We start from the raw sequence: 46862 nt of genomic DNA on the forward strand, positions 1-46862 counted from the left end.
TCCAGTGTGACCGAAAACGACCTCGAACGCGAGCACCCCCGACCCACAACCACCAACTTTTTCGGCAGCCACCTAGAGTGAAGCCATGGACTTTGAACCGCTGGAATTCGACTCGACAGCTTTCGACACACCGGCTTTTGAACCGTCCGTCGACTTTGCGATCCTGGCGGACGCCGCCCAGGCGATCGCCGGCAAGCTCTTCTTGCTGGGCGGTGGTTGGGATACCTTGCGTGTGAGCACCTTCCCGGCCAGGCACCACACGATGGCGATCGGCCTTCGTGTCCGCATCCCGTGGACGTGGACAGGACGACCGATGACCCTCTCGATCGACCTCCAGGATGAGGATGGGGGCAGCCTCTTCACGTCCGGTCCGCTTCGTCACGGATTCGAGGTCGGACGACCGCCCGGTGCTCCCGAAGGCAGCGACATCGGGTTGGTGCGCGCCTTCACGTTCAATCATGTGCCGTTCCCGAGTGCAGGCGGATATGCGTTCGCTATCTCGCTCAACGATGTCGAGGTCGATCGGCTTCGTTTCAACGTGTTCCAGCACACGCGACCGGCCGAGTAGCCGGCATGATCCGGCTGCCGATGTTCCCGCTGGGGGGAGTGCATTTCCCGTTCTCCGTCATTCCCCTGCGGGTGTTCGAACCTCGTTATCTCCAACTTCTCGACGATCTGACGACCTCCGACGGTCGATTCGGAGTCGTCCTCATCGAACGGGGCTTCGAAGTCGGTGGTGGGGATGTCCGTTTCAACGTCGGGACCCTCGCAGAGGTCAGGGCCGTCTCGGATCTCGAGGAAGGGCACAAGGCGGTGCTGTCGGCGGGCCTGCAACGGATTCGCATCGATCACTGGTTGCCGGACGATCCGTATCCGGTGGCGGAGGTGGAACTCATCGAGGAACAACCGGCGGGTGAACACGGACTCGATCTCCTCGTGGAGGCGACGCGAGCCATGCACAGGTTGCTGGCGGTTGCGTCCGAACTCGGGGCAGACACGGGCAACTTCGCTCCCAACATGGGCGATGACCCGGTGGTTGGCAGCTACTACCTGGCGCAGATGATCCCGATCGGGTCGCTCGATGCTCAGCGACTGCTCGAAGCAGACGTACCCGAGGTCCGTCTGCAGCGGATCATTGAACATCTCGACGATGAGATCGAACTCATCCGACTCCGGCTTGCTGAGGGATGATCAGGGCGGTCGTTTTCGACCTCGGCGGCGTGGTTCTCGACTCTCCATTCGACGTGATCCGCGCCACCGAACGCCGGCACGGACTCGAGTCCGGGTTCTTCAATCGGGTTGCCTCCCGACCGAACGGAGCCTGGGCACTGCACGAAACGGGAACCCTTGATCGACGTGGGTTCGTTGCCGGGTTCGAGGAGGAATGCCGGTCGGGCGGTGCCGCCATCGACGCCAACCGCCTTCTCGATGAGATCGAGGCGTACGCCAGACCCCGGCCGCAGATGCTGGCGGCGATGGCCCGACTGAAGGAGGCCGGCTATCTGGTGGCAGCCCTGACAAACAACTGGGATTCACCTGCGGCCGGTTGGGAGGGACCGGCTCTGCACGACGCTTTCGACGTCTTCGTGGAGTCCTGGGTCGAGGGGGTTCGGAAGCCGGACCCGGCCATCTATCTCCGCCTGCTCGAGAGGCTGGCGGTCGAAGCAGGGGAGTGCGTGTTCCTCGACGACATCGGCCAGAACCTCAAAACGGCCCGCAATCTCGGCCTGGCCACCATCAAAGTGACCGACCCCGACCAGGCCCTATCAGAGTTGGGCGCCATGCTCGGATTTGATTTCTAGCCCTCCCGGCGTTTCTCCCCCGCTTCGGCGGCCTATTGCCTATGGCCCTATTGCCTATGGCCTATTGCCATTTGCCTATCGCACTTGGCCAATTGCCAATTGCCAATTGCCAATCGCTTCCTACCGATCCCCGAACGCGTAGAAGAACCCGTCCCGGCTGCCGACGTAGATCCGGCCGTCCCAGACGGTCGGGGTGCTCTCGATGCAACCACCGCCGTGCGTCATCTCCCACACCTGGAAGGGACTCCGCGGGTCGGCCAACGAGTAGGCCCGCAGCCCTCCGCCCGCATCGCAGTTGACGGCGGTCAAAAGGTGGCCGTCCACGACCAGCGGCGAGGACCAGGCGTGGAAGCCGATTTCGTCGCTCCACACGACCTCGCCGGTGTCGGCGTCGATGGCAAGAAGATCCCCGGGATGCGTGGCGACGTACAAGACTCCGTCACCCAGCGCCGGGGTTGCCCAGGCGCCGCCGTCTGACACCGAGTTGAGCGGGGGCACGGCCACACTCCAGACGAGCGGATCGTCCGGGCGTGACGGGTCGAGTTTCATGATCTGACCCACTTCGGTTGCCCGGGGGAGATACCGTTCGAGTTCGGCGGCGATATAGAGCATCCCGTCTGCGTCGATGACCGGGGAGGCGTCGATGTCGTCGCCCGCCCAGAAGTCGAACACGATGGGCGCTTCACCCGACTCGACGTTGGTGATATCGAGGCCGACCACCCGACCGCCCGAGTTCGTGAAGTACAGGCGCCCGTCGAGGATCGCCACGGAACTCTCGATCGACGCATTCCGGTCGCCGGTGGAGCGGATCAAATCACTGTTCCAGCCCTCGACCTTGACGAGGATGTCCGGGGCCACCTGCACCAGACCTTCCGCGTCGTAGGAACGGTTGAGCTTCGTCGCGAACAGGATGCCGTTTTCCCCGCCCTCGAACATGATGTCCTCGACGATTGATGGGTTGCCGTCCCAGTCGTTGTTCCAGATGCCCGGGTGATCGGCCGAGTCGATCGCCCACAACTCGACAGGCTGCGGCCGATCGAGCGCCACGGCTCGCAGTTTGTTGTCGCGGGACCCGAAGTAGAGGAGCGGGTAGCCGTCCGGGTCGATCGTCACGGATCCCTTGATCAGGTCGCCGACGCCGAAGTCCGGCCGGGTGCGCTCTCCGGTGGCGGCGTCCACGAAGTGAACCGCCTTGTCATACGCCCCGAAAACGACCTCGGTGACCCCGTCCGGGCGGACCCACACGGCCGGCTGGCCGGTCCACCCGGTGCCACACCATTGCGTGACTTCTCCACCGACCGACGACGAACCGCACATCGCCTGGTCCGGGAAGCGCCATATGCGCTCCGGGTCGTCGGGGAGTTCCCCCGGCCCGTACCAGGTCCGGGACGGGTTTCCCCTGAACTGGAGCACACCAACGGTGGATCCCCACGCCGCTCCCACCGTTCGCCGGTCGACGAAGCGACCAAGCGGCAGCGTTGTGGTGGTAGTCGTGGCGGGGGGTTGGGTCGTCGTCACGGCAGGAGGCAATGTGGTGGCCGCCGGCGCCAGAGCGGGTTGGGCTGTAACCGGGTCGGCGCCGGAGAAGGCGATCAAATAGAGGCCGGTGAGTACCGCACCTCCGGCCAGGGAGAGGAAGAAGACAGCGAGCAGGCGACGCATCCCCGGCAGTTTATGGCGAAAGTCATCCTGTGTGTGCATGTGGAAGACGGTGCGGGCGGTGGCGGCAGCCCTAGCCTGATGGACCGTGGCGGATACGTTTGAACGCTTGACCACTTCGTCGCCGGTTCGCTTCTGGCGGAGGTTCGCGTCCGCCGGTCCCGGCGTGCTGGCTGCGGCTGTGGCCTTCAACCTCTTCTTCGCGCTGGTTCCGGCAACGATCCCGCTGGTTGTGGCCGCCTCGTTCTTCGGTCGTAATCAGGAGGCGCAGGCCCAGACGGTCGATTTCCTCGAGCAGGTCCTGCCGTCGAGCAGCGCCGCCTCAATTGCCGATGCCCTCTCCAAGGCCTGGGATTCGGTCGAAGGCACAAAAGGTCTCGTGGTGGCGATCAGCCTCTTGATCTCGATCTGGGCCGGATCGCGCGGCGTGAACACGATCATGCGGGTTTTGACCCGGATCGAAGGCATGGAGGACAGCCGGTCGTGGTTCAAACGTCGTCTGGTTGCGATCGCGCTCACCCTGGGCGCCGGCGGCATGCTTCTCTTGACCGGTGTGCTCATCGTTGCCGGTGCCGCCATCGCTGAATGGATGGCGCACCTCACCGATCTCGAATGGCCGGTCACGCTCTGGGAACTGCTGTCGGTGCCGGTCGGCATTCTGGCGCTCTTCTCGTTCCTCACAGCTCTCTATCGGTGGGGACCGCCGCAACGCCTCCCGGGGTTCTGGATTGCGGCACTGGTGGGCACCCTCAGCACGATCAGCGTGACGCTCGGGTTCCGCTTGTATGTCGAGACCTCGGGAGGGCTCAGCGCCACTTTCATCGCCTTCACCACTGTGGCCGTGCTCCTCCTCTGGCTGTTCTTGATGGCCTACGTCATCATCCTGTCGGCGGCCATCGGCGCCTCTGCCTCGCGCGGACTCGCCTCCCGGCGCGTCAACGGCGCCAACGGTGGCGGGGAAATCTCGCTCGGACTCGAAACGATGGAGCAGGAGATCGCCCGTTAGCGACGCGGCCGCCGGGGGCTAAAGCTATTGGACCCCTCGCCGATACCAGTCACGTTGGGTGGCATGTAACACTTTGGGTGGTAGTGCGACCTACCAAGTGAGTGAAATAAGGAGTGGATGGATGCGGCGGAGAACGACCACCCTCGTGGTAGTGGGCCTGGTGCTTGCCCTATTTGTGTTGCCGGCGGCGGCACAGGAACTGTTTGTTGAGGCGAGCCCCTCGCTGGAAGATGCCTCTGATGCGGCAACGTATGAGCTCACCTACAACTATGACCCGGATTCTCACGTGGTGTTCTACGGCATCGGTGAGATTCCCGGCGACGGAGACGAGACACCCCCACTGGACTGCACTCTCCCGGAGGGCGTGACGGTCGAGGTCGACGAAGAGACCGGTGACGTCACCTATGGTGTCGAAGGCGAAGAAGAGCCTTATGTGCTTTCGGAAGGCTGTCGCGCCGTTTTGATCGAAGGCCCGAACGGCCAGGTCAATCACGGCCAGTTCGTGTCGAATATGGTGGACGACCTCAAGGCCGAATACGACAAGGACACCTACGGTCCCTTCGGTCAATGGGTCAGCCAGTTCGCTCACGACAAGGACATCGGCAAGGGTGACTTGAAGGTCTGGGCGAACGACGACGATGAACTCGCCGAGTTCGAGGTTGCCGAACTCGGTGACGACGAGTCCGACGGTGTCAAGCCCGTGAAGTCGAACCGGGGTTCTGAGAAGTCGAACAACGGCAAAGGCAAGAACAAGTAGTCAGGTTCGGAACGGGTCGGGTGGTTTTCCACTCGACCCGTTTGCTTAACAATTACCGGCGAGTAGGGTTACGGCTCGCCTCGGCACGCCCGAGGCTTTTCCTATCCGGGACACCCCAATGAAACCCAACCGTATACACGCGTTCGCACTCATAGTCGGCCTCACGGTCGCCACGTTCGCTCTGCCCGCTCAGGCGGCCGAGGACGAGTTCACCCTTGTCTTCCCTCAGCCGAGCGAGGCGACCGAGTTCGTCAACAGTTGGGGCAATGCCCGGTCGGGCGGCCGTCAGCACAAGGGCACAGATCTCCTCGCTCCGCAGATGACTCCGGTGGTGGCCGCTGCCGACGGAATCGTCAAGAAGTTCGGCAACGGTCCCCGCTCCGGGTACTACATCGTGATCAGCCACCGCGACGGCTATGAGACCTGGTACATGCACATGAACAACGACACTCCCGGCACCGACGACGGTCGGGGCGCTCCCGAATACACCTACGTTGCCGCCCTCGAAGTTGGCGATTCCGTGGAAGCCGGCCAACTGCTCGGCTTTGTAGGTGATAGCGGGAACGCGGAGGGATCGACCCACCACACCCACTTCGAACTGCACCTCAACGGGCGGGCGATCAACCCCTTTCCGTTCTTGAAGGCAGCCTGGGAGCGGTGGGAACTCGAACAACTCATCGAGCGCGGGGAAGTCCCGTTCAGCTGATCAGGGGAGTGTTTCGAGTTCGTTGAGGCGGACTACCTCGGCGGCGGTCTCTTTATCCTCAGCGCTCACCACGGCCACCTCAGAGATGGTCGCTTCCACCGGTGGTTCCGGCATGGCCGGCGAACCGACCCAGATCAAACGGTGAATCCTCGCCGCCTGCACGGCCTCCATCCAGGCCACCGCCACGTCGCCCGGGGTGCCGGCGAATGCTCGTTCCCGATCGTCTCCTGCCGATTCGGCAACGAGCACTGCGGTGAAACACTCGAGCGCAGCCATCTCGACGTGGGATCCGTCTGACACATCTCCGATCGCCACCTTGCATCCTCTTCTGCGTAGCTCCTCGCCTGCCTGCGGGTCTGTGATGAAGGCGCGCACTTCTCCACCCGCTCCGGCGAGTCTCCCGACGATCTCGGCCCCAATCGGGGTGTCGGCTCCAACAACAATTACTGGCACGATGCGAAACTATCACGAATGCGTTTCTGTCGGTGGGGGAGCGCCGTCGCCGGCCCCGGTGGTCGACTATTCCGGAAATCACGATCACTGCTACCATTACACCTATCCGGATAGTGCTAATTAGAGGTGACCAATGGCCACTGTCGAACTTGATCTCGGTGCCTACCAGCTTGGATGGCACGACTCTGAAGATGGATACGTCTTCAAGCCTCGCAAGGGGCTGAACGAAGACATCATCCGTGATATGTCCAAGATGAAGAAGGAACCGGGCTGGATGCTCGATTTCCGCCTCAAGGCGTACAAGCGGTTCCTTAGCCGCCCGATTCCTACCTGGGGTGGCGGCGGTGCGCTCAACGACATCGACTTCGACGACATCTACTACTACATCAAGCCGACCGAAGGTCAGTCCAAAGACTGGGACATGGTCCCCGAGGAGATCAAGGCCACCTATGAGAAGCTCGGCATCCCGGAAGCCGAGCGCAAGTACCTGGCCGGTGTGACCGCCCAGTACGAGAGCGAAGTCGTCTACCACCGCAACCGCGACGACCTCGAGAAGCTCGGCGTGCTGTTCACCGATATGGACACCGCAGTTCGCGAGTACCCGGAGATCGTCAAGGAGTACTTCGGGACGATCATCCCGCCGAACGACAACAAGTTCGCTGCTCTCAACTCGGCCGTCTGGTCAGGTGGCTCGTTCATCTACGTGCCGCCCGGGGTGCATCTCGATCAACCGCTCCAGGCGTATTTCCGGATCAACTCCGAGAACATGGGTCAGTTCGAGCGGACGCTGATCATCGTCGATGAAGATGCCTACGTGCACTACGTCGAGGGATGCTCTGCTCCGATCTGGTCGACCGACTCGCTCCACTCGGCTGTGGTCGAGATCGTGGTCAAGCGGGGCGGCCGGTGCCGTTATTCGACCATCCAGAACTGGTCGAACAACGTCTACAACCTGGTCACCAAGCGGGCCGCGGCCTATGCCGACGCCACGATGGAGTGGGTCGACGGCAACCTCGGGTCGAAGCTCACCATGAAGTACCCGGCCGTCTGGCTGATGGAACCGGGCGCCCATGGCGAGGTGCTCTCGATCGCCTTCGCCGGCGAAGGTCAGCACCAGGATGCCGGCGCCAAGATGGTCCACGCCGCTTCGAACACGACCTCGACGATCATCTCGAAGTCGATCTGCAAGGACGGCGGCCGGGCCGGTTATCGGGGTCTCGTGCGAGTTGAGCCGGGCGCCAAAGGTGTGAAGTCCTTCGTCCGCTGCGACGCCCTCATCCTCGACGCCGACTCCCGTTCGGATACCTATCCGTATATGGAGATCGAGGAATCCGACGCAGAGATCGGCCACGAGGCCACCGTCTCCAAGGTCGGTGAAGAGCAGATGTTCTACCTGATGAGTCGCGGCCTCTCAGAAGAGGAGGCGACCTCGATGATCGTCGCCGGCTTCATCGAGCCGATCGTCAAGGAACTCCCAATGGAGTACGCGGTCGAGATGAACCGCCTCATCGAACTCAACATGATCGAAGCCGGGGCCGTCGGCTAGGCGCTGTTTTCGCGTTCTTCCCCCACTGGTGTGGGGGAAGTGCCCCGGAGGGGCGATGGGGGCTTCTTGGGGTGGCGGGTTGTGCCCCCTCCGTCCTGCGGCATTAGCTGCTGGCGACCTCCCCCGACTTCGTCGGTGGAGGAACGCGATTACGCGATGGGGGCGACTGCGTCGGTGGAGGGACGCGTTGGTGGCTCAGAAGCGGAAGTGTTTGATTGCTTCGCCTTGTGTGGCGATTTCCGTCATCGCTTCGATGCCTAGGTCGAGATGGATGTCCGCCCAGTCGCGAGTGACGGCCGCGTCGCTCTTCTCCGTTTTGACGCCTTCGGGGCTGATCGGCACGTCCGAAACGAGGAGCAAGGCTCCCCGGGCGATCTCGTTGTGGTGGCCGACGATGAAAATCGTGGCCGTTTCCATATCGATGGCCAGCGCCGTCAAACCCTTCAAACGTTCGACGAAGGCTTCGTCGTGTTCCCAGACTCGACGATTGGATGTGTATACGACGCCGGTCCGGTAGTCGAGACCGCGGGCGACGATCTTCTCAGACACGAACTTGTGGAGTTTGAACGACGGGAGAGCAGGCACCTCGGGAGGGAAGTAGTCGTTGCTCGTGCCCTCACCCCGAATGGCTGCAATCGGCAGAACGAAATGGCCGATCTCGGTTGACGCTTTGAGGCCACCGCACTTCCCCAGAAACAGGACGCCCTTCGGGTCGACGGCCACCAGGAGATCCATGATCGTCGCCGCGTTGGCGGTGCCGATTCCGAAATTGATGATCGTCAAGCCCTCGTCGTTGGTAGCAGCCTGCATGTAGTGGCCCTCGCCGCGGATGGGACAGCCGCACCTTTCGGCAAACCGCTCCAGGTAGTCGCTGAAGTTCGTGAGCAGGATGTAATCACCAAACTCCTCGATCTGCATTCCGGTGTAGCGGGGGAGCCAATTGCGGGTGATGTCGAGTTTGTCCATGAGGCGAGGCTACCGCCTCACAGTTCAGAGTTCCGCGTTCTGGGCCCGGACGTTACGAACGGCCCCGGCCGCTGATCAGACCGAGGACCGCCACGAAGAGGGCGGCACCGATCACCGACCAGATAACCGGGAAGTCACGGATGGTCCACAACAACGGCAGATCGAGTTGTTGGGCGAGCCATCGACCGAGCAGCGCCCCCACAAAGCCGAGCGCCAGCGAAGGAAGGCAACCGAGACCTTTGCGTCCGGCCAGCGAGGCACCGACCGATCCGGCCAGCGAGGCGATGATGAGCAGGACAAGGAGTTCGAACACAAGAGGAGGCTACCCATCTCGCCGCTGCCACGAACCCGTTCTGCTACTGGTTGGTGTAGCCGACCAGGAACGAGATGACCGCTCCACCGGCCAGCGCCCAGATAGCCGAGTAGTCACCGATGGCCAGGTAGCGGGGGACGCCTTCCAAAGCGGAAAGGATCACGGTGGTGACGAGCCCGCCGATGATTCCTATCAGAATCGAGCCGGCCACCGTTGCCCGGCGACCGGACAACATGCCGCCGGCCAAACCTCCGAATCCGGCGATGCCGCCGACAATGAGCAGTGCGTTGATGGTCGTGGTTTCAATCACGGCGCTTACAGTAACGACTCGAGCTCAAATGATGATGACGGGTGTCGCAGTTTGGCCAGGGCGCGGCCTTCGATCTGACGGACGCGCTCGCGGGTCAGGTCGAACATCCGCCCCACGTCGGAGAGCGTGCGCGGCTCACCGCCGTCGAGTCCGAACCGCAGGGCGATGATTCGCTGCTCTTCGGGGTCCAGGACTTCGAGAGCGCGGGCGACGTGGCGCTGGCGGAGTACTTCGGCCGCATGCCGGAAGGGATCGGGCATCCGTTCGTCTTCGACGAAATCGTGGAGTTCGGCGTCGCCCTCCTCGCCGACCGGCCGGTCGAGGGACACGGTGTCGGATGGGGCGGACAGGGCGGCTTTCACCCGTTCGACGTCGAGTCCGCTGACTTCGGCGATTTCCTCCAGAGTCGGTGGGCGTCGGAGTTCGTCGGTGAGGTTCTGACTGGCCTCCTGCACGGAACGGACGACGTCGACCATGTGGACCGGGAGGCGGATCGTCCTGGCCTGGTTGCCCAGACCCCTGGTGATCGCCTGGCGGATCCACCAGGTGGCGTAAGTGGAGAACTTGAATCCCTTTCGCCAGTCGAACTTCTCGACCGCACGGATGAGACCGAGGTTGCCTTCCTGAATCAGGTCCAGCAGATCCAATCCGCGCCCTGCGTAGCGTTTGGCGATCGAGATCACCAGCCGCAGATTGGCCCTGATGAACTCCATCTTGGCTTCTTCGCCGTCGTGGACCAGGCGGTACAGGGTCGCCCGCTGTTCGGGGGTCAGATCGTCGGCGGCCTCGAGTCGGCGCTGTGCCTTGCGGCCGGACTCCATAGCCCTGGCCAGGGCGACTTCATCGTCGGCCGTCAACAGCGTATGTGACGAAACCCTCTCCAGGTAGATACCTACCGTGTCGGCAATAGAAGCCCCGTCACGATGTCGCTTACTCACGTCGCTCAATTCCCCCTGACTCCATAAGAGCCCGCGCTCGCCAACGTATCACCGGTGTGCGCCGCGCGCAATGGGGTTTCTTACCATATTCGATGTGACGGTCGACCCAGTACGCTCCGGCCATGATCAGGACGGTGTCCGCCTTGCTGCTCGTCGGATCGCTGGTGCTCGGTGGATGTGTCACATTGCAGCCAGAACCAGCCTCCACGACCTCTTCGCCGGCGACAATTACGACCACTACCACGCCCCCGACGACGACCTCTGTGGCGGAGCAACCGGTCACCCGGCTCCGCGTCGTCGACCCCGCCGCCCGGCCCATTCCCGGGGCACGGGTTGGCGACCGGGGAACGACCGGCATCGACGGCTACCTCGAACTCGAGACGCCGGCCGGCGGATTCGCCGTGGCGGCCGACGGCTACCTGGCCCGCCTGGTGCCCGAATGGCTCCCCGGCGACATGGAGGTAGTGCTCGAACCGATCATCGTGGCTGGGGTGGCCCGCTCACCGGCCGGTGAGACGTTGGGCGGTGTGGCGGTGACCCTGGACGATCGGGAGACGATCACCGATGAGTCCGGCCGGTTCGAGTTCATCGCCGCCCCGGCCGGGACGATCCGGCTGTATGCCCCCGGCCTAGCGCGGGCGGAGATCGAATGGGCGGGCCACGACACCTGGGTCCCCGTGACCTTGGAGCGCCTCCTCGTCCGGGCGTTGCATGTGAGCGGATGGGCGATGGGCAGCCCCGACCGCAGGCAGCACCTCCTCGACCTGGCCACGGCAACCGAGATCAACGCGCTGGTGGTGGACCTCAAGGACGAGTCCGGGCGGGTCTTCTATCCGAGCACCGTTCCTCTGGCCGGGCGCCTGGGTGCAGTTGGAAACGAATACACCCTCGAGGAAGTGGTGAACACGGCGGCTGACCTTCACCTGTATTTGATCGGACGGATCGTCACGTTCCAGGATCCGATTGCAGGGAGGGCCGTCCCCGAAATGGCCGTGTGGGACACCACAGCCGGGGCACCGTTCGAGAGGAAGGGCCAGTACTTCCTCGATCCCACCGACCCCGACGCCAGGCAGTATGCCCTCGATCTGGCCGTCGAGGCGTGCGCGGCGGGGTTCGATGAGGTTCAGTTCGACTACGTGCGCTATCCGGCCGGGTTTGACAGCTCGGCGGTGTTCGACGGGGGAGCGGACGCCCGGCAACGACCCATCGTCATTCGGGACTTCCTGGCCGAGGCTTCCGCGCTCCTGCACCCGGCCGGCTGCACGGTCGCCGCCGACATCTTCGGGTTCATCACCTCAACGAAGGGAGACGGCGGGATCGGGCAGCAACTCGAAGAACTCGCCGGCGTAGTCGATGTGCTGTCGCCGATGCTGTATCCGAGCCACTATTCGGAAGGGTGGTTCGGATTCGACGTTCCGAACGATCATCCCGGTCCGGTGGTGGCCCGCGGACTGGACGACGGGATCAACCGGCTCGATTCCCCTGTGATTCTGCGCCCGTGGATTCAGGACTTCTCATACGACGCGGAACAGGTGCGCGCCGAGATCGAGGCGGCCGAGGAGCGAGGCCTGGGCTGGATGCTGTGGAACGCGGCCAGCCGGTTCACAGAGGATGCCCTCCTCCCGGCGACGGGCGAGTAGCGAAGCGGATTGGGCCGATCGCCGGAGGAGTAGCGCGCTGACGGGCGCCGGCCTCAGTACCCCAAACCCCGTGACGGTTTGGCCCGGAATGCGCTTGAAAGCGTGCCCCGTCCGAACGGACCGAGAGACTGCCCGTTGGCGGCGTAGTGGTAGAGGGCCGTCTGGAAGATGGCGTTGAGGGCGGCGAGCACCACGGACACCGCCACCAGCCACAACACCCCGACCAGGATGGCGACGCCGAGGGCGATGCCACTGCCCGTCACCACACCCAGGACGATGAGCAGGATGGCCGGGATCGCCAGCAGGAAACCGAGAAGCCCGAAGCCGAACTGAGCGGCGACGTTTTCTCCCCAGGTCCGCTTGAACAGTTCGGCGGAACGCTTGACGGCGTCGCCGACGGTCAATCCCTCGACAACGAAGATGGGGATCACCAGGAAGGTCACGAGCGTCCAGGCGAGCCCGGCGAGGCCTGCTGCGATCCGGCCCAGAATTCCGCCGCGTTGTTCGATGGTGCGCAGGATGATCGAGACGGTTGCCGAGATCAGCGCCCAGGGGAGGATCCGCCCGAGCAACCGGTTGGCGCCCGATAGTGCGCTGCCGATGGTCGGATCTTCACCTCGTAGGCGTTCGTCGGCGGCCGAAACCAGGGCGGTGTTGAAATAGATGGTCACGAAGGCGAGGGCCACATACATGACGAACATGACCACGTAGCCGATCGCGCCGGGTTCCTCACCGATGAAGAACATGGGGACCACGAAGGTGGCGGCGACGATGGCGCTGGCGATGAACGACAGAACCGGTAACGCCATGAGCTCCTTGTCGGCCTTGAGTACTTCCCAGGATTGCTTGGCAAGGTTGATCGTGCTGCTTATGCGTCCCATAGCGGTCCAGTATCGGCGCTTTGGGTCGTCGGTCAAAGCACCGACGCCTGCTGACTACGCTCGGCGGCGTGTCAGGTCTCGATGAGCTCAGTACCGGCGTCGCCGCTTGCCGGAAGTGCGCCCGGCTCGTCGAGTGGCGTGAGCGGGTCGCAGTCGAGAAACGGGCGGCCTTTCGGGATGAGGACTACTGGGGACGGCCGGTTCCCGGCTTTGGAGATCCGGGTGCCCGGCTGCTGGTGGTTGGTTTGGCGCCCGCCGCCCACGGGGCGAACCGCACGGGGCGGATGTTTACGGGGGATCGGTCCGGCGATTGGCTCTTCGCCGCGTTGCACCGGGCCGGGTTCGCCTCACAACCCGAGTCGGTATCGCGAGACGATGGTCTGGTCCTGATGGACGCCTTCGTAACGGCCATCGCCCGCTGCGCCCCTCCGGCCAACAAACCGACCGGCGAAGAACTGACCCTGTGCCGGCCGTGGCTGGAGGCGGAACTCGACCTCCTGGACCGGGTGCAGGTGGTGGTCCCGCTGGGCGGACTGGCCTTCAATCAGATGCTGCGGATCTACTCCGACAGGGGAGTGGCGGTGCCGAAACCCCGTCCGAAGTTCGGCCACGGGGTAGCCGTCGAACTGGGGCCCGGTGGTCCGGTCCTTCTGGCCAGCTATCACCCGAGCCAGCAAAACACTTTCACCGGCCGCCTCACCGAGCAGATGCTCGACGCGGTGTTCGAACGAGCAAGGAGCCTTCTGCACTAGGTCGCAGGGAGGAGGCGCGACCCCTGTCACCCATACCGAGAGCCTCCGGCAGTTAATTCGCCCTATCTCCGTAGTGCTAATACCATGACCTTACCGCGTTTCCAGGAGATCCTCACTGTGCGACCCCTCGACCACACAACCGTTGAACGTGCTGCTGAGACGGCGCCTTCGTGGCTGGCAGACCTCCGTCAGACCGGCTTCGACTACTTCGAGAAGCTCTCGATGCCGACCGGCGCCGAAGAGGAGTGGCGATACGTCGACCTCGATTTCCAGCTGACGGATTTTGGTCTGCCGGATGTTGCAGGGATGTCCCTCGCAGCCGACTCCGACCTCTCCAGCTTGACCGAATACGCCGGGATAGCCCGGATCGTCGACGGCTTCGTCGTCGACGCCTACTGCGACACGCCCGGAGTCACCGTCTCCAAACTCGCCGGCCAGATCGACGACGGCGACCCGGTTCTCCGGGATTCTCTCGGCCGGATGATCCCACCCGACCTCGACATCTTTGCTGCCGCTCACCGGGCCTTCGCCACCGACGGCCTCGTCCTACACGTCGGCCGCGGGGTGGTGGTCGAACAGCCGATCGTCGTCGACATGCAAGTGACCCAGGCGGAGTCCGTCTCGTTCCCGCATCTAAGCGTCGTGCTCGACACCAACGCCGAAGTCTCGGTGATCGTCATCATGCGCTCACCCGACGGGCAGCGCTCCGTCGTCGTTCCTCAACTCGAACTGGCGGTAGGTGATGGTGCCCGGCTGAAGCTCGTCACCTCGCAGCACTGGGGCGACGCCACGACAGCCATCGCCCAACAGCGGATGGTGCTGGGCCGCGACTCGACCGGACGCCTCGGCGAGGTCGGCCTCGGCGGCCAACTCGGGCGGCTCGATCTCAATGTAGATCTCGTGGGTGATGGATCGAGTTCGGAACTCGTCGGCCTCTACTTCGGAGACGGCGAGCAAGTATTCGACTACCGGGTCGTGGTCAACCATCACGGCAAGAACACCCGCTCCGACGTGTTCCTCAAAGGCGCGGTCGAGGACCAGGCCGAGTCGGTGTTCTCGGGTCTGCTGAAGATCTGGCCCGACGCCACCCGCACCTCCACGTTCGAGACGAACCGCAACCTGGTGCTCTCCGACGGAGCCAAGGCCCACTCGGTGCCCAACCTCGAAATCCTTTGTGATGACGTGATCTGTGGTCACGGCTCCTCCGTCGGCCCGCTCGAAGAAGAGCACATGTACTACCTGATGAGCAGGGGGCTGTCGCACGAGCGAGCCCAGCGCGTGCTGATTCGAGGGTTCTTCGACGAGATGATTCAGCGTCTTCCGGTCTCCGGTCTGGAGGAGCCCGTCCGGGCGGCGGTCACCGCCAAGTTCATCACCGCCCAGCTGGAAGGCCGGCTGTGATGGACGAGTGGGTACGGATCGCCCAACTTGACCAACTGCCCGACGGGAGGGGAGTTCGGGTCGACGCCTTCGGGCACCGCATCGCCCTGTTCCGCCTGGGTGAGGCGGTCTACGCCCTCGCCGACCGGTGCAGCCATGCCGAGGCTTCGCTGTCTGAGGGTGAGGTATTCGAAGACGAGATCGAATGTCCACGACACGGGGCAACGTTCAACCTCGCCACGGGCGAGGCTCTCACCCTGCCGGCCACCAAACCGCAACAGAAGTACGACGTGAAGATCGCAGACGGCGACGTCTTTCTCGCCCTCCAGGAGGCATCGTGAGCAAGTTGGCCCTCGACATCAACAACCTGGCAGCCTCGGTGGGAGCCATCGAGATCCTCAAGGGAGTCGACCTGGAAGTCCCGTTCGGCGAGGTCCACGCCATCATGGGACCCAACGGTTCCGGAAAGTCGACCCTCTGCCATGTGCTGACGGGTCGGGCGGACTACACCGTGTCCGGTGAGGCATCCATCGACGGCGAGTCGTTGCTCGACAAGTCGATCGAAGAGCGTTCCCGCATGGGACTGATGCAGGCATTCCAATATCCGATCGAGGTGCCCGGCGTCGGTCTCGCCGAGTTCATGCGAGAGGCCGGCGAGGAACGCGGCTGGTCCGCCGATCAGATCGAGGCGAAGATCGCAGAAGCCGGCGAACAGTACGACATGGACCGGTTCCTCAACCGTTCCGTCAACAACGACCTGTCCGGTGGCGAGAAGAAGCGGTCCGAGATCTTCCAGATGGCGGTGCTCGACCCCAAGGTGGCGGTGCTCGACGAGATCGACTCCGGCCTGGATATCGACGCGGTCCGGGAGGTTGCCGAAGGCATCGAACGGATGCGCGGGCCCGAGGTCGGCGTGCTGATGATCACCCACTACAGCCGGATTCTGCGATACGTGACCCCCGACCGGATTCACGTCATGATGAACGGCCGGATCGTCGAGTCCGGTGGACCCGAACTGTCTGCTCGCCTCGAGGACGAAGGGTACGAGGGGATCCGGGATCGCCTGGGGATCGAAGCCCCGGCCGCCGGAGCGGCTGAGAAGCGCCCGTCCGACTTCTTCACCGACACACCGTTCGATTAGTCGCGGGTCGCGGGTCGCGGGTCCTGGGGTTGCGGGTCCTGGGGTTGCGGGAAACCGGGCGCCCCAATGGCGTCTTCCACCAGCGCAAGCTGGGGGAGGTGGCCTGCCGCGGTTGCGGCAGGGCGGAGGGGGCCGTCCTCGATTTCTCTAGTCTGCGGTCGTGCCTCCGCTGAAACTTTCTTTGCGCACCTGGGGCTCCGGCCCCAAGCAAGCGCTGCTCATTCACGGGATGTCCTCGAACGCGGCCGGGTGGTGGCGGGTCGGGCCGGCGCTGGCCGAACGGGGCTACACGGTGACAACCCCCGACCTCCGCGGCCATGGGCGCAGTCCCGCCGACGCCGACTATTCGCTCGCCGCCTATACGGCAGACATCCTGGAACTCGGCGACCGGTGGGATCTCATCCTCGGGCATTCACTCGGTGGCGCGGTTGCCGTGTGTGCACTCATAGCTCGACCCGACCTGGCGCCGGCCCTGGTCCTGGAAGACCCGGCCGTCGCCATCCCGGATCCCGACCTCGCCATCCGTGACCTGCTCGCTTCGTATGTGCCTCCGATTTCCCCTGAAGAAGTGGGGAGACGCAATCCGACCTGGCACCAGGAGGACTGCCGGATCAAGGCGGCGGCGGTCATTGAGTCGAGGCCCGTCATGGTCGAGGAGACGATCCGCCAGAACACCCCCTGGAATCTGGTCGAGCAGGTGGCTGCCCTGCCGGTCCCGACTCTGCTGCTCGGTGCCGACATCGAACCGGTGGTACCGGCCGGATTCGGCAACGATCTGGCTGCAATGAGTCCCAACCTGCGGTTCGAGCACATCCCGGGCAGCTCGCATTCGATGCACCGTGACGAGTTCGAGGTGTTTCTCAACCGGGTGGGGGCGTTCCTCGATCAGCAGGCGTAGCCACCGTCGAGGCGAGGTTCTGGGGGCGATCCGGCCTAGCATCGCCCCATGAGTGCACGTACCGACCGCCACGAGCAGTGGCTCACAGAACTGACTGCCCTGCCGACGGTTGCCGGCCATGAGGACCGCGTGGTGGAGTGGATCGAGCGCTGGGCAGGGCGGCGCAATGATGTTCGGATGACGCGAGACGGCGGCGGCAATGTGATCTTGCGGTCCGGTATCCGCACCCGCAAGACGCCGGTCGTGTTGACCGCCCACATCGACCATCCCGGGTTCGTGGTCACTGCGGTCGACCGATCACGGCGCGTCGGCGTCGAGTTCCGGGGCGGTGTCCACGCCCCCTACTTCGAAGATGCACGGGTCGACCTGTTCGACGCGGACGACCGGGTCCATCGCGGAACGGTGACCGGTTTCGATCACAAGACGTCCACCGGGTCCATCCGGCTGGATCGAAGGTCGGGCAACCTGGCGCCCGGGGACATTGGACGCTGGGCGTTGTCGTCGAGGTCTCTCGGGGTCCGCAAGGAGCGGTTGTATGCGCCTGCTTGCGACGACCTGGCAGGCGTGGCCGCGGTCGTTTCCGCATTCGACACCCTGCGCAAGACCGCCCCGCAGGTGCGAGTGCTGCTCACCCGGGCAGAAGAAGTCGGGTTCATCGGGGCGATCGCGGCGTGCAAAGCGGGCACGATTCCGGAACAGGCCGACGTAATCGTCGTCGAGAACTCGCGGGCGTTCCCCAGATATCCGGTCGGGAACGGGCCGGTGGTCCGGGTCGGGGACGCCTCCACCGTCTTTGACCGTGAGCTGACGAACCAGCTGACCCGGCTCGTGCGGTCGTACGCGGAGCAGCATGAAGGCTTCCGATGGCAGCGGAAGCTGATGGATGGTGGTTCCTGTGAGGCGACCGCCTTCGGCGCCTACGGCTACCAGGCGAGCTCGTTGAGTTTGCCGCTCGGCAACTATCACAACATGGTTGACATCGACGGCGTGCTCGCCGGCGGCCGGCCGGCCCGAGTCGACGCCGAGTACGTGTCGCTCGACGACTATCACGGGCTGGTTGATCTGCTGGTCGAAGTTGCCCCCCGCCTCGGAGAGGCCGGGGAGTCTGTGCTTCAAGAGCGCCTCGACGGCCGGTTCGAGGCAGAACGCGCCGTCCTCGGCTGACAACCTGGTTTCTCCGCAATACTGTGGTCGCTGGTGGTCCACCGCATTGCGCAGAAACCAGAGGGACTTTTCTCCGCAATACTGTGGTTGCTGGTGGTCCATTGCATTGCGGAGAAACCAGGATGCCTGCGATCGTGTTTGATCGGATCTCGTTGGACCGTGGGGGTGTGTTCGCGCTCAACGGTGTTTCCCTGGAGATCGAAGACGGTGAGCTGCTCACGGTGGTCGGACCTTCGGGGAGCGGGAAGACCGCCTTGCTCCGTATCATCGCCGGACTGGAGCAGCCCACCGGCGGGCGATTGCTGTTCGACGGAACCGACATGATCGGGGTGGAACCTCTCAATCGTGACGTGGCGATGGTCTTCCAGGAGCATGCGCTGTACTCGCACAAGACCGCGGAAGCCAACCTTGCCTTCCCCCTCGAGGTCCACCATGTCCACGAACCGGAACGGACGTCGCGGGTAGCGAAGATGGCGACGGCAATGCGCCTGGCGCGGATCCTCGACCGCCTGCCCAGGACCCTGTCGGTCGGCCAGCGGAACGCGGTGGCGACCGGACGGGCGCTGGTCAGGGACCCGGCCATCCTCTTGCTCGACGAGCCGCTCTCCAACTTCGACGCCCGGGGCCGTTTGCATGCCCGGGTCGAGATCCGGCAGCGGCACGATCAGTCCGGGGCGACAACGGTCTACGCCACCAACGATCAGGCAGAGGCCATGGCCCTCGGCGATCGCGTCGTCGTGTTGAACCGCGGAATGGTGCAGCAGATCGGTCCACCGGAACTCATCTACGGGGCGCCGGCCAACCTGTTCGTCGCCCGGTTTGTCGGGACACCACCGATGAACGCGATGACCGGCCTCTTCGAGGCCGCCTACCCCGACTTCCGGTGGACTTCCGGCGACGACCGTCTCGTGATCCCCACCCGGTTGGTCGAGTCCCGCCCCCGACTGCGCGAGTTCACGGGACGCCGGGTAGTGATCGGGATACGCTCACAGCACCTCCATCCGACGGTCGCCGCGCCTTCCGGCACGTGGCTGCGCGGCACCTGCTTGGGGATCGAGGACCACGGCAGCGACCGGTTCGCCTATATCGAACTCGGCAGCGGTCAAATGGTTGCGAGAATCGGTGAGCAGGTGCTTGGCATCGGGACCCCAACCGAACTGACGGTCGACTTCGAACACCTCCACTTCTTCGACCCTGAGACCGGGGCGGCGGTCTAGACCCAGTTTTCTGCGCAATGCTGTGGTCGCTGGTGGTCCATTGCATTGCGGAGAAACCAGAAGGATTTTTCTCGGCAATGCTGTGGCGCGTGGCAATACATTGCATTGCCGAGAAAACTGGGGAGTTGTGACTTTTGGCCCGCACAACTCGGCCGGCGTCGACCTACGCTGGAACGTAACTGTCAACAGGAGGAACGGGCGTGGAATATCGCACCGAACGTGACTCGATGGGCGAGGTCCAGGTACCGATCAACGCCCTCTACGGAGCTTCGACGCAACGAGCAGTAGACAACTTCCCGATCTCGGGCTTGACCGTTGGGCGGCGCCTGATCTGGGCATTCGGGCTGATGAAAGGGGCCGTTGCGGCCGTCTCAGGGCCGGACGGGCACGTCGACGTCGCCACCGCCAAGGCGATCGAGGCGGCGGCCGAACAGGTGATGTCGGGCGTGCTCGACGACCAGTTCCCGGTGGACGTGTTCCAGACCGGTTCCGGCACCTCGACGAATACGAACGCCAACGAGGTCATCGCCACCAAAGCATCCGAGATCCTGGGCGGCGAGGCCGGATCCAAACTGGTCCACCCGAACGACCATGTGAACTTCGGCCAGTCGTCGAACGATACGTTCCCGACGGCGATGCACCTCGCCGCCGTCGAGGCGCTTCGCACGGGTCTCCTGCCTTCCCTCGATCGGCTGGCCACCTCGCTCGAAGCCAAGGCCGTCGAGTTCGCCGAGGTAGTGAAGTCGGGCCGCACCCACCTGATGGATGCGGTGCCGGTCACCCTCGGCCAGGAGTTCTCCGGGTGGGCCGCCCAGATGCGCAAGGCGGCCGAGCGGGTCGAAAAGGTGCTGCCGGAACTCGCCGAACTGCCTCTCGGCGGGACGGCCGTCGGCACCGGCATCAACTGCCCGGAGGGATTCGCCGGCAAAGTGATCGCGGTTATGGCGGAGAAGACGGGTTTTCCGTTCGTCGAGGCCGCCAACCACTTCGAAGCACAAGCTGCCAAGGATGCCGTGGTCAATACCTCGGGCGTACTCAAGACGATCGCCCAGTCGCTGTTCAAGGTGGTCAACGACCTGCGCTGGTTGTCTTCCGGTCCCGTGACCGGCATTGCGGAGATCAAGCTTCCGGCTTTGCAGCCCGGATCGTCGATCATGCCGGCCAAGGTCAATCCGGTCATCCCGGAAGCGGCGATGATGGTCGCCGCCCAGGTGATCGGTAACGATGTGGCCATCACGTGGGGCGGCGCCAACGGCAACTTCGAATTGAACGTGATGATGCCGGTGATGGCCCGCAACCTGCTCGAGTCGATCGATCTGCTGGCGGCGGTGACGGGTGTGCTGGCGGAGAAGTGCATCGACGGCATCGAAGCCGACGCAGCCCGCGCCCAGATGCTCCTCGAGAAGAACGTGATCGTGGTCACGGCCCTCAACCCCCATATCGGGTACGACAACGGCTCGGCGGCGGCCAAGGAAGCCTTCGCCACCGGCCGGACGGTCCGGGAGGTCGTGCTCGAGAAGGGCCTGATGTCTGAGGAGGACCTCGACGCAGCCCTCGATCTCAAGAAGATGACGCAGGGCGGCGTCCACTGAGCTGAAACCCGGCGGAAGGGGCCCTGAGGTCCGGCGTTCCGGCGCCGGACCTCTCGTTGTCCGGCCTTGCCAACGCCGATGAGCGATTCGCCCCGGTCCGTCGCGTAGGCTCATCGCATGCCATCCATCGCACCCGTCAAGTGGAACCCGCCGCCCCGCACGCCGTTCGAGGGGGCTTTCGCCACCAACGACAAACTGGCCCAAGTCGAGTTGTGGCCGACCCCGGCCGCCGGGCCTGAAGATATCGCCTTCGATTCGGCCGGCAACGTCTACACCGGGACCGTCGACGGGTCCGTGCTGCGGTTCGCCTCAGGCGGTGGTGAGCCGCACCTGCTCTTCAACACCGGGGGCCGCCCGCTCGGTCTCGAGATGGATGCCGACGACCGGCTGATCGTCTGCGACGCCTACAAAGGACTGCTGCGCTGGTCGGGCGGGGATCCCGAAGTCCTGGTCGATTCGTACGAGGGTGAGCGGTTCCTCTTCACGAACAACGCCACGATCGGCTCCGACGGGACGATCTACTTCACGGTGACGAGCAGGCGATTTGACCTCGCCAGCTACAAACTCGACCTCATGGAGCATTCGGGCACCGGCCGTCTCTTCGCCTACCGGCCGGACGGCCACGTCGAACAGCTTCTCGACGGCCTCCAGTTCGCCAACGGTGTGGCCCTCCCCACCGACGAGTCGTACCTGGTGTTCGCAGAGACCGGCCTCTACCGGATGAGCAAACTCTGGCTGACCGGCGAGCGGAAGGGCCACACCGAGGTGCTCATCGACAACCTGCCGGGGTTTCCCGACAATCTCACCCACCACGACGGTGTGTTCTGGGTGGCCATTGTGAGCCCGCGCGACAAGGTGGTGGACCTGCTGGCTCGCAGTCCGCTCATGGCGAAGCTGGCCGCCCGGCTGCCCGACTCATTGCAGCCGGCGCCCAGCCGCCATGCAGCCGTGTTCGGCGTCGACGAGGCGGGCCGGGTGGTTCACAATCTCCAGGACCCGGACGGCCGGTACGCCGTGATCACCACGGCGCGGGTGCACGGTGGCCATCTCTACCTGAGCAGCTTGCACGATTCGGCCATCGCCAGGCTCGAACTCTGACGGCAGACAAAGCCTCGATCTTCCAACGTTTCGCCGCCGGGCTTCATGCAGTACGATCTGCCGTTCCGGGCTCGAAGCACAACGCCGGTTCGTGGCGTGGTGTTGAGCGCCGGGTCGCACGCCGGGATTCCGACGGAGTGAGGTTGACATGCAGACGAGCCAAACGAGACAGGCGGGCCTCTACGACCCGGCGCTCGACCATGACTCCTGCGGCATCGGCTTCGTGGCCGACATCAAAGGGCGTCCAAGCCATCAGATCGTTCAGCAGGGTCTGACCGTCCTCACCAACCTGACCCATCGGGGAGCGGTGGGCGCCGATCCGCTGGCCGGTGACGGCGCCGGCATGCTGCTCCAGATCTGCGACCCGTTCTTCAGAGCGGAAGCCGAAGCCCTCGGCATCGACCTGCCGCCGGCCGGACGGTACGGCGTCGGCATGGTGTTCCTGCCCAGAGACGATGCAGACCGGGTGGTCTGCGAAGGCGCAATGACAGAAAGCATCGTCAAGGAAGGCCTCACGTTGCTGGGATGGCGCGATGTGCCGGTCGACCCGTCCTGCCTGGGAGACAGCGTCAAACCGATCGAGCCGGTCATCCGCCAGGTCTTCGTCGGATGGGGAGACCATACCGACGACATCGACGCGTTCGAACGCAAGTTGTTCGTTGTGCGCAAGCAGACCCACCACATAGTCAGAAGCCGTGCGCCGCATGCGGTCGAACGTGACGAGTACTACATCCCGTCGTTGTCGGCGCGCACCATCACCTACAAGGGGATGATGCTCGCCAAGAACCTGTCGGTGTACTACCTGGATCTCGCCGATGAGCGGATGGCGTCGGCGCTCGCCTTGATCCACCAGCGTTTCTCGACGAACACGTTCCCGAGCTGGAAGCTCGCCCAACCGTTCCGCTACCTGTGCCACAACGGCGAGATCAACACATTGCGCGGGAACGTCAACTGGATGCGGGCCCGCCGGCAAAACATGTCGTCGGAGCTCCTCGGGGAAGATCTCGACAAGCTGTGGCCCCTGATAGGAGACAACGTTTCAGACTCGGCGACCTTCGACAACGCCCTCGAACTGCTGGTGGCCGGCGGCTACTCGCTCGCCCACGCGATGATGCTGATGATTCCCGAGGCCTGGGCGGACAACCCCCTGATGGATGCGGAGCGCAAGGCTTTCTATGAGTACCACGCCGCCCTGATGGAGCCGTGGGACGGCCCCGCCGCCGTCGCCTTCACCGACGGACGCCAGATCGGCGCAACGCTCGACCGCAACGGATTGCGGCCGGCCAGGTACTTCATCACCGACGACGACCTGGTGGTGATGGCTTCCGAGATGGGTGTGCTCGACATCCCGGAAGAGAAGATCGTGAAGAAATGGCGCCTCCAGCCCGGCAAGATGCTGCTGCTCGACCTCGAACAAGGCCGCATCATCGGTGACACTGAATTGAAATCCGGCCTGACCGGAGCGAAGCCCTACCAGCGCTGGCTCGATGAAACTCAGATTCGGCTCAGCGAGCTTCCCAGTGAAGTGGCCTCGATGAAACCGGACGCCAGGACTCTACGCCAGGCCCACCGAGCCTTCGGATACACCAGCGAGGACCTCGAGTTCTTCTTGAAACCGATGGCCGCCTTCGGTCAGGAACCGCTCGGATCGATGGGCCGGGACACCCCTCCGGCGGTGCTCTCTGATCGCCCGAAGCTGCTCTACGACTACTTCAAGCAGAACTTCGCCCAGGTGACGAACCCGCCGATCGATTCGATCCGGGAGGAGACGGTGATGTCACTCGTCTCCCTGATCGGCCCGCGCCCCAACCTGCTCGACCTCAACACAGGTGGCAACCACACCCGGCTCGAAGTTGAGCACCCGATCCTGACCAACGTCGACCTCGAGCGGATCCGACGCATCGAGAACCACGTTGACGACGCCTTCAGGACCCAGCGGCTCAGCATCTGCTACTCGGCGGATCTGGGGGCCGGTGGAATGCAGGCAGCGCTCGACCGTCTCTGCGCCAGAGCCACCGAAGGGGTGCGCGAGGGCTACAACCTGTTGATCCTCTCCGATCGCTGCGTCGATGCGGCCCGGGTGGGGATCCCGGCATTGCTGGCCACGTCGGCCGTCCACCACCATCTGATCAGGGAAGGGCTGCGCACCGAGGTCGGGATCGTGGTCGAGACGGCCGAGGCACGGCGGGTCCACGACTTCTGTCTGCTGGCCGGATACGGCGCCGAGGCGATCAACCCGTACCTGGCATTCGACAGTATCACCGCCATGGTCGACGAACTGCCGGTCAAGACGACCGTGCGAGAAGCCCACGAGCGTTACATCAAGGCCGTGACCAAGGGCATGCTCAAGGTCATGTCCAAGATGGGCATTTCCACCTTCCAGTCGTATTGTGGCGCCCAGATCTTCGACGCGGTCGGACTGGAGACAGAGTTCGTCGATTGGTACTTCACCGGCACGCAGTCGGTGATCGAAGGCATCGGCCTGGCCGAGGTGTCGATCGAGACCGTGCGCAGGCACCTGGCCGCCTTCAGCGACTACAACGGCGCCGAACCGGGCCGCGATGTGGGTGGCGATCTCGCCTTTCGCATCCGGGGCGAGACGCACATCTGGACGCCGGAGACGATCTCGCTGTTGCAACACGCGGTGCGGCACGGAAGTTACGAGAAGTTCAAGCAGTATTCGGCTGCCGTCGACGATCAGACCGCCAGCCTGAAGAACCTGCGCGGCCTGTTCGACTTCGACGCCGGTGCCGGCCCCGTGCCGCTCGACGAGGTCGAACCCGCCTCTGACCTCGTCAAGCGATTCGCCACCGGGGCCATGTCGTTCGGGTCGATCTCCTGGGAGGCCCATACCAATCTGGCCGTCGCCATGAATCGCCTGGGGGCGAAGTCGAATACGGGTGAGGGCGGCGAAGAAGCCAGCCGCTACATCGTCGACGAGAACGGGGATTCGGCCCGGTCGGCCGTCAAGCAGGTGGCCTCCGGACGCTTCGGGGTCACCACCGAGTACCTGGTCAACGCAGACGACATCCAGATCAAGATGGCGCAAGGCGCCAAGCCGGGGGAGGGGGGCCAGCTTCCCGGGCACAAGGTCAACGACTGGATCGCCCGGGTCCGCTTCTCGACCCCGGGGGTCGGTCTCATCTCACCCCCACCGCACCACGACATCTACTCCATCGAAGATCTCAAGCAACTCATCTACGACCTGAAGAACGTCAACCCGCAGGCGCGGATCAGCGTGAAGCTCGTTTCCGAGGTAGGGGTGGGCACCATCGCCGCCGGTGTTGCCAAAGCGCACGCCGATCACGTGCTCATCTCGGGCAACGAAGGAGGAACCGGGGCGAGTCCGCTGACCTCGATCATGGATGCCGGATCGCACTGGGAGATCGGCCTGGCCGACGCACATCAGACCCTGGTGGCCAACGGTCTGCGGGGCCGGATCGCCGTCCAGGCCGACGGGGGGATGCGGACCGGCCGCGACGTGGTGGTGGCGGCACTATTGGGCGCCGACGAGGTCGGCTTCGGCACCGCCGCCCTCATTTCGGAGGGGTGCATCATGATGCGCAAGTGCCACCTGAACACCTGTCCGGTCGGCGTCGCCACCCAGGATCCGGAGTTGCGCGCCCTGTTCCCGGGTCAGCCGGAACATGTCGTCAACTTCTTCATGTTCATCGCCGAGGAGACCAGGGAATTGATGGCCCAACTCGGCTTCCGGACCTTCGGGGAGATGATCGGGCGGAGTGATCGACTCCATATGCGAGCCGCCCTCGATCATTGGAAGGCACAGGGCCTCGACTTCCGCAGGATTCTCCATCGACCGGCCGCCGGGCCGGGGGTGGCGATCAGCAACACGGAACGCCAGGACCATGGACTCGACGAGGCACTCGACAACCGGTTGATCGAGGCGGCGCGGGCCGCACTCGAGGATGGAACTCCCGTGGAGATCGACCTGCCGATCTCTAACAAGAACCGGACGGTCGGCGCCATGCTGTCCGGTGAGGTGGCGAGCCGGTACGGTCACAGCGGCCTGGCCGACAACACCATTCATGTGAACCTGTGCGGCACGGCGGGCCAGAGCTTCGGGGCCTGGCTCGCCCACGGGGTCACCCTCGAACTCGAGGGCGACGCCAACGATTACGTCGGTAAAGGTCTGTCCGGCGGACGCATCATCATCCAGGCGCCACCCTACGGGCCGATCATCCCGCGTGAGAACGTGATCATCGGCAACACCGCCCTGTACGGGGCGATCACCGGCGAGGTCTACCTCAACGGAGGAGCGGGTGAGCGGTTCGCCGTCCGCAACTCCGGGGCCGTGGCGGTGGTCGAGGGTGTCGGTGATCACGGATGCGAGTACATGACCGGGGGATGTGTCGTCGTGCTCGGCAAGGCCGGGCGCAACTTCGCGGCCGGGATGAGCGGCGGCATCGCCTACGTGATCGACGATATCGGCGACTTCGAGCAACGCTGCAATCCATCGATGGTGGAACTCGAATCGATCAACGTCGACGAACGGGCACCGGCCGGTGTATCCGATCGGCCGACGGTCGACGAGTTGATGGCCGACCCGACCAGGTTCGACGTGTGGCGGCTGCGGACACTCCTCGAGCGTCATGCCACCTACGCCGAGAGTTCCCGGGCCAGGGAGATTCTCGACAATTTCAACGATTTCGTGCCCCGTATCGTGAAGGTGATGCCGACCGAATACCGGCGGGCACTCGAGCAGCGGACCGCCCTTGGGGTGGCGGGTTCCTGATGGCCTCTCCGAACGCCTTTCGGGAGTTCGAACGTCGAGACCGGACGTATCTGCCGGTGGTCGAGCGGGTCCAGAACTACAAGGAGTTCACGATCCGGCTCGAAGCAGACGAACTCCGGAACCAGAGTGCCCGGTGCATGGACTGCGGTGTGCCCTATTGCCACGCAGGATGCCCGATTCACAACATCATCCCCGACTTCAACGAACTCGTCTCAGACGATCAGTGGCGGCAGGCCCTCGACGTGTTGCACTCCACGAACAACTTCCCCGAATTCACCGGCCGGGTCTGTCCCGCCCCCTGTGAGGAGGCGTGCACTCTCAATCTGCACGATGCCCCGGTCACGATCAAGACCATCGAACACGCCATCATCGAACGGGCCTGGGCCAACCGCTGGATCGAGCCGCAAATCCCGCTCCGGCGCACCGGCAAGCGGGTGGCGGTAGTGGGGTCCGGTCCGGCCGGTCTCGCCTCCGCCCAGCAACTGGCCAGGGCCGGGCACGAGGTCGTCGTCTACGAGAAGAGCCCGAAGGTGGGCGGCTTGCTGCGGTACGGCATCCCCGATTTCAAACTGGCTAAATCCGTCATAGATCGCCGGATGTCACAGATGCAGACCGAGGGTGTCGAGTTCCGGGTCAACAGCCACGTCGGGGTGACGGTTCCCATCGAGCGACTGGTCGACCGCTACGACGCGGTGGTGCTGGCCGGCGGGGCCGAACAACCCCGGGATCTGGTGGTGCCGGGCCGGGACCTCGACGGCGTTCACTTCGCCATGCCGTACCTCACCCAACAGAACCGCAGGGTCGGCGGCGAATCGGTGCGCAAGGCGCCCCTCGACGCAGCCGGGAAGCATGTTGTCGTCATCGGTGGTGGTGATACGGGGTCGGATTGTGTGGGAACCGCCAACCGGCAGGGGGCGGCCTCAGTGACCCAACTCGAGCTGCTGCCGGAGCCGCCGGAACGCCCCGACAAGCTGTTGACCTGGCCGGACTGGCCCAACCGGCTCCGGACTTCCTCGTCGCACGACGAAGGCTGCAGGCGCATGTGGTCGGTATCGACGTCGTCGTTCTCAGGTTCGGACGGAAAGGTCGAGGCACTGCATGGCGTTGCCGTGGAATGGCACGAGGAGGACGGATTTCGGGACATGCGTGAAGTGGCCGGATCCGAGTTCGAACTACCAGCCGACCTCGTGCTGCTGGCGATGGGGTTCATCAAGCCGGTGCACGAGGGTTTGCTGAGCCAACTCGGCGTCAACTACGACGGCCGCGGCAATGTGAAGGCCAACACAGACGACTACCAAACCAACATCGACGGCGTGTTCGCGGCAGGCGATATGCGCCGTGGCCAGTCGCTGGTTGTCTGGGCGATTCGTGAAGGCCGCCACTGTGCTCGGGCCGTCGACGAATACCTGATGGGCAGGTCCGATCTGGCGCGGTGACGGGAGACCGGGCCGACGGGCAGGAACACCAGGATCTTCCGACTGTGAAACGGCGAGGAGGGGGCCGGAGCCCCCTCCTCGGGTCGATTGGCAGTCGGATGGGTTATTTGGGTGCCGGTGGCACCAGGCAGGCGGCGAAGGCCTCATTGCCGAATCCGTCGGTGATCCTCACCGTGGCGTCGCCCAGGCCCTTGATCTTCCAGTCCACCGCGCCCGGGCCTGCTTTGATCGATATGTCGTCGTCGTTCTCGGTGTACTTGATATTCGTGCCACTCGCGAATGGCCCGAATACCGTCCCGCTGCCGTCGTCGATCAACTCAACCGTCAGCCCGTCGGCCGAGGCTCCGATCAGGTAGAACCCGTCCTCGTTCTGGCCCGTACCGGGCGCCTTGGGTGTCTTCCCGGCCGGGTTGACCCCCTCGTCACAGAACGCTGCTCCGACGGTGATCGACTTCTCCTCGAAGATGACTTCACCGTCTGCGTCGGTCATTGGTTCCCCATCGATGAGGGCCCAGTCCTGGCAGACATAGACCCCGGGCGCCGCGTCGGCAGCGACCGTGATCGTCTCGGTGAAACCGGCGTCATCGCCGCTGGTCACGGTGAGGCTCGCCGGCGCAAACGTCGTCGAGATTGGGTCCGCACAATTGCTGGCCATGCCGACCTCGGCCGGTAGATTGCTCAAACCGGTGAGAATGGCGGCCGCAACGTCATCCGAGCTGGCAGCGGACAGATACACACCACCGGTAGCGTTTGCGATAGCTGTGGCCTGACCGGTGGCGTCGAGGCCGTCGGCGCCTGGGACATTGATGGCGATCACAGTGATACCTGCTGCCTGGAGAGCAGCAATAGTCGAAGCAAGCGTTGCGGTACCGCTCGGGTCGTGCCCGGAGGCGTCGCCGAACCAGACGACGATCGGCGTGGATCCGTCCGGAAAGACCAAACCGGCGAGCTGCGTCAGGGCATTGAGTTGCGCCTCGGGAATGTCACCGCCACCGCCAGCCGACCAGGCCCCGATGGCCGCCTGGACCGTCGCGATTGTGGGCGTCAGAGCTGCATCCAGGTTGTATACGAAAGCATCCCCGAAGTCCCGGTACTGCGCAGCTGCGAACTGGGCAGTGGGCTGGGCGGTCTGGACTGTGGTCATGATGGCCGTGGCGTTGGCTTTGACGTTGGCCAGAGCTCCACTCATGCTCCCGGTCGTATCCGCCAGGAACACGATGGCGGGATTCGGCGGTATCTCGGGCGTGTGGACCGTCTTGACCACGTCGAAAGAGCCGCCCTGGGCCACGGTGGCGCTCACTGTTTCCGGCGTCAGAGCGGGATGGTTACCGGTCGCACCGGCGCCCATCATCGGGAAGGCGGTAAGGACCAGCGCCATTACCACCAATAGGGTCATTCGCTTCATTATCTGTGTACCTCGCTTGTCGGGGTGCGTCGCGATTCGGTTGCCCTCTCGAGCCACGCGGAATGCAGCGCGCCGTTTCCCTCCTCAGAACTGGGTGATGTGTGCGACCCCCTTCCCGCTCGACACGTGATCGAAGCCGGCTCGCCGTGTATGAGTGGACCTACCGCAAGTGGATGTACTGCGCGTCCAGATCCGGGGTCTGCACAAGGTCGGCACCCATCGGACGGGACTTTGATCTCCCTCGGGGCGGGCAGTTCCCGCCGGGTTGATCGGCAGTGAATCGGCGCTACGTCCGGCAACTCCGGCACGAATAGCGCAAACGGTTGAACGACGCGTAGGTCCCCCTCATCGCTCTCCCAGCTCGCTCTCCCAGCGTCACTGTATCACCACTTTATGCGAGATTGCAACGGCTTTCTGCACCCCGTTGTCTCCGTTGGGTCGACCCCCAGGTTTTGCTCTCTAGCCAAACGATCGGTCCTGTCGTATGGTCGGAGCAAGGGAAACGGCGGATCGCTCCCGGTCGCCCAATCGCTCCCGGGAAGGGGGTGACACATGCGTACTGAGTTGACCAAGACCATGCCGGTGCCGCTCAAGAAGGGGTTCGACTACCTCAACGACTTCAAGACGTGGCCGGACTGGTACGTCGGGATGACCGAAGTCCTCAACCCGGCGCACGCCCAATGGATCATCCCCGGCGATCGCGTCGAGTTCGCCTACCGGCTCGTCGGTCGGCGCGTCGAGGGGGTTTCAACGCTCGACGACAAGATCGACTTCGATTTCGTCCGGTTCCACAGTGATGTCCCCGGCCTCCCGCGGGTCTACCACGAGTTCCACTACGGTCCTGCCGGCGACGCCGCCTTCATCCTGAAGGTCACGCTGGAGACCAAGGAAGACGAGCTAACCACCTTCTTTGGGAAGGTCGTCGACAAGATGATGCTGCCCCGGACACTCGAGCGTGATCTGCGGGGAAGCCTCGAAAACCTGGAAGAAATCTTCGTAGCGGGCCTGTACGAATAGGGGGTTTTTCGGTCCCCCCGGAGGGGGGAAGGTACCGCCGCCGGAGGCGGGGGTAGGGGGGCTCCGGTGGTGAGTTCCTGTTCGCGCCCCCTCTGCCTCGAAGACTCGGCATCTCCCCCGCTCGAGCGGGGAAGAAACGCGGGTGGGTCGGTCCCCCCGGAGGGGGGAAGGTACCGCCGCCGGAGGCGGGGGTAGGGGGGCTCCGGTGGGCCGGGTTCGTGCCGCACCGGTGTAACTCGCCAGGGGGCCCAACTAGCCGGGATCTCCTGCGAACATGGTGGCGTGCAATCGATTGACATGCTCTCGTCCACCGGTCTCCCTCGTCACGAGGCGGAACGGCTGGTCATGGCGGCCACCAAGCGTCCCCGCGCCGGGATCCTGGACGGCACGCCACTCACCCCCGATGAGACGGCCCGCTTCCGGGAACTCGCGGCGCGCCGCCGGTCCGGCGAACCGCTCCAGTATCTGGAGGGCACAGTCGAGTTCGGCCCGGTGGAGTTACTCGTCGACGAACGTGCGTTGATCCCGCGCCCCGAGACCGAGGCAGTCTGGGATGAGGCCCGTCGCATGTTGGGAGAGGCGGGTCGGGGAACGGTCATCGTCGATCTCTGCACCGGCAGCGGGGCGATGGCTCTGGCTATGAAGACGGTGTTCCCTGCCGCCCGGGTGTTCGCGACCGACCTCAGCGAGGAAGCGTTGTCCCTGGCTGGGGAGAACGCTTCCCGCCTCGGTCTCGACATTCAGTTCTTCCACGGCGACCTGTTCGACGCGTTGCCGCGCTCGATCTACGGGCGGATCGATCTGCTGTTGACCAATCCCCCTTACATCGAGGAAAGGGAATGGCCGACTCTGCCGGCCGAGGTGCGCGACTTTGAGCCCCGGCAGGCGCTGGTGGCCGGACTCGAAGGCACGGAGATTCTGGAGCGGATTGCAGACGACGTCTACTGGTGGCTCGGGGTCGGTGGATGGCTGGTCACAGAAATCGGCGAGACCCAGGGCCAGCGCGCGGATGAGTTGTTCGGCCAATGGCTCGACACAGAAGTGCGCCCCGATCTCACCGGCCGCGATCGAATGCTGGTCGGCCGCAAAGGCGCCCGCTGCTGCGTCTAGCGACGCTTGGCGGTGAGCCCCCCTACCCCCGCCTCCGGCGGCGGTACTTTCCCCCCTGCGGGGGGACCGATTCACCCGCGTTTCTCCGCTGCGTCAGCAGGGGAGTGACGGGTCTTCGCTCAACCCGCGTGGCAGAGGGGGCATGCACGTGAGCCCCCCTACCTCCGCACAATCGCGAACTGCGACACCCTGCGGGGGGACCGACTGACACGCGTTTCTCCGCTGCGTCAGCATGGGAGTGACGGGTCTTCGCTCAACCGCCGTTTCTCCCCCGCTTGGGCGGGGGAGATGCCGAGTCTTCGAGGCAGAGGGGGCATTGGCGTACGCCTGGGATGCCGAGTCTTCGATCGAATTGGATTGACCCGACCACCATCACACTCACGAAATCGACGGGTCAATCCATTTCGACAGGCAGAGGGGGCAGTGGGGTAGGCGGCAGCGCGGCGTGGCCCCCCTACCCCCGCCTGCCGGCGGCGGTACCTTCCCCCCTCCGGGGGGACCGACTCACCCGCGTTTCTCCCCCGCTGAAGGACTTCGCGCCTGACTCCGTGATCGCAGGCGGCGCGGGTGGAACGTTCACCCTCGTTGTCACGAACACCGGCAAGTCACGCTCAGCGACGCAGTCGTGACCGACAACGGGATCGATGGCCGCCTCGACATGCTGATCGTGTCGGTGACGACAGCATCGGCCGCAGGTGGTGAGGATTGCAGCGCCTCCTCTGGCCAGGACGTCTCGTGCATAATCCCCACGCTTGCGGTGGACGAGTGGGTGATTATCACCGTGAGATTCGAAGTCGACTCGTCGGTTCCTGAGGCAGACGGTGTCGGCGGGCTCAATGATGGGCCGGTTGTTCCCAACTCGGCCGACGTGAGGGCTGAGGCGTCTCGGGGCGATTCGGAGGATCCCAGCGACGACGTCACCGCCAGCGGCGGAGACAACCTCGCCATCCTGGTTGACATCGACCTGTCGATCGTCAAGACGTTTGATCCAGACTCGGTGCCGCAAGGTACGAACCAGTCGTTCACCATCGTGGTGAGCAACGGCGGACCGTCGGATGCGCTAATCGCCAACGGCTCGGGAGTGAGCATCTCCGATACAGCGCACGGCTCGCTCGAAGTCAGAGCCGTCACCGTGGCCGGAGACGGCTCGTGTACCTGGACGGTCTACTGTCCAGATGTTCCTCAGACAATCGAATGCCTTGTCGACATCCCGGCAGGCGAGTCGGTGACTATCACCGTCGACTACACGGCAGCGCCGTTCCTGAGCGGCGACCCGTCACCGTACGGAACGACAGCCGGTGACGACTTCCGGTTCGTGTTCGTAAATGGGAGCATCCTCGAAGGGTCGACCCAAGGTGGATCGGTCTACCTTGACGGCGTGGACATCACCAGCGAGGTGACGATCCTCAGCAGTCTGATGAGGAACGACCTGATCTTCGATCCGGCGGGTGACGATCCGGCCTTCGAGATGCACCTGTCCTGCTCCGACCCCTTCACGGGCGGTTGGGGCCAGTCGGCCGGACCGGTCGAGGGCATTGACGTCAACTGGCAGATCGCCTACTTCTCGATTGCCCGTTACAACAGCCAGGGGTTCTTCAAGAACTGCGGCAACGTGGTGAATTCGTTCGAAGTGCCGAACACGGCGACGGCAACCGGTACGGACTCGTTCGGCACCCAAACCGTCTCTGATGACGACATGCTGACGATCGGGCCAGGAATCACCCTCGACACGCTGCAGACCAACGGGAAGCGGCTGACCGCGCGGTTGACCAACTACACAGGCGACGCCAAGACGATCGATGAGGTATCGATCGAGTGGCCGAATAGCAACGGTGAACTGACCAAGGTGTGGCTGACCTTTGGCCGGACGAACGACATCGTCTGGGATGGGACAACACCACCTCCTGAGACGTTGCTCCAAGCCGGTGTTGACGGCTGGATTGGCGGAACGCTCCTGACCGGGGAAGCGATCTTGAGGTTCGACTTCCAAAACAAGGTCGACAACAGTGGATACACCATCCGGGTGAACTTCACGGATGGGACGTTCCTCGACATCAGGCAATAGGCGCCATCGTCAACGAGAGAAAGAGGACCCGGGCTTCGGCCCGGGTCCTTCTTTTTGCTTGGAGCTCGGCCGGCGCCCGGCTCGGGCTGCCCGGCTGCGAGTCCGACCACCAACACAGTGGCCAGGCGCACGTTTAACGACAAGCGACGAATGCTCGATTCACGAATAGCGGGTGGGACAGTGAGGAGAAGCGGGCGCAACCACCCGCTACGGCGGGCCGCGGACTCCGCCCGGGCGGAGGAATCTTCTCCGTTGCGGAGGGCTCTTCGGGTCGATGCGGTAGCCCATCCGGTGGATGACGATGTGATGGTGGAACCAGCAGAGGGTGGTCAGATTCTCGGGGTCGTGGGTGCCGCCCCGCGACCGGGGTTGGATGTGGTGCGGCTGCAACCGGTAGCGGCTCGAGCAGCCGTCGGCGGTGCAGGCGCCGCCGTCACGGTGCAGCACAAACCTTCGGACCGCCGGTGGGATCGCCCGGGTCGCCGGTGACGACCAGGTGGGTCGTCCGGAGCCCGTGGTGATCACCTCGACCGCCCCACCGCACAGGATCTCTTCGAGGGTCAGCGGCCCCACCCTCGGGCCGGCCGCCACGGTCGCTCCTGTCTCGCCGAAGGTGGCGGAGGCCAGGTCGGCGTCCACGAATACCGTTGCCAGCAGGGTGGCTCCGGACGTTTCGGTGTCGCCGGTGAGGGAGTCCTGGCAGACTGCCACGAGGGCGTCGGCCAGGCGCTGGCCGATCGGGCCCTGCGTGCCATCGGGCCGGGCCGGGAACCGGTCGGCCCTTTCGAACAGGGCCTTTTCGACCATCGAGCCGTCGAGGCCGGGCAGCAAACCCCAGGCGCGGTAGGCGGTGCGGTCGAGGTTGGGCTGCATCACGAAGTGGCGCCCGTCGAAGATGTCCCGTTCGTCGCCGGGGGTGATTCGCCGGTGCCGGGCGATGAGCCGGCGCATCCCGGCGATGTCGTGGGTGACCGCCGCCTCGATGGCCCGTTCTTCGCCCACCAGGGCGGCCAGCCGGTCGGCCTCGACGGCCTGATCGAACGACAGCTCGCCCCGCCCGGCCATCAGCCGCAGGTCGTGGTGTTGCGAGTGAGCGAGGCGGTTCAGTGAGGCGGCGGTGTCGTTGGCCACCCCCAGGCGTCCGGCCAGCCACTCACGCATCGAACGGCACCCGTCGGCCAGGGGGACCTGGCGGGTGTCGAGTTCGGCGACGATGCCGGCCTGTTCGGTTCGGGCCGCTGCCATCAAGGATTCGAGACCGAGGAGTCGTTGCTCGAGAGCGTCGGTTGTGGCGGTGGTCAATGGGTGTTCCATACGATCAATATATCGAGAGACTGTGACAGAAAACGGGCGCTGACAGTCGTTGATGGATGTCGGCGTTGATCGCCGATGGCCTGCCCGGAGCCGACGAAATGATCGGCCCCACGACGGCCGGGACCACTTCCCCCTGGTTGGGCAGCGGCGGGACCAGGCAGACCGATGGTTCAGCACTCGACGAGGTCGTTGGCCACCTGGTCGTCGAAGCCGTATTCGATCGGACGGCCGCTCAGGATCGGAGGGACTTGAAGCGTGTCGATCGGGGCTTTGGTCCCTTCGATGGGCAGGGCGATCTCACATACGATGGGGTTCGTTGAGAAACGGAGGTTTGGCATGGCTGAGGGACGGTCCCGGATTGATCCAACGCTGGTTATGGCGATCGGTGGGTTGGGGGGAGGGCTCAGCGGGTTTGTGATCTGGATGGTCACCGAGACGTTCGTGTTTCTCCCCGTCTTCGCCGCCGCCGGGCTGGTGGCGGGGATTGCGATAGCCGAGTCGCTGCGCCGTCGTTGACGAAAGCCGCCCTTCCCTGCCTGTTGGGTAACCAAATGGGAGCGGGCACTCCACCGGGCCTGTGTCGGCACCGTCTGTCGTTGCCGGTAGCCTGGGAGCAACGGAGGTGACGTGAGGACATCAAACAGAAGGCGGCCGGTGCCGAATATGCTCGCCGGCCTGCTGGCGCTGGCGCTGCTGCTCGCAGCCTGCGGCGGTGACACAACCACCGCCACCCTGGATCCGGATGCGCCGGTGGTTGCCTCTCGCGACAATGAGGATCCGGATTGCGTCGCGGCCGGTACCTGTACCACAGAAGCCGGCGAAGACCCCAGCGACGGCACCGAACCGATCGCCTCCGAGCCTGCGGACACCTACGACGGGTTGGCGGTCGGGTTCAACGAAGACGGCTTGCCTTACCTGGGCGATCCCGACGCTCCGGTCACACTGGTGGAGTACTCCGACTATCTGTGCCCGTTCTGCGGTCGGCACTTCACCCAGACCACGCCGCAACTCATCGACCGGTACGTCCGCACCGGCCAGATCAACCTGGTGTTCCACGACTTCCCGCTGGCCGACCTGCATCCCACCGCCCCTGCCGGTCATGCTGCGGCTCTATGCGTATCCGAGCAAGGGGCTGCGCTCTTCTGGGCCTATCACGATGAGTTGTTCGCCCGGCAAGGGGAGTGGTCGTCGGTGCCGGACAACCGCGAGTTCCTCGCTGCCGTCGCCGGTGAAATCGGCGCCGACGTTGAGGCATATCAAGCCTGTGTCGACTCCGGGCGTACGGTGCCCGTGGTTGATGAGCGAGTCGCTCAGGGCCGTGCTCTCGGCTTCTCCGGGACGCCCAGCTTCCACATCGTCGACAACCGCACCGATGAGATCTTCGAAATCGTCGGGGCGCAGTCGGTCGAGACGTTCGCCTCCGCCCTCGATGCCACCATCGCCGGTGAGGCGCCGGTGGTCGCCGATGAACCGCCGCCGGAGACGCCCAACCTGCCGTTCTGGGCCAATGGGGATGGACTCGTCCCCGATCCGCGTCGATCCGGTTACACACTTGCAGGAGACGCCTTCAAAGGTAATCCCGACGCCGAAGTCGTCGTGATCGAAATATCCGACTTCCAGTGCCCCTTCTGTGGTCGGCATGCCCTCGAGACACAGCCGGCCCTCGACGAGATGTACGTCGACACCGGCCGGGTCATGTGGGTGTTCAAACACTTACCGCTGCAGATCCATCCGCAGGCCCCGGTGGCAGCGGCGGCGGCCGAGTGTGCCGGGGAGCAGGGGGAGTTCTGGGCGATGCACGACCTGATCTTCGAATCTGTGGAGGAGTGGGCTGTCGACCCGCCCGACCCGGTGCTGGAGTCGCTGGCCGGTGAGCTCGGGCTGGATGAAGCAGCCTTCTCGGCGTGTTTGGGGAGCCGGGACTCACTCGATCCGGTCCTGGAGGATCTGTACGACCTCACGAGCGTCTTTTCCACCACGCCCACCTTCGTCGTGCTGTTCGACGGGCAGGCGTCGGTGATCGAAGGCGCGCAGCCACTGGAGCAGTTCGTGTCCGCTCTCGAGGCGTTACTCGGGGAGTGACGCGCGAGGCGCGGGTTGCTAGTCGCGGGTCGCGGGTCGCGAGTTGCCCCCTCCGCCTCGTGGACTCGGCACCTCCCCCGCTTTCAGCGGGGGAGGAACGCGGTGGGGGGAGGAACGCGAGAGGCGCTTGCCCCCTCTGCTGGTCGACATGAATAGACCTGCGTTGGTCCTTCGGTGGTTGGGTCTATTCACGTCGATCGTGGACTCGGCACCTCCCCCGCGTCGCGGGATGCCCCCTCTGCCTCGCAGACTCGGCATCTCCCCCGTCTTCGCCGGGGGAGAAACGCGAAAGAGGGGGAGGAACGCGGTGGGTGGTCGTGCCGGCTACAGCGCTTCTTCGTGGGCGATTGCGACCGGGGTGAGGGTGTCGGCCGGGTCGAAGTTGAACACCCGTGAGTAGAAGTAGAACTCGGCTTCGCGGGCGCGTTCGATGTTCTCGGCCTGGCGGAAACCGTGCCCCTCACCCTCGAAGGCTACATAGGCGTGCGGAATGCCTTTGGCATCGAGCGCCGCAACGATCTCCTCGGCCTGGGCCGGCAGCACCACCCGATCCTCGAGACCCTGGAGCAGGATGACCGGGCACGAGAAGCCGTCGAGGTTGTGCAGCGGTGACCGCTCGTCGTAGAGGTCGGCGGCTTCGGGATAAGGGCCGATCATGCTGTCGAGATAGCGGGACTCGAACTTATGGGTGTCGGTGGCCAACGCGGCGAGATCCCCAACTCCGAAATAGGAGGCGCCGGCCGCAAAGGCGTCCGCGAACGCCAGAGCACACAACGTGGTGTAGCCACCGGCGCTACCGCCGCGAATGGCCATCCGGTCACCGTCGACGAGGCCGCGGTCTGCCAGATAGAGAGCAGAGCTGATGCAGTCGTCGAGGTCGACGACGCCCCACTCTCCCCGCAAAGCGTTGCGATAGGCGCGCCCGAAGCCACTCGAGCCCCGGTAGTTGACGTCGACGATCGCAAAGCCGCGGGATGTCCAGAACTGATAACTCAGGTCCAGTTCCGGGCTGGTGGCGCCGGTCGGTCCGCCGTGGCTCATCACCAGCAGCGGCGGCTTCTGACCGGCGGGCGCGATGAATCCGGGGTTGCGGGGCGGGTAGTAGAAGGCGTGGGTGATCCCATCGTCGGTGGTCGCCAACTCGATCGCCTCCGGCAGGCTGATCAAGGCCGGATCGAGGTCGATCTGCAGGCTCGGCTTCACAACCTCAACGGCCTGGCGGTTGACGTCGATGGCTACCACCGCCATCGGGGATGACCCGCTTCCGGCCGTCGTGTACAACCGATCACCGGAGGTTGCGAGCGTGTAGCCGAATACGTCGAACGGCGTATGTACCGCCCGGAGCGTGTCCTTTTCGAATACACCGACCCGGTCGAACCCGCCTTCCGAATAGACGGCGACGATCCGGTGCTCGGACAGGAAGCCGTAGCGGCGCATGCCGAACCCCCACTGTGGCTTGCCGAATTCGGCTTCCATGAGGTGCAGGGCTTCGGCATGGCCGTCAACGTGCCGGAACAGGTTCCACCAGCCGGTGCGGTCCGACACGAAGTGGAGCACCCCGCCGGGCGACCATTCGGGTTGGAAGATCGACTCGTCGTCGCCACCGGCGACCAGTTCCGGTTCGGACACCGACCCGTCCCCGGCGAGCGCAGCCCACCACAACTCGGTGCCGTCCCAGGGCATCAGGGGGTGGTCCCAGGACAACCAGGCGAGCCGGGTGCCGTCGGGGCTCACCCGCGGCGACGAGTAGAAATCTTGTCCTTTGGCGATGACTCGTGGCTTGTCGGATCCGTCGAGCGGGAACGTGACCAGCGTGTTCTTCGGTTCCCGGTCGTTGCGATGGCGTTCCCGCACGCAGATGATCCGGTCGCCGTGGAATACGAAGTCGGCGTAGCGGTCGCCGGCCGGCGTCTTCGGCTCCGGGGTGATCGCCACCGGCTCACCGCCGTCGAAGCGGTAGACCCGTTGATCGGCGAAGTCGCAGGAGATGAGCACGCCGTCTCGCACCGCGTAGGATCCGCCACCGTATTCGTGGGCCCGGGACCGGGAGTTGAAACCCTCCGGCACCGCGTCCGCCACCACGCCGCCGGCGTCGCGGCGGACGATCGCCTGACGGCCGCCTTCCTGCGGGCGGCCTTCGATCCAGTAGAGATCATCACCGTCGGTGCCAACCCCACCGACCGCTACGCCGGCCTCCGTCAGCATCGAGATCGTTATCGGCGATTCCCAGGACCCGTAGGGAGCCGTGACCGTCATGAACACCTTTCGTGAGCTGCAGCGGAATCTAACCGGCTTGTGACCTCGGAGCGTGCGGCGCCAACGGCGCGGGGTGGGCCCCGCCGGAATTCCTCTCGGTGCCACCTCCCCCACGATGATTGGGGGAGAGAAACGTACGTCTTACTTGGGGAGGGGAGGGACTAGGCAGACCAGCGGGTCGGAGGCGTTGCCCGAAGCGTCTACGGCATAGATGAGCATGTCTCCCTGGCCGCGGAGGTGCCAGTCGACGGCTCCGGCCTGGCCCTTGTCGCTGCCCATCTTCTTCTCAGCCGGGGGCGCCCCCGGCGCCTGGGTCCATTTCACGATAGTGCCGGCCGGATAGGGGCCGAACACGAAGCCGGTGCCCTCGTCGACCGCGTAGACCTGCGGGCTGGGGTCGACAAGATCTTCGGCGGCCAGGTCGTAGAACCCGTCCTCGTTCTGACCACCCTTCGGGCCGGGCAGACTGCTGCTGCCCGCCGGGGGAATCTTCTGGCCGTGCGGGTTGGGGCCCGGCAGACAAGCCGCCAGCGGGGGAGTGGTGTCGGCCCACAGCACGGTTGCCCGGGCACACCCGGTTTGACCGGTCGGGTCGGCGACGGTGAAGCAGGCCTGGATCACATCGGTGCCACCTCCGCCGGTGTTGGTATACGTCCACGACACGTTGCCGGCTGCATCGGCCGTGCAGTCGAGGTTCAACGTGCAGGTTCCCGTCGTACCGGTGTTGGGGCCGTCGACGATCGTGAACGTGACCAGGCGGCCGCCCACCGTCCCGGCCTCGCCGGCGATGGTCGCCGTCACCGTGTGGGTGGTATCGACCCCCAGTTCCTTCGTGGCATCTGGCGGTGCGAGATCGATGGCGTACACGCTCACAGTGGTGCAGGCCGGCCCGCTGTCACCGGGGCCGCCGGCATCGGCTCCGAAGGCCGTCACGCACATCGTGTGGGACCCGACCCCCAGGCCGTTCGCCGGCGTCGAGTAGGTCACCGCGATCGGACCGTCCTGGGGGAGCGGCAGTGAGATATCGCCGTTGGGAATCGTGACCGGTGCCCCGCCGTCCACCGACAATTCGAGCGAGTCGAGGGTTGAGGACAAGAGACCGAAAATCACATCCGCCAGATCGGCCGGATTCGACACCTGGGTGCAGGTTCCGCCCGTGCCGTCGGCGATGGCCTGGAGGGTTCCGTTATTGCCACCCGCACACGAAGCCGCCTGCCCGACCGCGAACGAGTGCGCGACCGCACCGGTTGCCCCGAGGGCGGCGACGTTGTCGGAGAACTCCGTGAAGGCGCCGTCGTTGCTGAGCCCATCGGAGAGGAACACAACGATGTTGGTGGTGTTGCTGCTCGCCCCGACGATGGTGGTGGCGGCGGCCACTCCGGCGGAGAAGTTCGTCCGTCCTCGATCGGCATCCTTCGGGGTGAACTGAGTGGGGCCCGCCTGTCCGGCCAACGCCACGACGGAGGTGAGGACGGTGCCCACGTCTCCCGGCCCGGCGTCCGGCGTCGTGGTCGGATCGTCGCCTCCGCCCGGCGTCATGTCGGCCACCTGGGACCGGCGGCCGTAGACGGCCAGGCCCACTTCGTCGACAGAACCCGAATTGATGGCTGCCTGGTTCAGGGCCAGCAATCCGGCGATCTGGCAGTCCAGGATCGAGTTGAAGATGGCGTCGGCGTTCAGATCGCCCCCGCAATCCCCCAGCGAATCGTTTTCCACGCTGCCGGACACGTCGAGGACGTACACGACTGTGGCGTCACCACTCCCGAAACCCACCGAGGCGGTGCCTTCCACGTCGACGTCGACCGTGCCGGAAATCGAGGGAACCACATACTCCGTTCCGTCGAACGGAGCGTCGAGCGTGACGTCGATGGGTGTGCCGTTGGGGAGCAGCGTTGCCGAGGACGACGCCAGCGCCGGCAGCGAGGCAAACACCAGGACGATGGCGGTCGGGACGATCAGACGCTTCACGATGGACCCCGTTCCACTAGGGGCCTTCCATCCCACCACCTGTGAGGTTTATATCACTCAGAGTGGGGTCGGTCAAGTGACGGCAGGTGCGGCTCTGCTGCGATTGGCCGGGTCATGCCCCCCTAGCTCCCGACGTGAGGACGGTCGTGCCCCCTCCGCTTTCGCCTGCGGCGAAACCACCTCCCCCGCCTTCAGCGGGGGAGGAGCGCTTTGGCCCTCTCGGCCCCCATGGGGGAGAAAAGCGTTGAGCCTTTCTGCTGGGAGTTCTCGGTCCTCCCCGGCAGTCGCGCAGTCGCCTTGCGTGTTGTGTTCTCCCCTCGCCGCTGGGCGGGGGTAGTCCCGGAGCGAAGCGGAGGGGAGGGGGGTCGGGTGACCGGCAGCGGGGAGGAACGCGGTTTGGCCACCTCGGCCTCGTGCCGTGGGGGAGAACCGCGTGGAGCCTGTCCCCTTCGAGGGCTCTCCTGCGCCGCGCTGGTCGGTCGAGGTAGCAGGAGGCGGCGGCCGGATCGCTGAGTACGTGGTTGATGACGCGCAGTGTTCCCTCGATGTTGTCGAGTACGTACCGTTCGGTGAAATGCAGAACCGTCCAGCCTCGCGTCCGGAACCACTCGTCCCGGCGCTCCGCGTAGGCGTGGTCTCTGTACTCGTGGCTGCTGCCGTCCACCTCGATGATCAGCCTCTTCGAGAGGCAAGCGAAGTCGATGATGTAGGGGCCGGTCGGTTCCTGACGCGAAAGCGCACGGCGAGTTGGCCGCCCCGGACCTGCTGCCACAGGTATATCTCCGCCCAGGTCGATTCGCGTCGCATGGTGCGGGCGTATGCCTTTTGTCGTTTTGTGCGTCTCGCCATGTCGGATTGATATCGCACAGCTGGGACGGAAACTCGCGAGCGCGGGTCTGGTTGGCCCCCTCCGCCTTCGCCTTCGGCGAAACCACCTCCCCCGCTTTCAGCGGGGGAGGAACGCGTTTGGGCTTGTTGTCTGGGGTGGAACGGTGTCGCGTTCTCCCCTCGCCGTTGGGCGGGGGGAGTCCCGGAGTGAAGCGGAGGGGTGAGGGGCTGCTGTGTGGGGTTGCTGCCCCCCTCCGCTTTCGCCTTCGGCGAAACCACCTCCCCCGCTTTCAGCGGTGGAGGAACGACGTGATTTGCAGCGGTGGAGGAACGCGGTGAATGTCGCGGGGAGGAACGCGGTCCGTGGTCTTTCTTCGAGCGAGAGCCCCGGTAACTAGTCGATTCGCGCGGGTTGCGACCAGTTATTGGCAGGAAGGAGTGTCGCCGTTATGGTGGCAATGAAACCACTTGGGGTGGTTTGCGGGCTGGGAGCGATGATCCCTGAACCAATGATCGGTCACTGAGTTCAGGGGGAGCGTGAGGTGACCGATCCGACCCGATCGGTGCGGGCGTGCTGCAGATCACGGCACGACGGGAGGGCCGCCCGGGTCGAGACGAAGGCGCTGGCGCTCAGAGATGAGCACAGCGCCTTCGCGCGTTTTCCGCTGATCCCTTCTATGCCTCGGATGCCAACCCGTTGTCGGCCGGGTGGAGACGTAGACTCAACCCCATGACGACGATCGACGCGGCTGTTGCCGCCATTCACCGTGGGCTCATCGTGGGTGTGCCCACCGACACCGTATACGGCCTGGCGGTTGATCCGCTCAACACGGAGGCCGTGGCGGCGCTCTACGAGTTGAAGGGCAGACCCGACGAGAAGGCTATTCCCGTTCTGGTGGCGACCGTCGCCCAGGCACTCGAGATCGTCGACATCCCGCCTGAGATCGAAGATATGGCCTTGCGCCATTGGCCGGGACCGTTGACCTTGGTGCTGCGCCGGCACGTTGAACTGCCGGATTGGGTGGGGGAGCGCGAGCGGGGAACCGTCGCCGTGCGGATCCCGGATCATCCCGTCGCTCTTGACTTTCTCAGTGCGGCCGGGCCTTTGGCGGTGACATCGGCCAATCGTAGTGGCAACCCTCCAGCTCAAGATGAGGTTGAGGCTCGGGAGCTGCTGGGCAGTGGTGTGGCGGTCTACCTGGAGGGGAGAAGCCCAGGCGGGGAACCCAGCACCGTTGTGGACATGACCACCAATCCGCCCCGACTGGTGCGTGAAGGACCGGTGACGTTCGGGGACTTGCTCGGCTAGGCCGACTGGAACGAAACCCGAAGGTCAATCGGGGTCTGCGAAGCCGTAGGGGTTCTGGGATTGCCAGCGCCATACGTCCGCGCACATTTCGTCGACACTGCGGTCGGCGGCCCAGCCCAGAACACGTTTGGCCTTTGAAACGTCGGCCCACACCTCGGGGGCGTCTCCCGGTCGCCGGTCTACGAGGCGGCGGGCTATGCCGGTTCCCGAAGCCCGCTCGAAGGCTTGCACCATCTCGAGAACCGATTGACCCCGGCCGGTCCCGAGGTTGATCACGTCGAAACCGGGTTCGCTCTCGAGGTAGTCGAGGGCGGCCACATGGCCGGCGGCCAGGTCGGTGACGTGCAGGTAGTCGCGAATGGCGGTGCCGTCCGGGGTCGGGTAATCGCTCCCGAAGATCTCCAGTTCGTCGCGTCTGCCAACCGCAACTTGCGCGATGAAAGGCACCAGGTTGGCCGGTTTGCCCTGCGGGTCCTCCCCGATCAAGCCAGACACGTGGGCGCCGACCGGGTTGAAGTAACGAAGCGAAACGATGTTCCAGCGAGTGTCGGACGCCTGTAGATCTTCGAGCAAGTACTCACAGATGAGTTTGGTCCGGCCGTAAGGGTTGAGCGCCGACAGCGGGGACTCCTCGGTCACCGGGAGTTGTTCCGGCATGCCGTAAACGGTCGCCGAGGAGCTGTAGACCAAGTTCCGCACGTCATGGCGGTCGAGCACCTCGCAGAGAGTGGCCGTTCCGCCGACGCTGTTCTGGTAGTAGTGCAGCGGCCGCCTGACCGACTCCTCGACCGCCTTGGGAGCGGCGAAGTGAATGACCGCGTCGAACGAGCGCTGGCCCATCAGGTCCTCGAGGGCGGAATCGTCGCGGACGTCGATCTCAAAGAAATCGATGTCTGTCCCGGTGATCTCCCGGAGTCGATCGAGCACGGCCGGCCTGCTGTTGGAGAAGTTGTCGATCAACGTGACCTGGTGGCCCGCTTCGATCAGTTCGACGGCAGTGTGACTACCGATGTAGCCGGTCCCACCGGTCAGCAGGATGTTCATGCGTACTCCTCTGGGAATCTCGGGCGAAGGGTACCCGGTGTGGCTGCCCCCTCTGCCTCGAAGACTCGGCATCTCCCCCGCGGAGCGGGGGAGAAACGCGGTGGGTCGAGGGCTCGGTGTCTCCGGCGCGGTCGCGGGGGAGAAAACGCCGGTGAGCGCTTTGGGGTGGCGGCTTCTCGCCTCGGTTGTTGGGACGAATGCGGTTCTGCTCGGGGGACTCGCGTTCTTCTCCGCCGAATAAGGTGAGTATTTGCCGGGCGACTACCCTCTGGTCGACCCAATTCTGAAGGAAGCCATGATCGATTCTCGCAACATCGAACACGTCGACCCGGCCATGGCCGATCTCATCCGGCGGGACCTCGACCGGCAGAACACCAGCATTCATCTGATCGCTTCTGAGAACTTCGCTTCGACTGCAGTGATGCAGGCGACCGGGTCGGTGTTCACCAACAAGTACGCAGAGGGCTATCCCGGACGGCGGTACTACGAGGGTTGCCAGATCGTCGACGAGATGGAGCGCCTGGCCCAGACGCGGGTGCTCGAACTGCTCGGCGGTGTGCACGCCAACGTCCAGCCTCATTCGGGTGCGCAGGCCAACATGGCCGTCTACTTCAGCCTGCTCGACCTCGGCGACACCGTGCTGGGAATGCGCCTCGACCAGGGCGGACACCTCACCCACGGCTCGCCCGTCAACTTCTCCGGCCGCTACTACAACTTCGTTGCCTACGGAGTCGACCCCGTCACCGAGCGCATCGACATGGACGAGGTCCGCAAACTCGCCCACGAGCACCGGCCGAAGATCCTGCTGGCCGGATACTCGGCCTATCCCCGCCACCTCGAGTACGAGCGGTTCCGTGAGATCGCCGACGAAATCGGAGCGGTTTTCATGGTCGACGCCGCCCACTACATCGGGTTGGTAGCCGGCAAGGCGTTCCCGAATCCGATCGAGCACGCCGACGTCGTCACCTTCACCACCCACAAGGCACTGCGCGGTGCTCGCGGTGGAGCAATCATCACCAACAACGAGGAGATGGGCCTGGAGATCCAGAAGGGGCTGTTCCCCAACGCCCAGGGGGGATCGCTGTATAACCAGATCGCCGGCAAGGCCGTGTGTTTCCACGAAGCCGCCCAGCCGGCGTTCCAGGAGTATGCCCACCAGGTGATAGCCAACGCGGCGGCCCTGGCGGCCCGGTTCATGGAGAACGGCCTCCGTCTCGTCTCGGACGGCACCGACAACCACATGATGCTGATCGATCTCCGCTCCGTCGACGAGGAACTGACCGGCAAGGACGCCGCCAAGATGCTCGACCGCATCGGCCTCACCCTCAACTTCAACACGATTCCCTTCGACCCCCGGCCGCCGTTCCGGGCCTCGGGAGTGCGAATCGGAACACCGTCGGTGACCACGCAGGGTATGAAGGAAGTCGAGATGGTCCAGGTGGCCGACCTCATCACCGAAGCCTTGCGCAACCACGGAGAAGAGCGGGTTCTGGCCGCCACCGAGTCGCAAATCCGCCAGTTGGCGAAGCAGTTCCCTCCGTATCCGGAGGGGTTCGTCGGGCATGTGTGAGGCGCGAGTCGCGGGTCGCGGGTCGCGGGTCGCGGGTCGCCCCCTCTGCCTCGCAGACTCGGCATCTCCCCCACGTGCCGTGGGGGAGAAACGCGGTGGGGTGTGCCGGTGGGGGAGAACCCTGGGTGCGCGGCGGGGAGGAACGCGGTGGTGGGCCGTGGGGGAGGAAGTGTGCGATGCGCGGCGGGGAGCAAACAGATTGCGTTCTCCCCTCGCCGGAGGTGGGGGAGGGGGGCTTCTGGACCAGCGACTCGCGACCAGCAACTCGCGACCCTCAAGGAATACCTCGCTCATTGCAGGGGTTGGTTCGATTGTGAAGGGATTCACAAGTTCGTCAAGGGAACGACTGTGATAGAGCAGACCGCGGTTGATGCTTCCCATCGTGCGATGTACGAAGGCGGCCCCCCTACCTCCGCCTTTGCTTTGCTTCGGCGCAGGGACCTTCCCCCCTGCGGGGGGACCGAGGTCCGGGTGGCTCTCTCTCGG

General features: G+C 64.7%; 40 protein-coding genes. 28 read left to right on the top strand and 12 right to left on the bottom strand.

Translation table 11 applies throughout. The features are described from left to right. Positions 1 to 85: 85 nt before the first annotated feature. From P1T08_02460 to P1T08_02470, 3 genes are read left to right on the top strand one after another with little or no spacing between them, the layout of a single operon-like run. The gene (locus P1T08_02460; GenBank protein MDF1594951.1) at positions 86 to 568 is read left to right on the top strand and encodes a hypothetical protein; all 483 of its coding nucleotides are present in this window, start codon (positions 86 to 88) and stop codon (positions 566 to 568) included. 5 nt (positions 569 to 573) lie between these two features. After that, entirely contained in the window at positions 574 to 1191 is a 618-nt protein-coding gene (locus tag P1T08_02465) for an LON peptidase substrate-binding domain-containing protein (protein ID MDF1594952.1), read from the top strand. Then, positions 1188 to 1802: an HAD family phosphatase gene (locus P1T08_02470; GenBank protein MDF1594953.1), complete on the top strand. Its 615-nt coding sequence runs from the start codon at positions 1188 to 1190 to the stop codon at positions 1800 to 1802. Before P1T08_02465 ends, P1T08_02470 begins: the two co-directional genes overlap by 4 nt. A 120-nt stretch (positions 1803 to 1922) precedes the next feature. Here the strand turns inward: P1T08_02470 and P1T08_02475 are convergent, their stop codons facing one another. Continuing rightward, a complete protein-coding gene (locus tag P1T08_02475) occupies positions 1923 to 3464 on the bottom strand; it encodes a PQQ-binding-like beta-propeller repeat protein (GenBank protein ID MDF1594954.1) in 1542 nt (513 codons plus the stop codon). Between the two features lie 85 nt (positions 3465 to 3549). Here P1T08_02475 and P1T08_02480 point away from each other — a divergent pair, with 85 nt between their 5' ends. The 3 genes from P1T08_02480 (at position 3550) to P1T08_02490 (ending at position 5930) form a co-directional block, all read left to right on the top strand. After that, on the top strand, positions 3550 to 4467 hold the full coding sequence (locus P1T08_02480; protein MDF1594955.1) for a YihY/virulence factor BrkB family protein: 918 nt from the start codon (positions 3550 to 3552) through the stop codon (positions 4465 to 4467). Between the two features lie 121 nt (positions 4468 to 4588). Beyond that, positions 4589 to 5224: a hypothetical protein gene (locus P1T08_02485; protein MDF1594956.1), complete on the top strand. Its 636-nt coding sequence runs from the start codon at positions 4589 to 4591 to the stop codon at positions 5222 to 5224. 118 nt (positions 5225 to 5342) lie between these two features. After that, positions 5343 to 5930, top strand: coding sequence for a M23 family metallopeptidase (locus tag P1T08_02490; GenBank protein MDF1594957.1), 588 nt, complete (start codon positions 5343 to 5345; stop codon positions 5928 to 5930). On the opposite strand, the gene P1T08_02495 is transcribed toward P1T08_02490, so the two are convergent. Next, entirely contained in the window at positions 5931 to 6383 is a 453-nt protein-coding gene (locus P1T08_02495; GenBank protein ID MDF1594958.1) for an NAD(P)H-binding protein, read from the bottom strand. It abuts the gene before it with no gap. A gap of 133 nt (positions 6384 to 6516) precedes the next feature. On the opposite strand from P1T08_02495, the gene sufB reads away from it, so the two are divergent. Further along, positions 6517 to 7929 carry a Fe-S cluster assembly protein SufB gene (gene sufB / locus P1T08_02500; GenBank protein ID MDF1594959.1) on the top strand — a complete coding sequence of 471 codons (1413 nt, stop codon included), beginning with the start codon at positions 6517 to 6519 and terminating at the stop codon, positions 7927 to 7929. Positions 7930 to 8124: 195 nt separating this feature from the next. Here sufB and P1T08_02505 read toward each other — a convergent pair whose 3' ends face one another. The 4 genes from P1T08_02505 to P1T08_02520 are packed head-to-tail and all read right to left on the bottom strand — an operon-like array spanning position 8125 to position 10456. Continuing rightward, positions 8125 to 8895 carry an AMP nucleosidase gene (locus P1T08_02505; GenBank protein ID MDF1594960.1) on the bottom strand — a complete coding sequence of 257 codons (771 nt, stop codon included), beginning with the start codon at positions 8893 to 8895 and terminating at the stop codon, positions 8125 to 8127. 52 nt (positions 8896 to 8947) lie between these two features. Further along, the gene (locus tag P1T08_02510; protein ID MDF1594961.1) at positions 8948 to 9208 is read right to left on the bottom strand and encodes a GlsB/YeaQ/YmgE family stress response membrane protein; all 261 of its coding nucleotides are present in this window, start codon (positions 9206 to 9208) and stop codon (positions 8948 to 8950) included. A gap of 43 nt (positions 9209 to 9251) precedes the next feature. Beyond that, positions 9252 to 9518 (bottom strand): hypothetical protein, encoded by a 267-nt coding sequence (locus P1T08_02515; protein MDF1594962.1) that lies wholly within the window; start codon positions 9516 to 9518, stop codon positions 9252 to 9254. A 5-nt stretch (positions 9519 to 9523) separates the two neighbouring features. Then, positions 9524 to 10456 carry a sigma-70 family RNA polymerase sigma factor gene (locus tag P1T08_02520; GenBank protein MDF1594963.1) on the bottom strand — a complete coding sequence of 311 codons (933 nt, stop codon included), beginning with the start codon at positions 10454 to 10456 and terminating at the stop codon, positions 9524 to 9526. A 122-nt stretch (positions 10457 to 10578) separates the two neighbouring features. On the opposite strand from P1T08_02520, the gene P1T08_02525 reads away from it, so the two are divergent. Beyond that, positions 10579 to 12096 (top strand): putative glycoside hydrolase, encoded by a 1518-nt coding sequence (locus P1T08_02525; GenBank protein MDF1594964.1) that lies wholly within the window; start codon positions 10579 to 10581, stop codon positions 12094 to 12096. A 53-nt stretch (positions 12097 to 12149) separates the two neighbouring features. Here P1T08_02525 and P1T08_02530 read toward each other — a convergent pair whose 3' ends face one another. Beyond that, a complete protein-coding gene (locus tag P1T08_02530) occupies positions 12150 to 12977 on the bottom strand; it encodes a DUF6159 family protein (GenBank protein ID MDF1594965.1) in 828 nt (275 codons plus the stop codon). A gap of 68 nt (positions 12978 to 13045) precedes the next feature. Between P1T08_02530 and P1T08_02535 the strand changes: the two genes are divergently transcribed. The 11 genes from P1T08_02535 to P1T08_02585 all read left to right on the top strand — a co-directional run bounded on the left by P1T08_02535 (position 13046) and on the right by P1T08_02585 (position 28408). Then, entirely contained in the window at positions 13046 to 13729 is a 684-nt protein-coding gene (locus tag P1T08_02535; GenBank protein ID MDF1594966.1) for a uracil-DNA glycosylase, read from the top strand. Positions 13730 to 13813: 84 nt separating this feature from the next. Then, the gene (gene sufD / locus P1T08_02540) at positions 13814 to 15130 is read left to right on the top strand and encodes a Fe-S cluster assembly protein SufD (protein ID MDF1594967.1); all 1317 of its coding nucleotides are present in this window, start codon (positions 13814 to 13816) and stop codon (positions 15128 to 15130) included. Further along, positions 15130 to 15450 carry a non-heme iron oxygenase ferredoxin subunit gene (locus P1T08_02545; GenBank protein ID MDF1594968.1) on the top strand — a complete coding sequence of 107 codons (321 nt, stop codon included), beginning with the start codon at positions 15130 to 15132 and terminating at the stop codon, positions 15448 to 15450. Before sufD ends, P1T08_02545 begins: the two co-directional genes overlap by 1 nt. A gap of 5 nt (positions 15451 to 15455) precedes the next feature. Beyond that, entirely contained in the window at positions 15456 to 16250 is a 795-nt protein-coding gene (gene sufC / locus P1T08_02550) for a Fe-S cluster assembly ATPase SufC (protein MDF1594969.1), read from the top strand. Positions 16251 to 16410: 160 nt separating this feature from the next. Next, positions 16411 to 17148 carry an alpha/beta hydrolase gene (locus P1T08_02555; protein MDF1594970.1) on the top strand — a complete coding sequence of 246 codons (738 nt, stop codon included), beginning with the start codon at positions 16411 to 16413 and terminating at the stop codon, positions 17146 to 17148. A 48-nt stretch (positions 17149 to 17196) separates the two neighbouring features. Then, entirely contained in the window at positions 17197 to 18312 is a 1116-nt protein-coding gene (locus P1T08_02560) for a hypothetical protein (protein MDF1594971.1), read from the top strand. Between the two features lie 122 nt (positions 18313 to 18434). Next, positions 18435 to 19529, top strand: coding sequence for an ABC transporter ATP-binding protein (locus P1T08_02565; GenBank protein ID MDF1594972.1), 1095 nt, complete (start codon positions 18435 to 18437; stop codon positions 19527 to 19529). A gap of 179 nt (positions 19530 to 19708) precedes the next feature. Next, complete coding sequence (locus tag P1T08_02570) at positions 19709 to 21121, top strand: class II fumarate hydratase (protein ID MDF1594973.1); 1413 nt, start codon at positions 19709 to 19711, stop codon at positions 21119 to 21121. A gap of 117 nt (positions 21122 to 21238) precedes the next feature. Then, complete coding sequence (locus tag P1T08_02575) at positions 21239 to 22219, top strand: SMP-30/gluconolactonase/LRE family protein (protein MDF1594974.1); 981 nt, start codon at positions 21239 to 21241, stop codon at positions 22217 to 22219. Between the two features lie 148 nt (positions 22220 to 22367). Beyond that, positions 22368 to 26972: a glutamate synthase large subunit gene (gltB, locus tag P1T08_02580; GenBank protein MDF1594975.1), complete on the top strand. Its 4605-nt coding sequence runs from the start codon at positions 22368 to 22370 to the stop codon at positions 26970 to 26972. Beyond that, the gene (locus P1T08_02585) at positions 26972 to 28408 is read left to right on the top strand and encodes a glutamate synthase subunit beta (GenBank protein MDF1594976.1); all 1437 of its coding nucleotides are present in this window, start codon (positions 26972 to 26974) and stop codon (positions 28406 to 28408) included. Before gltB ends, P1T08_02585 begins: the two co-directional genes overlap by 1 nt. Positions 28409 to 28511: 103 nt before the next feature. Here the strand turns inward: P1T08_02585 and P1T08_02590 are convergent, their stop codons facing one another. Continuing rightward, entirely contained in the window at positions 28512 to 29813 is a 1302-nt protein-coding gene (locus P1T08_02590; GenBank protein MDF1594977.1) for a VWA domain-containing protein, read from the bottom strand. A gap of 552 nt (positions 29814 to 30365) precedes the next feature. Between P1T08_02590 and P1T08_02595 the strand changes: the two genes are divergently transcribed. The 3 genes from P1T08_02595 to P1T08_02605 all read left to right on the top strand — a co-directional run bounded on the left by P1T08_02595 (position 30366) and on the right by P1T08_02605 (position 34005). Then, positions 30366 to 30830, top strand: a complete 465-nt coding sequence (locus tag P1T08_02595) for a hypothetical protein (GenBank protein ID MDF1594978.1) — start codon at positions 30366 to 30368, stop codon at positions 30828 to 30830. 282 nt (positions 30831 to 31112) lie between these two features. After that, positions 31113 to 31940 carry a peptide chain release factor N(5)-glutamine methyltransferase gene (prmC, locus tag P1T08_02600; GenBank protein MDF1594979.1) on the top strand — a complete coding sequence of 276 codons (828 nt, stop codon included), beginning with the start codon at positions 31113 to 31115 and terminating at the stop codon, positions 31938 to 31940. A 625-nt stretch (positions 31941 to 32565) separates the two neighbouring features. Then, positions 32566 to 34005 carry a hypothetical protein gene (locus tag P1T08_02605; protein ID MDF1594980.1) on the top strand — a complete coding sequence of 480 codons (1440 nt, stop codon included), beginning with the start codon at positions 32566 to 32568 and terminating at the stop codon, positions 34003 to 34005. Positions 34006 to 34212: 207 nt separating this feature from the next. Here the strand turns inward: P1T08_02605 and P1T08_02610 are convergent, their stop codons facing one another. Then, positions 34213 to 35319: a DUF222 domain-containing protein gene (locus P1T08_02610; GenBank protein ID MDF1594981.1), complete on the bottom strand. Its 1107-nt coding sequence runs from the start codon at positions 35317 to 35319 to the stop codon at positions 34213 to 34215. A 56-nt stretch (positions 35320 to 35375) separates the two neighbouring features. Between P1T08_02610 and P1T08_02615 the strand changes: the two genes are divergently transcribed. The 3 genes from P1T08_02615 (at position 35376) to P1T08_02625 (ending at position 37401) form a co-directional block, all read left to right on the top strand. Further along, complete coding sequence (locus tag P1T08_02615; GenBank protein MDF1594982.1) at positions 35376 to 35639, top strand: hypothetical protein; 264 nt, start codon at positions 35376 to 35378, stop codon at positions 35637 to 35639. A gap of 16 nt (positions 35640 to 35655) precedes the next feature. Beyond that, positions 35656 to 35835: a hypothetical protein gene (locus P1T08_02620; GenBank protein ID MDF1594983.1), complete on the top strand. Its 180-nt coding sequence runs from the start codon at positions 35656 to 35658 to the stop codon at positions 35833 to 35835. Positions 35836 to 35982: 147 nt separating this feature from the next. Then, on the top strand, positions 35983 to 37401 hold the full coding sequence (locus tag P1T08_02625) for a thioredoxin domain-containing protein (GenBank protein ID MDF1594984.1): 1419 nt from the start codon (positions 35983 to 35985) through the stop codon (positions 37399 to 37401). A gap of 324 nt (positions 37402 to 37725) precedes the next feature. On the opposite strand, the gene P1T08_02630 is transcribed toward P1T08_02625, so the two are convergent. Next, complete coding sequence (locus tag P1T08_02630) at positions 37726 to 39657, bottom strand: prolyl oligopeptidase family serine peptidase (protein MDF1594985.1); 1932 nt, start codon at positions 39655 to 39657, stop codon at positions 37726 to 37728. 141 nt (positions 39658 to 39798) lie between these two features. Then, entirely contained in the window at positions 39799 to 41625 is a 1827-nt protein-coding gene (locus P1T08_02635; protein ID MDF1594986.1) for a VWA domain-containing protein, read from the bottom strand. 433 nt (positions 41626 to 42058) lie between these two features. Here P1T08_02635 and P1T08_02640 point away from each other — a divergent pair, with 433 nt between their 5' ends. Both P1T08_02640 and P1T08_02645 read left to right on the top strand, forming a co-directional pair. After that, a complete protein-coding gene (locus P1T08_02640) occupies positions 42059 to 42484 on the top strand; it encodes a hypothetical protein (GenBank protein MDF1594987.1) in 426 nt (141 codons plus the stop codon). Positions 42485 to 43183: 699 nt separating this feature from the next. Next, positions 43184 to 43762 carry an L-threonylcarbamoyladenylate synthase gene (locus tag P1T08_02645; protein ID MDF1594988.1) on the top strand — a complete coding sequence of 193 codons (579 nt, stop codon included), beginning with the start codon at positions 43184 to 43186 and terminating at the stop codon, positions 43760 to 43762. A 24-nt stretch (positions 43763 to 43786) separates the two neighbouring features. Here P1T08_02645 and galE read toward each other — a convergent pair whose 3' ends face one another. Beyond that, a complete protein-coding gene (galE, locus tag P1T08_02650; protein ID MDF1594989.1) occupies positions 43787 to 44806 on the bottom strand; it encodes a UDP-glucose 4-epimerase GalE in 1020 nt (339 codons plus the stop codon). Between the two features lie 295 nt (positions 44807 to 45101). Between galE and P1T08_02655 the strand changes: the two genes are divergently transcribed. Beyond that, complete coding sequence (locus P1T08_02655) at positions 45102 to 46376, top strand: serine hydroxymethyltransferase (GenBank protein MDF1594990.1); 1275 nt, start codon at positions 45102 to 45104, stop codon at positions 46374 to 46376. Positions 46377 to 46862: the final 486 nt, after the last annotated feature.

This window comes from Acidimicrobiia bacterium (assembly GCA_029210695.1).
GTDB lineage: Bacteria > Actinomycetota > Acidimicrobiia > Spongiisociales > JAHEDJ01 > JAHEDJ01.

Coding starts and splice junctions, on each gene's coding strand:
- P1T08_02460 (MDF1594951.1), top strand. CDS start 86: ATGGACTTTGAACCGCTGGAATTCGACTCGACAGCTTTCGACACACCG.
- P1T08_02465 (MDF1594952.1), top strand. CDS start 574: ATGATCCGGCTGCCGATGTTCCCGCTGGGGGGAGTGCATTTCCCGTTC.
- P1T08_02470 (MDF1594953.1), top strand. CDS start 1,188: ATGATCAGGGCGGTCGTTTTCGACCTCGGCGGCGTGGTTCTCGACTCT.
- P1T08_02475 (MDF1594954.1), bottom strand. CDS start 3,464: ATGCGTCGCCTGCTCGCTGTCTTCTTCCTCTCCCTGGCCGGAGGTGCG.
- P1T08_02485 (MDF1594956.1), top strand. CDS start 4,589: ATGCGGCGGAGAACGACCACCCTCGTGGTAGTGGGCCTGGTGCTTGCC.
- P1T08_02490 (MDF1594957.1), top strand. CDS start 5,343: ATGAAACCCAACCGTATACACGCGTTCGCACTCATAGTCGGCCTCACG.
- sufB (MDF1594959.1), top strand. CDS start 6,517: ATGGCCACTGTCGAACTTGATCTCGGTGCCTACCAGCTTGGATGGCAC.
- P1T08_02505 (MDF1594960.1), bottom strand. CDS start 8,895: ATGGACAAACTCGACATCACCCGCAATTGGCTCCCCCGCTACACCGGA.
- P1T08_02525 (MDF1594964.1), top strand. CDS start 10,579: ATGATCAGGACGGTGTCCGCCTTGCTGCTCGTCGGATCGCTGGTGCTC.
- P1T08_02530 (MDF1594965.1), bottom strand. CDS start 12,977: ATGGGACGCATAAGCAGCACGATCAACCTTGCCAAGCAATCCTGGGAA.
- sufD (MDF1594967.1), top strand. CDS start 13,814: ATGACCTTACCGCGTTTCCAGGAGATCCTCACTGTGCGACCCCTCGAC.
- P1T08_02545 (MDF1594968.1), top strand. CDS start 15,130: ATGGACGAGTGGGTACGGATCGCCCAACTTGACCAACTGCCCGACGGG.
- P1T08_02560 (MDF1594971.1), top strand. CDS start 17,197: ATGAGTGCACGTACCGACCGCCACGAGCAGTGGCTCACAGAACTGACT.
- P1T08_02565 (MDF1594972.1), top strand. CDS start 18,435: ATGCCTGCGATCGTGTTTGATCGGATCTCGTTGGACCGTGGGGGTGTG.
- P1T08_02575 (MDF1594974.1), top strand. CDS start 21,239: ATGCCATCCATCGCACCCGTCAAGTGGAACCCGCCGCCCCGCACGCCG.
- gltB (MDF1594975.1), top strand. CDS start 22,368: ATGCAGACGAGCCAAACGAGACAGGCGGGCCTCTACGACCCGGCGCTC.
- P1T08_02585 (MDF1594976.1), top strand. CDS start 26,972: ATGGCCTCTCCGAACGCCTTTCGGGAGTTCGAACGTCGAGACCGGACG.
- P1T08_02590 (MDF1594977.1), bottom strand. CDS start 29,813: ATGAAGCGAATGACCCTATTGGTGGTAATGGCGCTGGTCCTTACCGCC.
- P1T08_02595 (MDF1594978.1), top strand. CDS start 30,366: ATGCGTACTGAGTTGACCAAGACCATGCCGGTGCCGCTCAAGAAGGGG.
- P1T08_02610 (MDF1594981.1), bottom strand. CDS start 35,319: ATGGAACACCCATTGACCACCGCCACAACCGACGCTCTCGAGCAACGA.
- P1T08_02615 (MDF1594982.1), top strand. CDS start 35,376: ATGTCGGCGTTGATCGCCGATGGCCTGCCCGGAGCCGACGAAATGATC.
- P1T08_02620 (MDF1594983.1), top strand. CDS start 35,656: ATGGCTGAGGGACGGTCCCGGATTGATCCAACGCTGGTTATGGCGATC.
- P1T08_02625 (MDF1594984.1), top strand. CDS start 35,983: ATGCTCGCCGGCCTGCTGGCGCTGGCGCTGCTGCTCGCAGCCTGCGGC.
- P1T08_02630 (MDF1594985.1), bottom strand. CDS start 39,657: ATGACGGTCACGGCTCCCTACGGGTCCTGGGAATCGCCGATAACGATC.
- P1T08_02645 (MDF1594988.1), top strand. CDS start 43,184: ATGACGACGATCGACGCGGCTGTTGCCGCCATTCACCGTGGGCTCATC.
- galE (MDF1594989.1), bottom strand. CDS start 44,806: ATGAACATCCTGCTGACCGGTGGGACCGGCTACATCGGTAGTCACACT.
- P1T08_02655 (MDF1594990.1), top strand. CDS start 45,102: ATGATCGATTCTCGCAACATCGAACACGTCGACCCGGCCATGGCCGAT.